Source organism: Novosphingobium sp. NBM11, assembly GCF_015390225.1.
GTDB lineage: Bacteria > Pseudomonadota > Alphaproteobacteria > Sphingomonadales > Sphingomonadaceae > Novosphingobium.
Window position 1 is genome coordinate 1,309,755 of the sequence record NZ_VUOG01000001.1, and the last position, 57,671, is coordinate 1,367,425.

The 57,671-nt window shown below is 66.8% G+C and carries 48 protein-coding genes and 1 pseudogene (2 of these 49 cut by a window edge); 32 read left to right on the forward strand and 17 right to left on the reverse strand.

Annotated elements, in window-relative coordinates:
- Positions 1-222, reverse strand: partial view of a DNA-3-methyladenine glycosylase gene (locus F1640_RS06250; RefSeq protein WP_124809007.1) — the 5' portion only. The gene continues 396 nt to the left of window position 1, outside the view; only the first 222 of its 618 coding nucleotides appear in the window; it begins with the start codon at positions 220-222; its stop codon lies beyond the left edge, outside the window.
- 114 nt (positions 223-336) lie between these two features.
- On the opposite strand from F1640_RS06250, the gene F1640_RS06255 reads away from it, so the two are divergent.
- Positions 337-654 (forward strand): 2Fe-2S iron-sulfur cluster-binding protein, encoded by a 318-nt coding sequence (locus tag F1640_RS06255; RefSeq protein WP_124809006.1) that lies wholly within the window; start codon positions 337-339, stop codon positions 652-654.
- Positions 655-805: 151 nt separating this feature from the next.
- Here the strand turns inward: F1640_RS06255 and argC are convergent, their stop codons facing one another.
- From argC to F1640_RS06270, 3 genes are all read right to left on the reverse strand, one after another.
- The gene (argC, locus tag F1640_RS06260; RefSeq protein ID WP_194918305.1) at positions 806-1,735 is read right to left on the reverse strand and encodes an N-acetyl-gamma-glutamyl-phosphate reductase; all 930 of its coding nucleotides are present in this window, start codon (positions 1,733-1,735) and stop codon (positions 806-808) included.
- Positions 1,732-2,109 carry an SH3 domain-containing protein gene (locus tag F1640_RS06265; protein ID WP_255530291.1) on the reverse strand — a complete coding sequence of 126 codons (378 nt, stop codon included), beginning with the start codon at positions 2,107-2,109 and terminating at the stop codon, positions 1,732-1,734. The genes argC and F1640_RS06265 overlap by 4 nt, the downstream gene beginning before the upstream one ends.
- A gap of 94 nt (positions 2,110-2,203) precedes the next feature.
- Positions 2,204-3,610 (reverse strand): M17 family metallopeptidase, encoded by a 1,407-nt coding sequence (locus F1640_RS06270; RefSeq protein ID WP_194921197.1) that lies wholly within the window; start codon positions 3,608-3,610, stop codon positions 2,204-2,206.
- Positions 3,611-3,661: 51 nt separating this feature from the next.
- Between F1640_RS06270 and F1640_RS06275 the strand changes: the two genes are divergently transcribed.
- From F1640_RS06275 to F1640_RS06295, 5 genes are all read left to right on the forward strand, one after another.
- Positions 3,662-4,516 (forward strand): DUF4163 domain-containing protein, encoded by an 855-nt coding sequence (locus F1640_RS06275; protein ID WP_255530292.1) that lies wholly within the window; start codon positions 3,662-3,664, stop codon positions 4,514-4,516.
- A 37-nt stretch (positions 4,517-4,553) separates the two neighbouring features.
- Positions 4,554-5,384 carry a type I methionyl aminopeptidase gene (map, locus tag F1640_RS06280; RefSeq protein WP_124809004.1) on the forward strand — a complete coding sequence of 277 codons (831 nt, stop codon included), beginning with the start codon at positions 4,554-4,556 and terminating at the stop codon, positions 5,382-5,384.
- Positions 5,385-5,685: 301 nt separating this feature from the next.
- Positions 5,686-6,024, forward strand: coding sequence for a P-II family nitrogen regulator (locus F1640_RS06285; RefSeq protein ID WP_124809003.1), 339 nt, complete (start codon positions 5,686-5,688; stop codon positions 6,022-6,024).
- A 153-nt stretch (positions 6,025-6,177) separates the two neighbouring features.
- Positions 6,178-7,587, forward strand: a complete 1,410-nt coding sequence (gene glnA, locus F1640_RS06290; RefSeq protein ID WP_124809002.1) for a type I glutamate--ammonia ligase — start codon at positions 6,178-6,180, stop codon at positions 7,585-7,587.
- A gap of 211 nt (positions 7,588-7,798) precedes the next feature.
- A complete protein-coding gene (locus tag F1640_RS06295; RefSeq protein WP_309229207.1) occupies positions 7,799-8,290 on the forward strand; it encodes a hypothetical protein in 492 nt (163 codons plus the stop codon).
- A 10-nt stretch (positions 8,291-8,300) separates the two neighbouring features.
- Here the strand turns inward: F1640_RS06295 and F1640_RS06300 are convergent, their stop codons facing one another.
- On the reverse strand, positions 8,301-10,520 hold the full coding sequence (locus tag F1640_RS06300; RefSeq protein WP_309229208.1) for a bifunctional diguanylate cyclase/phosphodiesterase: 2,220 nt from the start codon (positions 10,518-10,520) through the stop codon (positions 8,301-8,303).
- A gap of 240 nt (positions 10,521-10,760) precedes the next feature.
- Between F1640_RS06300 and F1640_RS06305 the strand changes: the two genes are divergently transcribed.
- Positions 10,761-12,188: an aldehyde dehydrogenase family protein gene (locus F1640_RS06305; RefSeq protein WP_194918309.1), complete on the forward strand. Its 1,428-nt coding sequence runs from the start codon at positions 10,761-10,763 to the stop codon at positions 12,186-12,188.
- Between the two features lie 178 nt (positions 12,189-12,366).
- Here F1640_RS06305 and F1640_RS06310 read toward each other — a convergent pair whose 3' ends face one another.
- The 6 genes from F1640_RS06310 to F1640_RS06335 form a co-directional block, all read right to left on the reverse strand.
- Complete coding sequence (locus F1640_RS06310; protein ID WP_309229209.1) at positions 12,367-13,701, reverse strand: glycosyltransferase; 1,335 nt, start codon at positions 13,699-13,701, stop codon at positions 12,367-12,369.
- Between the two features lie 63 nt (positions 13,702-13,764).
- Positions 13,765-18,015, reverse strand: coding sequence for a translocation/assembly module TamB domain-containing protein (locus F1640_RS06315; RefSeq protein WP_194918310.1), 4,251 nt, complete (start codon positions 18,013-18,015; stop codon positions 13,765-13,767).
- Entirely contained in the window at positions 18,015-20,264 is a 2,250-nt protein-coding gene (locus F1640_RS06320; RefSeq protein ID WP_255530293.1) for an autotransporter assembly complex family protein, read from the reverse strand. Before F1640_RS06320 ends, F1640_RS06315 begins: the two co-directional genes overlap by 1 nt.
- Positions 20,265-20,280: 16 nt before the next feature.
- Positions 20,281-21,123 carry an arginyltransferase gene (locus tag F1640_RS06325; RefSeq protein WP_124808997.1) on the reverse strand — a complete coding sequence of 281 codons (843 nt, stop codon included), beginning with the start codon at positions 21,121-21,123 and terminating at the stop codon, positions 20,281-20,283.
- A 228-nt stretch (positions 21,124-21,351) separates the two neighbouring features.
- Positions 21,352-22,614, reverse strand: a complete 1,263-nt coding sequence (locus tag F1640_RS06330; protein WP_125957158.1) for a threonine ammonia-lyase — start codon at positions 22,612-22,614, stop codon at positions 21,352-21,354.
- Between the two features lie 38 nt (positions 22,615-22,652).
- The gene (locus F1640_RS06335) at positions 22,653-22,946 is read right to left on the reverse strand and encodes a hypothetical protein (protein WP_194918312.1); all 294 of its coding nucleotides are present in this window, start codon (positions 22,944-22,946) and stop codon (positions 22,653-22,655) included.
- A 231-nt stretch (positions 22,947-23,177) separates the two neighbouring features.
- On the opposite strand from F1640_RS06335, the gene F1640_RS06340 reads away from it, so the two are divergent.
- Positions 23,178-24,935 carry a cation:proton antiporter gene (locus tag F1640_RS06340; protein ID WP_124809068.1) on the forward strand — a complete coding sequence of 586 codons (1,758 nt, stop codon included), beginning with the start codon at positions 23,178-23,180 and terminating at the stop codon, positions 24,933-24,935.
- 131 nt (positions 24,936-25,066) lie between these two features.
- On the opposite strand, the gene F1640_RS06345 is transcribed toward F1640_RS06340, so the two are convergent.
- Positions 25,067-26,251, reverse strand: coding sequence for an acyl-CoA dehydrogenase (locus tag F1640_RS06345; RefSeq protein ID WP_194918314.1), 1,185 nt, complete (start codon positions 26,249-26,251; stop codon positions 25,067-25,069).
- Positions 26,252-26,339: 88 nt separating this feature from the next.
- Here F1640_RS06345 and F1640_RS06350 point away from each other — a divergent pair, with 88 nt between their 5' ends.
- Both F1640_RS06350 and F1640_RS06355 read left to right on the forward strand, forming a co-directional pair.
- The gene (locus F1640_RS06350) at positions 26,340-27,227 is read left to right on the forward strand and encodes a LysR family transcriptional regulator (protein WP_194918315.1); all 888 of its coding nucleotides are present in this window, start codon (positions 26,340-26,342) and stop codon (positions 27,225-27,227) included.
- A gap of 172 nt (positions 27,228-27,399) precedes the next feature.
- Positions 27,400-28,020 carry a hypothetical protein gene (locus tag F1640_RS06355; protein WP_194918316.1) on the forward strand — a complete coding sequence of 207 codons (621 nt, stop codon included), beginning with the start codon at positions 27,400-27,402 and terminating at the stop codon, positions 28,018-28,020.
- A 267-nt stretch (positions 28,021-28,287) separates the two neighbouring features.
- On the opposite strand, the gene F1640_RS06360 is transcribed toward F1640_RS06355, so the two are convergent.
- Both F1640_RS06360 and F1640_RS06365 read right to left on the reverse strand, forming a co-directional pair.
- The gene (locus F1640_RS06360) at positions 28,288-28,899 is read right to left on the reverse strand and encodes a TetR/AcrR family transcriptional regulator (protein WP_194921205.1); all 612 of its coding nucleotides are present in this window, start codon (positions 28,897-28,899) and stop codon (positions 28,288-28,290) included.
- A 79-nt stretch (positions 28,900-28,978) separates the two neighbouring features.
- Entirely contained in the window at positions 28,979-30,535 is a 1,557-nt protein-coding gene (locus F1640_RS06365) for an ISL3 family transposase (RefSeq protein ID WP_194917215.1), read from the reverse strand.
- 265 nt (positions 30,536-30,800) lie between these two features.
- On the opposite strand from F1640_RS06365, the gene F1640_RS06370 reads away from it, so the two are divergent.
- The 12 genes and pseudogenes from F1640_RS06370 to F1640_RS06420 all read left to right on the forward strand — a co-directional run bounded on the left by F1640_RS06370 (position 30,801) and on the right by F1640_RS06420 (position 42,706).
- Positions 30,801-31,970, forward strand: coding sequence for an amine dehydrogenase large subunit (locus tag F1640_RS06370; protein ID WP_194918317.1), 1,170 nt, complete (start codon positions 30,801-30,803; stop codon positions 31,968-31,970).
- Position 31,971: 1 nt separating this feature from the next.
- On the forward strand, positions 31,972-32,472 hold the full coding sequence (locus tag F1640_RS06375) for a MauE/DoxX family redox-associated membrane protein (protein WP_125957172.1): 501 nt from the start codon (positions 31,972-31,974) through the stop codon (positions 32,470-32,472).
- On the forward strand, positions 32,472-33,062 hold the full coding sequence (locus F1640_RS06380) for a thioredoxin fold domain-containing protein (RefSeq protein ID WP_194918318.1): 591 nt from the start codon (positions 32,472-32,474) through the stop codon (positions 33,060-33,062). Before F1640_RS06375 ends, F1640_RS06380 begins: the two co-directional genes overlap by 1 nt.
- 3 nt (positions 33,063-33,065) lie before the next feature.
- Positions 33,066-33,614, forward strand: coding sequence for a methylamine dehydrogenase light chain (locus tag F1640_RS06385; RefSeq protein WP_124808988.1), 549 nt, complete (start codon positions 33,066-33,068; stop codon positions 33,612-33,614).
- Entirely contained in the window at positions 33,611-34,096 is a 486-nt protein-coding gene (locus F1640_RS06390) for a cytochrome c (protein WP_124808987.1), read from the forward strand. Before F1640_RS06385 ends, F1640_RS06390 begins: the two co-directional genes overlap by 4 nt.
- Positions 34,093-34,563 (forward strand): cytochrome C, encoded by a 471-nt coding sequence (locus F1640_RS06395; protein ID WP_125957181.1) that lies wholly within the window; start codon positions 34,093-34,095, stop codon positions 34,561-34,563. Before F1640_RS06390 ends, F1640_RS06395 begins: the two co-directional genes overlap by 4 nt.
- Before the next feature lie 34 nt (positions 34,564-34,597).
- On the forward strand, positions 34,598-36,808 hold the full coding sequence (locus tag F1640_RS06400; RefSeq protein WP_194918319.1) for a TonB-dependent receptor: 2,211 nt from the start codon (positions 34,598-34,600) through the stop codon (positions 36,806-36,808).
- A 38-nt stretch (positions 36,809-36,846) separates the two neighbouring features.
- The gene (locus tag F1640_RS06405) at positions 36,847-38,250 is read left to right on the forward strand and encodes an aldehyde dehydrogenase family protein (protein ID WP_194918320.1); all 1,404 of its coding nucleotides are present in this window, start codon (positions 36,847-36,849) and stop codon (positions 38,248-38,250) included.
- Positions 38,251-38,266: 16 nt separating this feature from the next.
- A complete protein-coding gene (locus F1640_RS06410) occupies positions 38,267-39,898 on the forward strand; it encodes an AMP-binding protein (protein WP_194921207.1) in 1,632 nt (543 codons plus the stop codon).
- 156 nt (positions 39,899-40,054) lie between these two features.
- A pseudogene (locus F1640_RS25990) lies at positions 40,055-41,119 on the forward strand (DUF6351 family protein); the annotation flags it as partial.
- A 36-nt stretch (positions 41,120-41,155) separates the two neighbouring features.
- Positions 41,156-41,656: a tannase/feruloyl esterase family alpha/beta hydrolase gene (locus tag F1640_RS25995; protein ID WP_375336201.1), complete on the forward strand. Its 501-nt coding sequence runs from the start codon at positions 41,156-41,158 to the stop codon at positions 41,654-41,656.
- A 153-nt stretch (positions 41,657-41,809) separates the two neighbouring features.
- Positions 41,810-42,706, forward strand: a complete 897-nt coding sequence (locus F1640_RS06420) for a YdiY family protein (protein ID WP_194918322.1) — start codon at positions 41,810-41,812, stop codon at positions 42,704-42,706.
- A gap of 10 nt (positions 42,707-42,716) precedes the next feature.
- On the opposite strand, the gene F1640_RS06425 is transcribed toward F1640_RS06420, so the two are convergent.
- Positions 42,717-43,628, reverse strand: coding sequence for a LysR substrate-binding domain-containing protein (locus tag F1640_RS06425; RefSeq protein WP_194918324.1), 912 nt, complete (start codon positions 43,626-43,628; stop codon positions 42,717-42,719).
- A 72-nt stretch (positions 43,629-43,700) separates the two neighbouring features.
- Here F1640_RS06425 and F1640_RS06430 point away from each other — a divergent pair, with 72 nt between their 5' ends.
- From F1640_RS06430 to F1640_RS06460, 7 genes are all read left to right on the forward strand, one after another.
- Positions 43,701-44,726 (forward strand): 2-oxoadipate dioxygenase/decarboxylase family protein, encoded by a 1,026-nt coding sequence (locus F1640_RS06430; protein WP_194918325.1) that lies wholly within the window; start codon positions 43,701-43,703, stop codon positions 44,724-44,726.
- A gap of 32 nt (positions 44,727-44,758) precedes the next feature.
- The gene (locus tag F1640_RS06435) at positions 44,759-45,955 is read left to right on the forward strand and encodes an aspartate aminotransferase family protein (RefSeq protein WP_206694642.1); all 1,197 of its coding nucleotides are present in this window, start codon (positions 44,759-44,761) and stop codon (positions 45,953-45,955) included.
- Between the two features lie 5 nt (positions 45,956-45,960).
- The gene (locus F1640_RS06440) at positions 45,961-46,971 is read left to right on the forward strand and encodes an arginine N-succinyltransferase (RefSeq protein WP_194918327.1); all 1,011 of its coding nucleotides are present in this window, start codon (positions 45,961-45,963) and stop codon (positions 46,969-46,971) included.
- A 20-nt stretch (positions 46,972-46,991) separates the two neighbouring features.
- Positions 46,992-48,392: a succinylglutamate-semialdehyde dehydrogenase gene (astD, locus tag F1640_RS06445; RefSeq protein ID WP_194921210.1), complete on the forward strand. Its 1,401-nt coding sequence runs from the start codon at positions 46,992-46,994 to the stop codon at positions 48,390-48,392.
- A 120-nt stretch (positions 48,393-48,512) separates the two neighbouring features.
- The gene (locus F1640_RS06450) at positions 48,513-50,126 is read left to right on the forward strand and encodes a toll/interleukin-1 receptor domain-containing protein (protein ID WP_194918329.1); all 1,614 of its coding nucleotides are present in this window, start codon (positions 48,513-48,515) and stop codon (positions 50,124-50,126) included.
- A 1-nt stretch (position 50,127) separates the two neighbouring features.
- Positions 50,128-50,607 (forward strand): nucleotide synthetase, encoded by a 480-nt coding sequence (locus F1640_RS06455; RefSeq protein WP_124808977.1) that lies wholly within the window; start codon positions 50,128-50,130, stop codon positions 50,605-50,607.
- Positions 50,608-50,634: 27 nt separating this feature from the next.
- Positions 50,635-52,101, forward strand: coding sequence for a TRAFs-binding domain-containing protein (locus tag F1640_RS06460; protein WP_194918331.1), 1,467 nt, complete (start codon positions 50,635-50,637; stop codon positions 52,099-52,101).
- A gap of 21 nt (positions 52,102-52,122) precedes the next feature.
- Here the strand turns inward: F1640_RS06460 and F1640_RS06465 are convergent, their stop codons facing one another.
- Positions 52,123-52,797, reverse strand: a complete 675-nt coding sequence (locus F1640_RS06465) for a Crp/Fnr family transcriptional regulator (protein ID WP_233497907.1) — start codon at positions 52,795-52,797, stop codon at positions 52,123-52,125.
- A gap of 401 nt (positions 52,798-53,198) precedes the next feature.
- Between F1640_RS06465 and F1640_RS06470 the strand changes: the two genes are divergently transcribed.
- The 3 genes from F1640_RS06470 to F1640_RS06480 all read left to right on the forward strand — a co-directional run bounded on the left by F1640_RS06470 (position 53,199) and on the right by F1640_RS06480 (position 57,285).
- Complete coding sequence (locus tag F1640_RS06470) at positions 53,199-54,398, forward strand: acyl-CoA dehydrogenase family protein (RefSeq protein ID WP_125957202.1); 1,200 nt, start codon at positions 53,199-53,201, stop codon at positions 54,396-54,398.
- Between the two features lie 51 nt (positions 54,399-54,449).
- Positions 54,450-55,580: an acyl-CoA dehydrogenase family protein gene (locus F1640_RS06475; RefSeq protein WP_194918333.1), complete on the forward strand. Its 1,131-nt coding sequence runs from the start codon at positions 54,450-54,452 to the stop codon at positions 55,578-55,580.
- Positions 55,581-55,719: 139 nt separating this feature from the next.
- Positions 55,720-57,285 carry a DUF389 domain-containing protein gene (locus tag F1640_RS06480; RefSeq protein ID WP_194918335.1) on the forward strand — a complete coding sequence of 522 codons (1,566 nt, stop codon included), beginning with the start codon at positions 55,720-55,722 and terminating at the stop codon, positions 57,283-57,285.
- Between the two features lie 15 nt (positions 57,286-57,300).
- Here F1640_RS06480 and F1640_RS06485 read toward each other — a convergent pair whose 3' ends face one another.
- Positions 57,301-57,671, reverse strand: partial view of an ABC transporter ATP-binding protein gene (locus F1640_RS06485; protein WP_194918336.1) — the 3' portion only. It continues 370 nt past the right edge of the window; the window shows 371 of its 741 coding nt (coding positions 371-741); its start codon lies beyond the right edge, outside the window — the gene reads right to left on this strand; it ends in the stop codon at positions 57,301-57,303.

Sequence of the window (57,671 nt, forward strand, 5' to 3'; positions counted from 1 at the left end):
CGGCATGTCGTCGCCCAGCAGCGCCTCCAGCTTGGCCCAGACCGACGCCGCCGCCGAAACGCTGACCTGCTGGCCGACGATGGTGCGCAGCAAGGTGCGGTAGCCGGTGGCGCGGATGCGCGGTTCCGGATAGCCGACCCGGCCAAGCGCGGTCGCAATCCGGGGCGAACGCGCGGCGATGTGATCGAGCCCGGTGGCAATGGCATCGGCAGTCAAACCCACGGGCGTTCCATCCTTTCGCGCAGACCGGCTTGCCAAAGCCGGGGGCACTCATTAGCAGCCGCTTCCAAACGGGAACAGGGGGGCGGATTCCGTCCCTGAACGGAGACGCAAGCGATGCCCAAGATTGTCGTTGTCAATCGTGCTGGTGAAGAAAAGACCGTGGACGCCGACGCCGGCCTTTCGGTGATGGAAGCGATCCGCGACAACGGTTTCGACGAACTGCTGGCGCTGTGCGGCGGCTGCTGCTCGTGCGCGACCTGCCACGTCTATGTCGACCCCGCCTTCGCCGGCAAGATCGCGCCGATGAGCGAAGACGAGAACGACCTGCTCGACAGCTCGGACCACCGCAACGACCAGTCGCGCCTGTCCTGCCAGATCCAGATCACCGGCGAACTGGAAGGCCTGAAGATCACCATCGCGCCGGAAGACTGAGTACCAACCGTCATCCCGAGGTCCGTCATCCCGGCGCAGGCCGGGATCTCGGGCCGTTGATGGAAACCCCTGATAGGTTCGGCCCGGCCGCCTGAGATTCCAGCTTTCGCTGGGATGACGGGGGAGTGGGATGACGGGCAGGCGGATGCCCCTACAGGCGCAGACCCGCCGTCTCTTCGAGGCCGGCGATCAGGTTGAGGCTTTGCACCGCCGCGCCGCTGGCGCCCTTGCCAAGATTGTCGAGTCGCGCCACCAGCCGCGCCTGCGCGCCGTCGGCGCTGGCGATGACGTGCAGTTCCAGCCCGTCCCACGGCTCCATCGATCCGCGCAACAGCAGTTCGCCGTCCGCCGGCGGCTCCTGCGCCACCGTGACGATGGGCGAGCCGGCGTAGAACTGCGTGAGCGCCGCGCGCAGCAGATCGGGCGCGGGGTTGCCGGGAATGATCGACAGCGGCAGCGGCACTTCCACGATCATGCCGCGATGCGCCGGCACCACCGCCGGGCTGAACAGCGGCGCGATGGCGAGGTGCGCGTATTGCTGCATTTCCGGCACATGCTTGTGCCCGAAGGCCAGGCCATAGCCACGCCAGGCGATGTCGCGGTCCTGTTCGAACCGGGCGATCAGCGCCTTGCCGCCGCCCGAATAGCCAGACACGGCGTTGCAGCTATAGGGCCACGCCGCAGGCAGCAGGCCCGCGCGCACCAGCGGCGCGACCAGCGCGATGAAGCCGGTGGGGTAGCAGCCCGGATTGGAAATGCGCTTGGCATTGGCGACCGCTTCGCGCCCGACGATCTCGGGCAGGCCATAAGTCCACCCTTCCGCCACGCGGTGCGCGGTGGAGGCATCGATTACGCGGGTGCGGTCGTTGGCGATCATCGCCACGGCCGCCTTCGCCGCGTCATCGGGCAGGCACAGGATCACGACATCGGCGGCGTTGATCGCCTCGGCCCGCGCGGCATCGTCCTTGCGACGCGCCTCGTCCAGCGCGATCAGCGTGAATTCGGGCCGGTCGGCCAGCCGGTCGGCGATCTCGAGGCCGGTCGTGCCCGCGGCGCCATCGATGAAGACGGAGGTGGTCACGCGCCCGGCTCCGCCAGCGCGGCCAGCGGAACGTAGCCGACCAGCCCGTCCACGCCGACCTGCCCCCAGGCCCAGTTGCCCGCCATGTCGAGCACGTTGAATGCGGTGCCCGCATCCAGCGGCGCCATCACATCGGCATCGTCACGCCCGGCGCGACGCAGCTCGGTTCCGCCGGCGGCGATCACGCGCGGCAGCGGCACCGAATAGTGCGGCACGAAGACTTTACCCGCCAGACGGATGTGCGCCAGATCGCCTCGCACCGGCATATGGTCCGCTTCCAGGCGCGGCACCGGGCCTGACAGCGCGAGCTGTTCGGCGGGCACGGCATCGCCCGAAAAGGCAGACTGGGCGATCAAGGCGGACTCGATGGTCAATTCGGCATGTCCCCGGAAGCGGAAAAGCGCGCGCTTATACGGCCCGGCCCCCTCATTCAAGGGCTGGCCCTTCCGCCCCGGCCCGCCGGGCGCGCTACGCCGGCTGGCCATAGCGGTCGAGCAGCAGCCCCCAGGCCGCGCGCAGGCCCAGCGCCTCGCCCCCCTTGGGCCGCCCCGGCTTGGCCGCCGGACGCCACGCGAAAGTATCGAAATGCACCCAGTCGATCCCCTCGCCCACGAAGCGATCGAGGAACAGCGCGGCAACGCTCGATCCGGCGAAACCATTGGCGTGGCTGTTCATGATGTCGGCCACATCGGACTTCAGGTATTCGCGATAGCCATCGTGCAGCGGCAGGCGCCAGCACGGATCGTCGCGCTCCAGCCCCGCGCGCAACAGGGCCTCGGCCGTGCCGTCCTGCCGCGCGAACATCGCGGGCAAGTCCGGCCCCAGCGCGACGCGGGCCGCGCCGGTCAGCGTGGCGAAATCGATCACGAGTTCAGGCTTGTCCTCGCTGGCGCGCGCGAGCGCGTCGCCCAGCACCAGCCGCCCTTCCGCATCGGTGTTGGTGATCTCCACGCTCATCCCCTGCCGCGTGCGCAGAATGTCGCCGGGCCGGAAGGCGTTGCCGGAAATCGCGTTTTCCACCGCTGGAACAAGCAGATGCAGGTTTATCCTGAGACCGGCTTGCATGATCAGGCCGGCCAGCGCCAGCGCGTGCGCGGCACCGCCCATGTCCTTCTTCATCAGCGCCATGCCCGAGGACGGCTTGATGTCCAGCCCGCCCGAATCGAAGCACACGCCCTTGCCCACCACGGCAACGCGCGGGTGCTTCGGATCGCCCCAGACCAGCTCGATCAGGCGCGGGGCATGGCTGCGCGCGGCGGCGCGGCCGACGGCATGGACCATCGGGTAGTCGCGCTCCAGCACATCCCCGGCGAAGACGTGGATCTGCGCGTGATGCGCCTTGGCGAGCGCCCGCGCCTCGGCTTCGAGCTGCGCCGGCCCCATGTCTTCGGCGGGCGTGTTGACGAGATCGCGCACCATGGTGACCGCCGCCGCCTCGGCCAGCGCCGGATCGATCGCCTTGGCATCCTTGGTCAGCAGCACGCGCGGTTCGCCGCCACTGGCATCCTTGCGGTAGCGGTCGAAACGGTACTGGCCGGTGACCCAGCCGTGCAGCGCCTTGCCAGCCTCTCCGTTCGCCAGCCGGTAGGTGCCGCCGGGCAGGGTTTCGGCGAGCTTCGCCAGGCACCAGCTGGTGAGCGCCGCGCCATCGGCAACGCCGCCGGCCGCGAACCAGCCATCGCCATCGGGCAGGATCGCGACTTCGCCGGCCGTGCCTTCGAACTTCTGCGCGGCCAGGATCGCGCGCTGGCCGGGGGAGCGCGCCTTCTGCCATGCGGCGAAGGACGCCTTGTCGACCAGGTGGAGCGCGGTGGCGGCCTGTCCCCGGTCAGGTTGGATCAATGTGGGCTGGTTCAAGGGCGTGCGGTCGTTCATGTTGCGGCGGACCTTGCCGCAGCCGTGCGGCAAGCGCGAGAGGAAATTGCGATGAAGCACCCGGTTGCCGTTTCGATCACGACCCTGTCCATCGCCCCCGTCCTGTTCGGCGCGATGCTGGCGACGGGCGCGTGCAGCAAACCGGCACCAGCCACGCAGCCGGGCGCGGAGGCGTCCTCGTCGCACGCGCTGACCGCTCCCCCGGCGCCGCCCGCCCCGCCCCAGCCCATGCCGGCCGTGGCGCGCAAGGTTTCCGAAAACAACGATCTCTACGAGTTCGACTATGCCTATCCGGCGGCGGCCGGCGCGATCCCGGCGCTGCGCGACCAGCTCGACAAGGACCTGATCGAGAAGAAGCAGGGCCTGGTCAAAGAAGCCAGCGACGACCGCAAGGAAGCCAAGGCGAACGACTATCCCTTCCACGCCCATTCGCTTTCGCTCGACTGGAAGGTCGTGACCGACCTGCCCGGCTGGCTGAGCCTGTCGACGATCGTGGGCAGCTATTCGGGCGGCGCACACCCGAACTACGTCTATGACACGGTTTTGTGGGACAAGGCCGCCGGGCAGCGCCGTGGCGTGGCAGACCTGTTCACCTCGAAAGCCGCGCTGTCGCAGGCGATCCGCCAGCCGTTCTGCGCCGAACTCAACCGCCAGCGCGCGAAGAAGCGCGGCGAACCGGTGCCCGCGAACAGCGATTCCGAATTCGACGCCTGCATCGATCCGGTGGGCGAGACGGTGATCCTGGGGTCGGCCGGCAAGCAGGGCTTCGACCGCATCGGCGTGCTGGTGGCGCCATACGATGCCGGCCCCTATGCCGAAGGCTCGTATGAAGTGACCGTCCCGGTGACGAGCGCGGTGCTTGCCGCGGTGAAGCCGGAATACCGGGCCGCATTCAAGACGCGATGATCTCGCATTTTCGCGGGACACGCGCTATATAGCCCGCATGACCCAGTATGTGATCGCAGACGATACCGAAGTCCTCCCGCGCGACGGGACCATCAAGCTTCATGGCCCGGCCGGGTTCGAGGGCATGCGCAAGGCCGGCCGCCTTGCCGCCGAAATCCTCGACGCGCTGGCCCCGCTGGTGCAGCCGGGCGTGACCACGGCTGCGCTGGACGACGTGGTGCGGCAGATGACGCTGGACGCCGGCGCCGTGCCCGCCACGATGGGCTATCGCGGCTATGCGCATTCGTGCTGCATCTCGATCAACCATGTCGTGTGCCACGGCATCCCTTCGGACAAGACGCTGAAGGACGGCGATATCGTCAATATCGACGTGACCCCGCTGCTGGACGGCTGGCATGGCGATTCCAGCCGCATGTACCTGGTCGGCGACGTGCCGCTGAAGGCGCGGCGGCTGGTGGACGTGACTTACGAATGCCTGATGATCGGCATCGAACACGCCAGGCCCGGCGCGCGGCTGGGCGATATCGGCGCGGCGATCCAGGCCCATGCCGAACGGCAGCGCTATGGCGTGGTGCGCGACTTCTGCGGGCACGGGCTGGGCCGCCTGTTCCACGACGCGCCGGAAGTGGTCCATGTCGGCCGCCCCGGCACCGGCCCCGAACTGCGCCCGGGCATGTTCTTCACGATCGAGCCGATGATCAACCTGGGCAAGCCCGCCGTGAAGATTCTCGACGACGGCTGGACGGCGGTGACGCGCGACCGTTCGCTTTCGGCGCAGTTCGAACATTCCATCGGCATCACCGAGGATGGCTGCGAGATTTTCACGGCCAGCCCGAAGGGACTTCACCGACCGCCCTATTCGGCCTGAAGGTCGCTTCGAGCGGTCTGCCTGCCTGCTTTTTGAGCAGGGCTGCGCAAATTTTATGCATCTTTCGATCAACCGCGCGCAACTTGCAAAATGTTGCCCGCGGGCTGCCGATTCAATTCTTTCGCCACCCCCCGATTTTCCCGCTTTCCCGCCCTGCGGCGATGGCCTAGTGCAATCAAACAGCGCGTGGCACGATTCTTGTTAGTACCGTGTCACAGGGACAACCGCCGGACTCTGGCGCGAACAAGGTCGCAGATCGTGTCGCTTGGAGTTTGGCCCGTGTTGCAGGGGTCTGAACGACGTGAAAAAGGTCGAGGCGATCATCAAGCCCTTCAAGCTCGATGAAGTGAAGGAAGCGCTCCACGAAATCGGCGTTTCGGGTATTACAGTCACGGAAGCCAAGGGTTTCGGGCGCCAGAAGGGCCATACCGAACTTTATCGCGGCGCCGAATACGTCGTGGACTTTCTGCCGAAAGTGAAGCTTGAAGTCGTGGTGGCAGACGCCCTGGTCGACCGGGTGGTGGAGGCGATCGCCGCCGCCGCACAGACCGGCCGCATCGGCGATGGCAAGATTTTCGTGATCCCCGTGGAAGGCGTGCTGCGCATCCGCACCGGCGAACGCGATGACGCCGCCCTCTGACAGGGCGGTTTTCTGACAGGCTTGTCCGCCTGCCCGGCGCCACGGAGCCGGGCGGGCGGGCTCCCTCTTGGGAGGCTGGCTCAGGGACCGTCAGCCTTCAAGAGACTATCACCCCGCATGCCCCGATGAGGGGGGCAAGAAGAAGGACCAGCGATGGCAAGTGCAAAGGACATCCTCGCCCGTATCAAGGACGAGGAAATCGAGTGGGTCGATCTCCGCTTCACCGATCCCAAGGGCAAGTGGCAGCACCTGACCATGGTTGCTTCCATCCTGGGTGAAGACGAACTCGAAGACGGCCTGATGTTCGACGGTTCGTCGATCGAAGGCTGGAAGGCCATCAACGAGTCCGACATGATCCTCAAGCCGGATCTCGACGCGGTCTACATCGATCCGTTCAGCGCGACGCCGATGATGATCCTGGTCTGCGACATCGTCGAACCCTCGACCGGCGAACTCTATGCCCGCGACCCGCGTTCGACCGCGAAGCGCGCCGAAGCCTTCGTCAAGTCCTCGGGCATCGGCGATACCGTCTATGTCGGTCCGGAAGCCGAGTTCTTCGTGTTCGACGACGTGAAGTTCTACGACGGCTACAACGGCAACGGCTTCTCGATCGACGACATCGAACTGCCGACCAATTCGAACAAGGATTACGAAGGCGGCAACCTGGCGCACCGTCCGCGCGCCAAGGGCGGCTACTTCCCGGTCGCCCCGGTCGACAGCCTGGTCGATGTGCGTGGCGAAATGGTCTCGACCATGATCGAGATGGGTCTGCCCTGCGACAAGCATCACCACGAAGTGGCCTCGGCGCAGCACGAACTGGGCCTGACCTTCGGCACGCTCGTCACCACCGCCGACCGCATGCAGGTCTACAAGTACGTGGTGCAGCAGGTCGCGCACGCTTATGGCAAGACCGCCACGTTCATGCCGAAGCCGATCAAGACCGACAACGGTTCGGGCATGCACACCCACATCTCGATCTGGGACGCGGGCAAGCCCCTGTTCGCCGGCAACGGCTATGCCGGCCTGTCGGACATGTGCCTGTACTTCATCGGCGGCGTGATCAAGCACGCCAAGGCGCTGAACGCCTTCACCAACCCGACCACCAACAGCTACAAGCGCCTGGTGCCGGGCTATGAAGCCCCCGTGCTGCTCGCCTATTCGGCGCGCAACCGTTCGGCTTCGTGCCGCATCCCCTATGGCGCCGGCGACAAGGCCAAGCGCGTGGAATTCCGCTTCCCCGACGCGATGGCCAACCCCTACCTGTGCTACGCCGCGCTGCTCATGGCGGGTCTCGACGGGATCAAGAACAAGATCCACCCGGGCGAAGCGATGGACAAGAACCTTTACGATCTGCCGCCGGAAGAACTCGCCGCCGTGCCGACCGTCTGCGGTTCGCTGCGCGAAGCGCTGGACGCGCTGAGCGCCGACCACGACTTCCTGATCCAGGGTGGCGTGTTCACCAAGGACCAGATCGAAGCCTACATCGAACTGAAGTGGCCGGAAGTGATGCGCTGGGAAACCACGCCGTCGGCCGTCGAGTTCGACATGTACTACAGCGCCTGATCCGCGCCGCCCGCAAGGGACACGATCACCAGGGGGCGTCCGGACTTCGGTCCGGGCGCCCTTTGCTTTGGCGATTGTATCGCTTGCAAAGACGGAGCGCGGAAAGCCCACTCCGCTGCGCCTAACGCCGCCTGCGGCGGCGCAAGCCTCGTTCCCCTCCCGCTGGCGGGAGGGGTTTGGGGTGGGAAACTCCACGAGGCAGGCTGGAAGGGTGCACGCCGCCCACCCCGTGTCACTGGCCTGCGCCGGCCATAACGCCTATCGGTGGGCGATGGCCCGCCAGTACGATTTCCGCCCTGCCCGCGCCCTGCGCATCCACTGCCCCGTGGCGGAGCCGGTCCTGGCACGCCTGCTCGCGGGCGATCGCCAAGCGCTGGAGGACGACCCGGCGCTGGCGGCCATGCTCGCGATCGTGCGGGGCGATAATCCACTGGGCGATTTCGGTCTCTATCGCGGCGTCATGGAGCTCGCGCCCGGCTGGGAGCTGTTCACGCCGACGGCCACTGCCCGCCCCACGGCCGGCACTGCCAATGAAAACGCGGTGTCATCCACCGTGATCCTGACCGTCCACCTGCCGCACGATGCGCCGCAGGACCGGATCGATGCCGCGATCGGCGCGATCCTGCGCGCCCATCCCTGGGAAGTGCCGGTGATCGAGCTGACCGAAACCCGGCTGGTAACGCGCGCGCCCGAAGGGCGCTGAAAGCGGGTGCTTACCCGACGAGCCGCCGCGTAGCGCTCTCCTGGGCGTCGCGGGTCAATAGCGCGAACGCCTCCTGCGGCGCGAGCGCGGCCCAGAACAGGTGCCCCTGCACCAGCTCGCAGCCGGCCGCCTGGACGAGCTGGCGCTGGACATCGGTTTCGACGCCTTCGGCCACGACCTTCATCCGCAAGGTGTGGCCGAGCGAGACGATCGCGCAGAGGATCGAGTGGGCGTCGACATCGCCTTCGACATTCTGCACGAACGACCGGTCGATCTTGATCCGGTCGAACTGGAACGAACGCAGGTAGCTGAGGCTCGAATAGCCGATGCCGAAATCGTCGAGCGCGATGCGGAAGCCCATGCCGTTGAGTTCGCGCAGCACCGAGAAAACGTGCTCGCTGCGATCCAGCATCACGCCTTCGGTGACTTCCAGCACCACCCGGCGCGGGTCCATGCCGGTTTCGGCCAGGATCGTGCGCAGCGTGACGAGGAAATCGCTGGCCATGATCTGCAAGGGCGAGAGGTTGACCGAGATGTCGCACGGCCAGGCGTGGCATTCGTTGAACACCCGCCGCAGCACCCAGTTGCCCAGCGGGATCATCAGGCCCGCCTGTTCCGCCACGGGCACGAACAGGCCCGGCCGGATTTCCCCGCGATCGGGATGGTACCAGCGCAGCAGCGCCTCGAAGCCGTGGATGCCGCCATCGGGCAGCCCGATGATAGGCTGGAACGCCACCGACAGTTCGTCGCGCGCGATGGCGCGGCGCAGTTCCATTTCCATTTCGCGCCGCAGCTTCAGGCTGGCGTCCATATCGCGAGTGAAGCGGCGGTAGCGCGCGCGGCCGCGCTGCTTGGCGCGATAGAGCGCGATATCGGCGCGGCGCAGCAGTTCGCCCGGATCCTCGCTCTGCTCCGGCCCCCAGCTGATCCCGCACGAGCAGGTGACTTCCAGCGTGTTGCCGGAAATCAGGAAGGGTTCGCGCATCAGATCCATGATCTGCGTGCCCAGCTCGTCGGCCGTAGCGCGTCCGCCGGGCGATCGGCGCATCAGCACGAATTCGTCGCCGCCGAAGCGCGACAGGAAGTCGGTGGACGGCAAGGCCCGGCGCAGGCGCATGGCCACCTGCCGCACCAGTTCGTCACCGACGTGATGCCCCAGCGTATCGTTGACGACCTTGAAGCTGTCGATGTCGAGATAGGCGACGAACACGTCGCCCAGGCGCTGATCGTTGATGCAGGCCGAAAGCTCCTGCCGCAGTCGCTGCATGTAATGCACGCGGTTGGGCAGGCCCGACATCGCGTCGTGCATCGCGTTGTGCTGGGCTTGCGCTTCGCTCGCCACCAGTTCGCGCGTGGTGCGCATGTGACGGCGCACGATCATCACGCCACCGAGCAGCACCCCCACGAAGAACAGGATAAAGGCCGAAAGCAGGGGCGCGGTCCGCCGGATGATCGCTTCGCCGGGGCGGCGCGCCGCCCAATCGAGCCAGCCGATGGTCTGGCCGCTGGGATCGGCGATCGGCGTGCCGTTGCGCGCCTGGTCCGCGGACGGCGGACCATCGCTCACCCGCATATCGTCGAGCAGCACCGCGCGGCTGAGTTCCTGCAGCAGGGTTTCGTCCATGGTCCGGACGAGCAGCACGTAGTTGGGAGCGCGCTGCAACAGGTCAACGTGCGAATCGGGTATGATCGCGGCGACGGTCATGATCGCCAGCCGCCCCTGGTACCGGGAAAATTCGTAAAGCCCGCGCTCCATCGGGTAGCCGCGCCGGTCGACCGGCCACTTGCCGTCTTCGAGCGTGATCCACCGCGCGATATCTCCATCGTCCCGGCTTTCGCCGCGCGTGCGCGCGATCAGGCGGGCAACACGCGTTTGCAGGCCGGCGTAGCGGTCGGCTGGCGCATCCTCGCCCCGCTCCCACCCGCGCACCAGCGAACCATCGGCACGCACCAGAAAAACGTGATCGGCGCGCTGGCTGCCCCAGAAAAAGTAGCCGAGGTAGGTCCGCGTCCAGACCGGATCGTCGCCGAGCACCGCATGGCGCATGGCGTCATCCCAGGTCTGCTGCAGCTTCTGCGCCGCGAGTATCCGTTTGGCCGAGCTGTCGAGATAGTGCGCGACTCGGACGCGTTCGTCGCTCTGCGCCAGTTCGTCGGCGATGCGAGTCGAGTTGCTGAACGAGGCCACCAGGGCGACCGACAGCGCCACCAGCGCGAGGAAAGTGGCCACGACAATCCAACTGGAGCGCAACACGCCCGCCGTGCGCCGCAGCGCCGTTGCCCGTGACAGATACCCAATCGCCATGCATCGGGACGGTAGAGGCCCTATCCGAACAAATGGTTAGCGCGGCACTATCCATCGCCAACGATTTTGCACGTCCGGACGGTTGCAATCGGCTACTCAAACTTGCAAATCTGCGATGGCCTTCTTAATTGTTCGTAAGACTAACTTTTTCAGCGGGAGTAAGATATGCGCGAAAGGCTTCAGCACTATATCGACGGCAAATGGGTCGACAGCGAGGGCGGCCGTCGCCACGAGGTCATCAATCCCGCCACCGAGGAACCCTGCGCGGTCGTGACGCTGGGCAGCCAGGCCGATGTCGACAAGGCCGTTGCCGCCGCCAAGCGCGCCTTCACCACGTTCAGCAAGACGCCGGTGGCCGAGCGCAAGGCTCTGCTGGAACGCATCATCGCCGAATACAAGAAGCGGATCCCCGATTTCGCCGCCGCGATCAGCGAGGAAATGGGCGCACCCGTCAGCTTCGCCGGCACGGCGCAGGTTGGCGCGGGCATCGGCTACATGCTGGGCACGCTGGAAGCGCTGGACGGCTTCGAATGGGAAGAAGCGATTCCCGGCACGCCCAACGCGCGCATGGTCCACGAACCCGTCGGCGTGGTCGCGGCGATCACGCCGTGGAACTGGCCGCTCAACCAGATCTGCGCCAAGATCGCGCCGTGCATCGCGGCGGGCAACACCGTGGTGCTCAAGCCTTCGGAAGAATGCCCGACCAACGCTGCGATCTTCGCCGAAGTGCTGGACGCGGCCGGCGTTCCGGCAGGCGTGTTCAACCTCGTGCAGGGTGATGGCCCCGGCGTGGGCGTGGCGCTGACCGTGCATCCCGACGTGGACATGGTGAGCTTCACCGGTTCGACCCGCGCGGGCATCCAGATTGCCAAGAATGCGGCCGAAACCGTCAAGCGCGTGCATCAGGAACTGGGCGGCAAGGCGCCGAACCTCGTGCTCGAAGACGCCGATTTCGCCACCCACCTGCCGCCGACGCTGCAGGGCGTGGTTGCCAACACCGGCCAGAGCTGCATCGCGCCGACCCGCCTGCTGGTCCCCGCGGCGCGCAAGGCCGAAGCCGAGGCGTTCGTGAAGAACTACTTCGCGGCCGTGAAGGTCGGCAGCCCGGCCGACGAAGGCGCGCATATCGGCCCCGTGGTCAACAAGGCGCAGTGGAGCAAGGTGCAGAGCCTGATCGACGCCTCGATCTCCGAAGGCGCGAACCTGCTGGAAGGCGGCCCCGGCCTGCCGGACAACGTCAACCGGGGCTATTTCATCCGCCCGACGGTGTTTTCCGACGTGACGCCGGACATGACCATCTTCAAGGAGGAAACCTTCGGCCCGGTGGCGACGATCACCACCTATACCGACCTCGATGAGGCGATCGATCTGGCCAACAAGACCAGCTACGGCCTGTCTGCCACCGTCAGCGGCACGCCGGAATCGGCCGCCGACGTGGTCGGCCAGCTGCGCGCGGGCCTGGTCACGGTGAACGGCTGGGCCGGCGTGAAGGGCGGCGCGTTCGGTGGCTACAAGCAGTCGGGCAACGGCCGCGAGGGCGGCAAGTACGGCCTCAAGGACTTCATGGAAGTGAAGACCATCGCCCAGTTCTGATTTCCAGATTCTGATTTCCGGTACGCCGGAACGAAAGGGCCGGTGCATCCGCAGGGAAGCGCCGGCCTTTGCCGTTCGGGTTTGGGAAAGCCCACCCCCAACCCCTCCCGCAAGCGGGAGGGGAGAATTCGGGATATCCCCTCCCGCTTGCGGGAGGGGCAGCACCCCATCGCCCGGATCAGCCGGCCTGCCGCCAGCGGCGGGCACCCTCCGCCGCCTCCAGCGCGCGGGCGCGGCCGTTCATCGCGCCGGTAATGCCGGCAATCGCGCTGTTGAGCGCGCGGGCGGCATAGCGGCGCGCATGTTGCGCCAGTGCCTGTTCGCGCGTGGCGGCGGCGTCCATCGCGCGGGGATAGATCTCGCCCAGCAGGCGATCGAACGTGGCTTTCCAGCTGAACCGATCGACCACATGCGCCCGCGCGGCGGCGCGCATCGCGGCGTAATCGCCCTGCCAGACCTCCATCACCAGCCGCGCCATCGCGTCCACGTCATCCACCGGCGCCAGCCGCCCCAGCGCGGGCGTGACCCGTTCCAGCATCGCGCCCGAGGCGACGCCGACCACCGGCAACCCGCTCGCCTGCGCTTCCAGCACCGAGATGCCGAAGGTCTCGTCCGCCATGGCGGAGACATAGATGTCCGCCGATGCCAGCAGCCGCGCCAGTTCGGCACGATCGCCGACGAAACCCTGGAACGCCACGGGCAGCCCGCGCGCTTCCTCCACCATCCGGTCGCGCAGCTTGCCATCGCCGATCAGCAGCAGCGCGGCCCCGCAATCGGCCGGCAGCGCGCGGAACATCGCGAGCAGCCGGTCGGCGCGCTTTTCGTTGTCCAGCCGCCCGGCATAGACCAGCAGCGGCCCCTGCCCTTCCAGACCCAGCCGCGCGCGCAATCCGGGATCGCGGCGATCGGGGTGGAACACCGCCGGATCGACTCCAAGCGCCAGTTCGTCCACATGCTCGACGCCATAGGACGTCAGCATCGCGCGCATGTCCTGCCCCAGCGTATAGACCCGGTCGAATTCGCGATAGGTCGCTTCGGCATAGCCGGCGCTGACCTTGCGCAGTCCGCGCGCGACGAAATCGCCGAACAGTTCCGAACTGACGCGATAGACGTGGGCATTGGGAAAATCGGTGTGATAGCCGGCGACCAGTGTGGTGTGCGAGAACGCGCGGCGGTGATCGATCGCGGTCCAGGGCAGCACCCAGGGGCACAGCGATTCGATCACATCGGGCTGGTAGCGCGCCAGCACCGCGCGCACCGCCGCCGTGCGCAGGATGAAGCGGTAATTGGGGCTGCCCCGCACCGGATCGGCGCCGATCTCCACCCAGAGATGGCGGCCGTTCTCCACCACCCGGTCCTCGGCGCCCGGCACGATCTGCAACAGCCGGTGCCCGGTATGCTCCAGCACATGCGCACGCTTTTCGCGCAGATACGTGCCGATGCCGCCGCCGCCCTGGGGGGCATAGCTTTGCGTGAGGTCACAGATCAGGAGTTCGTTGCCGGCGATGGTCACGGATCCCTTCAATCGATCCGCTATGACTCTTTCGCGACCGCGGGCAAAATTCCTTGAACGGCGTCAATAATCCTTGCTGACGCGCAAGTTCAAACTCTCGTCCCCGATCGTCGCCACGGAGGCGAGCAGCGCCAGCCAGCGGGTGATGCGGAATTCGACCGACGTGGCGTTGTAGCCGCGCCCGTCGGTGACCAGTTCGACGAAGAACTTGCGGCCGAGGTACTTGCCGGCGGCGACGCTGGTGCCGCGCGGAATCGAGGCATCGGCGTTGAGGATGCGCAAGCGGTCAAGTCCGATGGCGCTGCGCAGCTTGTTGATCGGGTCCAGCCCGCCGCCGCCGCGCAGCGATGCCAGCGCGGCGGCAAGCTGCACCGCTTCCGGCGCCGAAATCTGCGTGATCGAGCTGCCGAACAGCAGCCGGCTGAGCAGTTCCTCTTCGGGCAGCGAAGGCGTGGAGGAGAAGGCGATCACCGGCTTCATCCCCGATCCGGTGATCGTGATCGTGGCGCTGACGCCGTTGGCATCGCCGCTGGCCGCGATATCCAGCCGGGGATCGATCGGCACTTCGCCGGCGAAGCGAATGCGGCCGCGCGTGAGGTCGAAACGCTTGCCGGCGAATTCGTAGCCGCCGCGCACCAGATCGGCGCTGCCGAATATCTGCGGGTTGGCGGTGGTGCCGCGCAGGCGGATGTCCGCGCCCCATTCGCTGTCCAGCCCCAGCCCACGCACGTCGATGCGGTTGGCGCCGGAGGCGTCGATCAGGAACGTCCATGGCGTGGACGGCGTGCGCGCCGGCGCGACGTCGGCACGCGGGTTGATCTCGCGCGTGGGGATCGAGGGCAGCTCCGCCACCGCGCTGGCGCTGCCGAGCGCCCAACGCGCCTGTTCGATGCGCACCCGGCCGGCGATGGTGCCGCCGATGCCATCGCTGACGATGCGCAGCGGGCCGGTCACCGTGGCCGCCATGTCATCCCGGTTGACGATGCGCGCGTTCTGCGCGGCCATGCGCAGATCGAGCGCGACGCCGCGCGAGACGATGTTGGACAGATCGATGGTGCCGCTGCCGGTAACCTTGCCGCCGTTGGCGGTGGTGCCGGCGAAACGGTTCAGCGACAGGCGCGAATCGTTGAACGTGCCGCTCGCCTGGATGTTCTGGATGTCGGTGCCGATCACGCTGCTTTGCACGCGCAGATCCTTGCTGGCGATGGCGCCGACGAACGTGGGATCGTCGAGCGTGCCGGTGATGTCGGCGCGCGCGCCGATGGTGCCGGTCAGGTCCATGAAGTCCACTGCCGCGAGGCGCCAGAGCGTTTCGGCCGGCCCGCCATAGCGGACCTGCGCCTGCAGGCGGCCGCCGCGCAGGCGCTCCAGCACGGTGCCGCCACGCGGCAGGCCGGAGAGAAGCGCCTGCACCCCGCCGCGCACGGTGCCGCCGTCCCGCCCGCCATCCTTGAACACCGCGCGCGCCTGCAGCGCCGAAGGATCGAGATCGGCAACCAGCGAAAGGTTCATCGGCCGCGAGGTGAGCACGAGGCCCGAGCGCGTCAGCCCGCGCACCTGCACCGCCGCATGGCCGGACGGCGCCCCGGTATGATCGTTGCGATAGTCGATTACGCCGGAAAGCGCCCCGCCGAGGCCAAGGTCCGCCACGACAATGTCCGCCAGCGAGAGCGGCATCCGCGCGATCTGGAGCTTCAGTTCGGTCGGCCCGCCCAGCACGTGCCCTTCGGCGATGACCGCGCCGCGCCCGAAATTGACCTGCGTCGGTTGCAGCCGCCAGCCTTCGCCCTCGCGCTCCAGCACCGCGCGGCGCGGCATCTGGATGGCGCGGCCGGAGTAATCGCCCGAAGCGAGCGCGACGATCTTGTCCGGCGCAATCGAGGCCGTGCCCTGCATGGCGAAGCGCGTGCCGCGCCGCCCGGCGATGGAGGCCGTGACGCTGCCCGCGCCGTTGACGAGCTTCGCGTTTACGGCCAGCCGCCCGATGAACAGCTGCCCCGCGCCGATGCCCTCGATATGCGCGGTGGCGTCGATCGTGCTCTTGCCCTCGGCCAGGAAGCCGTTCACCTCGACCTTGCCGTTGCCGATGGAAATCGGCCGCGCGCCGCCGAAGCGGGCGTTGCGCGCCGTGACCAGTGCGGTGATCGCCTGCCCGCCTTCCTTTGGATCGAGCCGGACGGTGCCATCGATCCCGCCGCCCGTGATCGCCAGATCGCCGCTGACGCCGGCCGTGGCAAGATCGAGCCCGCCGGTGATTTCCGTCTGCCAGACCTTGAAGTGCTCGATCGCGATCCGCGTCGGCCCCTTGGGCGGCGATTGCAGGCCCAGCACGCCATCGAACGGCCCCAGCGTGGAATCGCCCTTCGTTTCGATCCGGAACCCGTCGGCCACGGGGGACAGCGCCACGCGCACGTCCTTGAGGCCGGCGGCGGGCAAGGGATTGGCAAAGACCAGCACGGCGGACGGACCATCCTTGGCCACGGTCGCGTCGATGGTGAAATCGCCATAGTCGAGATGGCGCCCCTTGCCGACCACGGTGGTCCGGCCATCGGGGTGGACCTGCCCGTTCAGGGCAATGGCCAGCTTGCGCGAGGACAGGCGCGCATCGCTGAACCGCAGCGGGATCAGCGCGCCGGTGACGACGCCACCGGTAAAGCGGATGTTGCCGCCGGTCAGGTTCGCCAGCGTGCCGTTGTCGATCCGCGCCATGCGCCCGGCCGCATTGGCGCGCAGCGACCAGGGCACGCCGTTGCCCATGCCGAACACGATCTTGGCATCGGCATCGACCAGCCCCAGGTTGGGCAGCGCGAAGCCGCGCGCCGTGACCGGCCCGGCCAGCGCGTACATGCCCTTGGCCATGTCGCTGCGCAGCACCAGTCGCGCCGCCAGCCCCTTGAGATCGATCGCGAGCTGTTCCGAGGAAAGCTGGCTGCCCTGCACGACCAGATCGCCCTTCACGCTGGCGCCGACGAAGCGCGGGTCGATCATGCCGTTGCCGGTCACCACCTTCTTCGCGGTGACGGCCAGCGGCAGCAGCAGGCGCTTGCCGTTCCAGTTGGCGATACCGGCGGTGTGCAGCCCTTCGGCCTGCGTGGCGCCGCTCTTCAGCCGGTCAATGGTGAAATCATGGCGGATGGCGAGATCGCGGAGCGGCCCATCGAGCGTGGCGGCAAGGCGCACGCCGGCGAGTTCGGGAGAGGCCATCACCAGATCGGGCCGGCGCAGATCGGCCTTGAGCGCCAGCTGATCGACCCGGTTGTCGGTAAGATCAACCGCGCCCTGCCCCGTGGCGCGGAACGCCGCGCCGCCCACGTAATAGCGCCCGTCCAGCGTCGAATCCGCGAAGGTGCCCTGGTAGAACAGCGAAAGCTTGTTCCCCACGATGCGGCGTGCGGCGCCGGCCAGCAGCGCTTCGGGGAAGACCTGCCCGGCCACAGTGTAAGTGCCGGCGCGGTTGTCGATCAGGAAGCCGGCCAGCCGTTCGCCGTCCCGCCGGGCCACGGCCCAGCCGTGCCACGCGCGGAACCGGCCCTTGCCCGCCACTTTCGCCATGATATCGCTTTTCACACCGGTCAGCGCCGACAGCAGGCCGCCGCGCGGCGCGGCATAATCGAGCGCGAGATCGAACTTGTCGCGATCCGGCTCGCTATCAAGGTGCAGCGCCAGCCGGTCCTTGCCGCCCAGCCGGCCGTTGGCGTCGATCAGTGTGCGGCCCGAGCGGACATCGGCGCGCGCGGTCAGATCGACGCGGCGTCTTTCCCCCATCACGCCCGGCGCGATGGTAAGGGCATCGATCTCCAGCCGATCGACGCGGATATTGAACGACGGCAGGATCGGCGCGTTGGGATCACCCGGCTTCAGCTGCGGCCGGCGCAGCAGGGTGCCCCGGTGCAGCGCGAGCGTGCGGATGTCTAGCGTGTTGACCGTCCAGGCATAGGGCCGCCAGTCCAGATCGACATCGGGAACGGTCAGGAACGGGCCGTTGGGATCGCTGAGCACCACATCCTTGAGCCCGGCCTTGCCGAACAGCGAACCGTCGATCCGGCCCACGGTGATGCGCAGGCCCGAGGCGGGGGCCAGCGTGGCGATCCGGTCGGCGACGAAGCGGTGGCCGATCGGCGAATCGAGTAAGAGCAAGGCGCCCAGCAGAGCCATTGCCAGCACGGCCAGAACCGCACCGATCCGCCGCGTCCAGCGCCAGACGAAGCCGGACGCGGATGCCGGCGGGGGCGGCGGCGGCGGCGGGGGTGGCGGCGGGGGGCCGGCATCGGGGCCTTCCGGCGGCAACGCGGCGGGTACGGTTTCGTCCGCCATCAGAACGCCTGCCCCAGCGCGACATAGACGCCGATGCGGCTATCGCCCTTCGACGGGTTGAGCGGCGTGCCGAGATCGATGCGGATCGGGCCGAAGTTGGTCTGGTAGCGGATGCCCACCCCGACGCCGACCTTGATATCGCGGAAGCGCGGTGTCGTGGTTTCGTCCACCGCGCCGGCATCGACGAACGGCACGACGCTGACCGCACCGCCCATCAGCCCGGTCTTGACGCGCGCCTCCAGCGAGAATTCGGTCAGCGAACGGCCGCCGCTGGGCGCGCCGGTCGTGTCACGCGGGCCGATCTGCTGATAGCCATAGCCGCGCACCGACGATCCGCCGCCGGCATAGAACCGGCGCGATGGCGCGATGCTGGCGATGTCCGCACCCTGGATCGCGCCGAACCGCACGCGGCCGGCCATGACCACGCTGTCGCTGACCGGGCGATAGAGGCTCGCGTCGAGCTGGACCTTCACATACGTCGAGTTCGCACCGGCCTGGCGCGAGATTTCGGGCGAGACGCGCAGCGCCACGCGGAAACCGCGCGTGGGATCGAGCAGGCTGTCGCTGCCGTCATAGGCCCCACGCAAGGGCAGCGCGCCGATGAAATAGGTCTTGCGCGGCTGGGTGCTGTCCTCGCGCTCGCTGGTGGCCACCACTTCGAGGCCCGCCGAATAGACCCACGGCTTCTGGAACAGCAGCGTCGTCTGCCGCTCGATACTGCTGACCAGCGACAGGGTGCGCGCCTGATAGGCATCGCTCACCTTGGTCTGGGCATAGAGATCGGCGGTCAGCACCTGATCGCGCGTCAGGAAGTTGTTGCGGCGATAGATCACGCCCAGCAGCTGTTCGCGGGTGCCGGCCACGCCGCGCACGCGCACCATGCCTTCGGGCGGAATCAGGTTGCGGTGCTCCCAGCTCGCCTCGACCCGGAAGCCTTCGCCGCTGGAATAGCCGATCAGCGCCGCCACGGTGCGCTGCGGGGCCTTGGCCATATCGACATCGACATCGACCACGCCGGGCTTGCCGGCGGCAGGCGGCGTCACTTCGCGCGTCTTGACCGTGACCGACGAGACCAGGCTGGTCGCCAGGATCGCCTGCCGCAGATCGTCGAGCATGGCGGTCTGATAGACATCGCCCGGCCGGAATCGCGCGATATGCTGGATGTGGCGCGATCCCATGAAGCGCGGCATCCCGCTGACCACTTGCCCGAACACGTAGCGGCCGCCGCTCGTCACCGGCACCGTCAGATCGCCGGTGCGCGGCTCGTGATCGATCACCAGTGCCGGCTCGCCCACCTTGGCGAAGGCATAGCCGGTGTCGCCCAGCGTGGCGGCAAGATCGGCGCGGCCCTTGAGGATCTTCTCGGTATTGACCGGATCGCCGACGCGGACACCAAAGGCCGCGCGCAGGGTCTCGTAGTCCGCGCCCGTTCCGGCAATATCGCCGAGATCGATCTTCGCCAGGCGATACTGCGGCCCCGGCACCACATCGAACCGCACGACCACCTTGGACAGATCGATGGCATTGCGGCGCGGACCGCGCCGCGCCCCGTTGCCACCCTCCGCGCTGGCAGACGCCGCCGAAGCCGCCGCCTCGCTCTGCGGCGTGACGATCGACTGGTAAACCTCGGCGTCGTAATAGCCATAAGTGCGCAGGATTTCGACGATCAGGTCGCGATCGCTGCGCGCGCGGCGGGTCAGCTGGGCAAGGTTGTCCTCGTCATCGTCTAGCGAATGCAGGCTGGAGAGGCCGGAGAACCGCGAAACCAGTTCATCGCGTTCGGGGAAGGCATCGGTGGGCGAGAACGCCAGATCGACCTGCCCGCCGACGTGCGAGAGCGAGGCATCGGGGATCAGCGCATTGCGCGCGCTTTCGACCTGCTGCTGTTCGCCATCCAGCGCATCGACCGCGCCATCCACCTGCTGCTGCGCCAGCGCGATGTCCGGATCGGGATCGAGCGGCTTGAATGGCGGAAGATCGGCGGTCTGCGGCCAATCGATGGTGATGCCGGGAATGTCGGTCAGCGCCTGCAACGGTTCGGTCGCGCCCAACAGGGCGGCGACATCGGGCGCGGGCTGGCGCGCGGCATCGGTATCGAGCGCCCAGCTTTCGGCATTGTCGATCGCGGAATCGGGAATCAGGTCCTTGAGCGCCTGGTCGGTATCGCGCGATTGCGCCAGCGCCATCGGCGCGGGCACCAGCGCGAAAACGAGCGCCGCCGCGATGATCCGCGTCAGCGATCCAGACATCCGCAACGAAGCATGATCAGGCCGGACGGTAGATTTCCTGTCCGGCGTGCAGACCATCCTTGCCCCCGCGCTCGAAAGCGTCCTGCCGCGGGGTGGCCGCGCGATCGATGGCACTGGCCTGCTCATCAGTCGAGAAACGCTCCCAGCCATCGCGGCCAAGGCGTTCGAGCGGACGGAAGCGCACCTTGTACTGCATGCGCGAAGATCCTTCGACCCAATACCCCAGGTAGACGTAGGGCAGGCCGATTCTCGCCGCGTGCAGAATGTGATCGAGGATGATGTAGGTTCCAAGCCCGGTGCGCGTCTCGTGATGTGGATCGTAGAAACTGTAGATCATCGAAAGACCATCGCCCTGATGGTCGGTAAGGCAGGCTCCCACCAGTTTGCCCGGCGCGCCACCCACGCCCGGTTCCCTGTATTCAATCACATAGCTTCTGACTGGCGTATGTTCCACCATGTCAGCAAAATCCATCTCGTCCATCGCCGCCATGCCCCCATCGGGGTGGCGCGCCGACAGGTAACGCCGCAGGAGGTCAAACTGTTCCTGCGTCGACCACGGCTTGCATGCAGTAACAATCAGGTCCGAATTGGCCTTGATCGCCCGGCGCTGCGCCGAAGATGGCTGAAATTCGTCCGACACGACGCGCACAGACACGCAGGCGGTGCAATCGATGCAGCTGGGGCGGTAGGCGACGGTCTGGCTGCGGCGGAAACCGATACGGCCCAGCGCGTCGTTCAGGTCGTCGGCATGCGGCCCCTTCAGCTCGGTGAACACCTTCCGTTCGCTCTTGCCCTCAAGATAGGGGCACGGCGCGGGGCTCGTCACGAAAAAGCGGGGAAAACGGACGGGCGCGGTCACGGCCTGCTGGGCTTCCTCTGGGCGTCCGGACCATCCGGCGCCGTTCAAAAACGACAATGCCTCAGCATCGAACTTGGTGAAAGACCCTTAACCACGAAATTATGCGCCTCAGTCCGTCTCGAGGCCGGCGCAGGCCCGGTTTGCGCCGCCCTGTCCCGCTTCCGGACGACAGGGCGGCGCATCCTTTACGAGACGGACACTCCCAGAACGGTCAGGCGAAGCGCGATTTCAGCCCAATTCGATCTGAACCACGTCATATCCCTTGGCGCGCAGCGCCGCGACCAGCAGGTCGATCTGCTCGCGATCGCGCGCCTCGCATTCGATCTCGGCCGTCAGTCCCTTGGCCGGGAGCGAGGTGAAGATGCGCTGGTGCCAGACTTCGAGAATGTTCACCTGGTAGCGGTTGAACTCCTCGACCACGTGGAACAACGCGCCCGGGCGATCCTGCAGCACGATGCGCAGGCGGCCAAGACGGCCCGACCGCGCCAGATCGCGCAGCAGTACGTTGGCGAGCAGGCGGGTATCGATGTTGCCGCCGGTCAGCACGATGCCCACGTTGCGCCCTTCGAACAGGGCGCGGTTGCGCATCACCGCGGCGAGCCCGGCCGCGCCCGCGCCTTCGACCACGATCTTCTCGATCTGGAGCAGCAGCGCCACCGCGGTTTCGAGCGCGGCTTCATCGACCAGCACGATATCGTCGACAAGCTGGGCCAGCACGGCCGAGGTGAAGGCGCCCGGCTCCTTGACCGCGATGCCTTCGGCAAGGGTATCGCCGCCGCATGGCAGATCGGCGTGCTTCAGCTTGTCGTACATCGACGGATAAAGCTGCGCCTGCACCCCGATCAGGCCGATATCGGGCTTCAGCGCCCGCGCCGCCGTGCCCATGCCCGAAAGCAGCCCGCCCCCGCCGATCGGCACCGCCAGCATGTCGATCTCGGGCGCGTCCTCCAGCATCTCCAGCGCCACCGTGCCCTGCCCGGCGGCGACCTGCGGATCGTCGAACGGATGAACGAAGGTCAGCCCGAGCTGCTTTTCCATCGACCGGGCATAGGCATAGGCCTCGTCGAACGTCTCGCCCTCGAGCACGACCTTGCCGCCGTTGCTCTCGGTCTGCATGATCTTCACCGTCGGCGTCGTCTTGGGCATGACGATGGTGACGGGGACGCCCAGCCGCGTGCCGTGGTATGACAGACCTTGCGCATGGTTGCCGGCCGAAGCCGCGATCACGCCGCGCGAACGGCGTTCCTCATCGAGTTGTAGAAGGGCATTGAGCGCGCCGCGTTCCTTGTAGGCGGCCGTGAACTGGAGGTTTTCGAACTTGAGCCAGATGTTGGCGCCGGTGATGGCGCTCAGCGTCCTGCTGTAAAGCGTGGGGGTGCGCACCACCTGTCCGCTAATTCGCTCCGCCGCCGCGCGTACCTCGGCGATGTCGAGCAGGGCACCGGGATTGTCGGTGGGCTGCTGAGCGGATGAACGGACCAGATTTTCCATGCAGGCGCCCTAATGCAAAGGGCGCGCCAAGGAAACCGTTAACCGGCGGCCCGCGCGCGGCGGACCGCCGCCACGATCCCCAGCACCACAAGGATCGCCAGCGTATCGGCAATCCAGTCGCGGATGTCGCAATCGCGGTGCAGCTCCGGGATCGACTGCGCCAGTTCGATCAGCGCGCCCAGAAACGACAGCCGCTCGGCAATGCGCCGCTTCGGGAACGCCGGCCAGCCGAGCGCGGCCAGCAGGGTCAGCACCGAAAAGGCCAGCATGTGTTCGAACTTGTCGCCCAGCCGGTCTACCGGCAGCTGCGGCGGATGCGGCAGCACAGCCATGACCACCGCGAAGGCACAGCAGAACCAAAAAGATGCGCGCAGGACGGGCGGCGGAAACAGACCGGATCGGCGACGATGCATCATGCAGCCGCGTTAGCCTGACGTCAGCCGGCGAGGCAAGCAAGCGCGCGGCCATGATTGAGCGAAAGGCGGCAGGACGAAAGCGAACGCGGTGGGTTGCGGCCCGCGCGCGGCTGGCTACAGAAGGGGCATGCTGAAGGTCCGAACCCGATGAACGGCGGCGCGCCGCATTCCATGATGCACGACGGCTTCCTGTTGCTCGGCTTCGCGCTGGGCTTCGTGCTGCTGTTCCGGCGCCTGCGGCTGGGCGCCACGCTGGGCTACCTCGTCGCCGGCGCGGTGGTGGGGCCGCAAGTGCTGGGGCTGGTCGGCGATGCCGAACAGAAGCTGGGCATCGCCGAACTGGGCATCACGCTGCTGCTGTTCCTGGTCGGGCTGGAACTGAACCCTTCGCGCCTGTGGAAGATGAAGCGTGACATCCTGGGGCTGGGCCTGCTGCAGGTGACCGCCTGCGGCATGGCCATCGCCGCGATGATCGCGCTGGGCACGGAGTTTTCGTCCGCCGCCGCGCTGGCGCTGGGCCTGCCGCTGGCGCTTTCCTCCACCGCGCAGGTGCTGCCGATGCTGCAATCGTCGGGCCGGTTGCGCACGCCGTTTGGCGAACGGGCTTTCGCCATCCTGCTGTTCCAGGACCTGTCGATCATCCCGATGATCACGATCATCGCCGCGATGAGCCGCAACCCGGCCGACGTGGGTGGCCCGCCGGGATGGCTGCTGTCGCTGTACACCATCGGCGCGATCGTCGGCCTTGTCGCCGCTGGGCGCTTCCTGATCCGCCCGCTGTTCCGCCTGATCGGCAAGCTGGGCGAGCGCGAGATGTTCGTGGTGGCGGCGCTGTTCACAGTGATCGCGGCGGCCGCGATCATGGAAGCACTGGGCCTGTCCACCGCACTGGGCGCCTTCATCGCCGGGGTGATGCTGGCGGATTCGCCCTATCGCCACGAACTGGAAGCCGATGTCGAACCATTTCGTTCGATCCTGCTAGGCCTGTTCTTCCTGGCGGTGGGCATGATGCTCGATCTCAATGCCATCGCGCAGCGGCCGCTGTTCGTGCTGGGCATGGCGACGGCGCTGGTGGTGGCGAAGGCAGCGGTGATCTTCCTGATCGGCCTGGCCTTCCGCATGACCTGGCGCGGTGCGATGGCGCTGGGCCTCCTGCTGAGCCAGGGCGGCGAATTCGGTTTCGTGCTGTTCACGCAGGCACAGAACGCGCTGCTCGTGGCGCCGGAAGCCGCCAGCCTGTTCGGCGCGATCGTCACCGTATCGATGGCGAGCACGCCGTTCCTGATGATGGCCACCCGCCGCTTCCGCGATGAACCGGCGGCCGATCAGGGCGAGCGCGAAGGACCGAGCGCCGACGGCGCGAGCGCGATCGTCGTGGGCTATGGCCGCTTCGGTCAGACGGTGGCGCAGATGCTGAACGCCAGCGACATCGAAGTGACGCTGATCGACACCGACATCGAGATGATCGACGTGGCGGCGAGCTTCGGCGCAAAGGTCTATTTCGGCGACGGCTGCCGGCTGGACGTGTTGCGCCAGGCCGGCGCGGCCGAGGCCGAACTGATCCTGTTCTGCACCGATGGCGACCAGCTGGACGCCGAGATGATCGAGGCGGTGCACGAGGCGTTTCCACAGGCCTTGATCTATGTGCGGGCCTATGACCGCCGCGCGGTGATCCGCCTTAAGCGCACGCCCGTCAGCGGGATCGTGCGCGAGGTGATGGAATCGGCCGTCAAGATGGCGCGGCTGGCGCTGGAGGATGCGGGCGTCAACCTGGAGGCGATCAACCGGGCCGAAGACATCTATCGCAACAACGATCGCGAACGGCTGAAAATCCAGATCGAGGCCGGCGACATCCGCGCCGCGCGGGACCGCATCATCACCGCGCCAACGCCACAGGCGACGTGAGGGGCGCGTAAGGTATCAATTACCCACCCCCGGCCCCTCCCGCACGCGGGAGGGGAGAAGTGTCGAAAGCCCCTCCTTTGACTCCCCTCCCGCCTGCGGGAGGGGTTGGGGGTGGGCTTGCGCAGACGCCTTCAGAACGCGGCGATGCCCGTGATCGCGCGGCCCAGGATCAGCGCGTGAACGTCGTGCGTACCTTCGTAGGTGTTCACGGTTTCGAGGTTCACCATGTGGCGGATCACCTGGTATTCGCCGGAGATGCCGTTGCCGCCGTGCATGTCGCGCGCGGTCCGCGCGATGTCGAGCGCCTTGCCCACGTTGTTGCGCTTGACGATCGAGATCATTTCCGGCGCGAAGGCGCCTTCGTCCATCAGGCGGCCGACGCGCAGCGACGCCTGAAAGCCAAGGCTGATCTCGGTCAGCATGTCGGCCAGCTTCTTCTGGTACAGCTGCGTCGCGGCGAGCGGGCGGCCGAACTGCTTGCGATCGAGGCCATACTGGCGCGCGGCGTGGTAGCAGAACTCGGCGGCGCCCAGCGCGCCCCACGAAATGCCGTAGCGCGCGCGGTTGAGGCAGCCGAACGGCCCCTTCAGCCCTTCGACGTTGGGCAGAAGCGCGTCTTCGGGCACGAACACATCGTCCATCATCACCATGCCGGTGATCGAGGCGCGCAGCGAGATCTTGTTGTCGATCTTGGGCGCGGAAAGGCCCTTCATGCCCTTTTCGAGGATAAAGCCGCGGATCGCGCCACCGTGCGCTTCGGACTTGGCCCAGATCACGAAGACATCGGCGATCGGCGCGTTGGAAATCCAGGTCTTTGAACCGGACAGGCGATATCCACCATCAACCTTCACCGCATGGGTACGCATCCCGCCCGGATCGGAGCCGGCATCGGGTTCGGTCAGGCCGAAGCAGCCGATGAATTCGCCAGTGGCGAGCTTGGGCAGGTACTTCATCCGCTGCTCTTCCGATCCGTATTCGTAGATCGGGAACATCACCAGGCTGGACTGCACGCTCATCATCGAGCGGTAGCCTGAATCGACGCGCTCCACCTCGCGCGCGACGAGGCCGTAGGAGACGTAGGACGCGCCGGCGCAGCCATACTTTTCCGGCAGCGTGATGCCGAGCAGGCCCTGTTCGCCCATTTCGCGGAAGATCGCGGGATCGGTATGTTCCTGCGCAAAGGCATCGATCACGCGCGGCTGCAGGCGATCCTGCGCGAAGCTGCGCGCGGACCCGGCGATAAGCCGCTCATCCTCGGTCAGTTGCCCATCGAGCGCGAAGGCGTCTTCCCAATCGAACCGAACCATTCCTGCCATGTGGCGTCCTCCTTGCGCGTGATCCTGCAACCTGCCATCGATCGCATCAAGAACCGAATTTGCCATGTTCAATCGCGATATGGAATGAATGATGCTCGACGGCGACCAGTTGGAGGTGTTCCTGGCCATTGCCGAAACGCGCCACTTCGTGCGCGCGGCCGACCGGCTGGGCATCGCGCAATCGGTGGTCAGCAAGCGCCTGCAGCGGCTGGAAGACCGGCTGGGCGCGCGGCTGGTCACGCGGGGCAGCCGCAAGGACGTCGCGCTGACGCGCGCCGGCCAGCTCTTTCTGGACGAGGCGCGCGCGGCGCTGGCCTCGCTGCGGCAGGCCGAACGGATCGGGCGCAACATCGCACGCGGCGCCGCCGGGCCGCTGCGCATCGGCTATGTGTTCTCCGCGGCGATGAGCGGGACGCTGGCGCGCGTGCTGCGGGCGCTGCGCGATGCCCTGCCCGATCTGGACGTGCGCCTTTCGCTGATGGAAACGCCGGTGCAGTTCGACCGCATCGTTTCGGGCGAGATCGACATCGGGCTGACCCGGCCCAGGCCGTCCTACCCCCCGGCCATCACCGCGCGCACCGTCCACCGCGAACCGCTGGTGCTGGCGTTGGCCGACGACCATCCGCTGACCCGCCACGTCGCCGTCCGGCTGGCGGACCTGGCCGGCGAGCCGTTCATCATGCCGCAGTTCCACGAGGAAGTGGGCCTTGCCGAAGCGGTGCGCGACCTCGCGCGCGCCGGCGGCTTCGCCATGCCCGCGCTGCACCGCACCGACGATTTCATCTCCGCCGCCGTGCTCGCCGCCGCCGGGCGCGGCGTGGTCCTCGCCCCCGCCTCGCTCCAGCACCTCGCGCTCGACGGCCTCACCTTCCGCCCGCTGGCCGATCATGCAGCCACCGTCGAACTGGCGCTGCTCTGCCGCGACGACACCCCTGCGGCCGCGCGCGGCGTGATCGAGAGGGCGCTGGCGTTGTAGGGATAGCGGCTATTCGGAAATTCCGCCGAGACACCCGCCACTCCGGACACGACGCGGTTGCGGACCTGCGATTGGCTGCAAAGAAGTTGAGGCGCCCTTATCAACCACGCCCACCTTGCTTGACCCCTCATCAATGCGGATAATTCAACTTTGACACGGGGGCCGATTCTTAATGAACGAGCAAAAACCAGGAGGAGCCGAACAGCCACCGCCTCCAACTGAGGAACAGATACGGCTCATTATCGCGCAGACTCTTGAACAAGTCTTTCTTCGAGCGCAGGCCGATACTCAGTTGCTTATGGACCTGAGCGCGAAAGTTGCCGGCGTTGAAGCGCATACCCACGCTACCGTTGCTACGGTCGACGCGAATAAGAACGAAGCCAGAGAACAGCGCGCTATCGACGCCCAAAAAGAGATCATCTCGCATCTTTTCGATAAAAGTCACAGCTATGTCACGGTAGTCGTGGCCGGCGCCTTTGCTGCGTACTTCACCACGTTAGGCACGGTTTCCGCGAGGTTGAGCGACGTGCAACTACTATGGTCGGCACTATTGATGACTATCAGTTTGACCATCTTCGTGTTTTGGGAAGTCTTCAATATGACCTTCATCGGCTATCATCATCTCAGAGGAGACTACGGCTTAATGACTAAAACGCCCAGATGGACGCAAGTCACCTGGGCAGTCGTGCTATTTCTTACGATTTGCACGGCGGTACCCGCAATTGGGCTGTCGATCTACGCCTACCTGAATGGCCTAGGTGCATTTGACATCGTGGTAAATTTTTGGCCGTGAGTTACCACTCATCTTTCAAATGCGCGCGCAAATTGGATGACGGCTTTCGCCCACGATTCCTACCGGAGCGACTATTTCGCACGCAACGCAATAGCGGACTTTGGCATACGAAATCCCGCTCGACCTGAGCCTGTCGAAGGACGCGCGCGGTGCTGGCGTTGCGCTCTGCTGCTTCTCGATCAACTGTATCGCGCGTCCTTCGACAAGCTCAGGACGAACGGGTGTGGGGGATTTTGGGAGGTCGGCTAACCGCGTCCTTGCTCCCACTCAACCGGCTGTCGGAGGCACGCCCCCCTCGCCCAGCGCCAGCGCCTCTTCCGCCGTTACTGCTTTCAGCAGCGCGATGAACGATTTGAGCGCGATGCTTTCCAGCTTGGCCATGTGCGGCTCGAACGGCTTGTCGTAGCCGGCGAACACGGTCATCCCCTCCATCGAGGCGGAGATGAACAGCGCGAGCATCTCGCAGGCCTCGCACGGCAGGTCGGGGCGCATTTCGCGGATGATCTCGATCGCCGGCGCGCGGGCGCGGACATAGAGTTCGTGGACGCGGTCGAACACGAATTCGTCGTGGTTGGACAGCGCCCATAGTTCCGGGAACAGGCGCGTCGTCTTCTTGCTGCGGATGTCTTCCAGCACCAGCAGGCACAGGCGGCGCAACCGCTCCTCCGGCGGCGCGCCGGGCATCCGCACGATGGCGTCGAATTCCTGCTCGTAGCTGCGGATCACGGCGTCGAGCAGTTCGCGCACCAGATCCTCGCGGCTGCGGAAATGGTAGGTCAGGTTGCCGAACTTCATGTCGCAGGCGGCGGCGACTCGCCGCATCGACATCGCGCGATAACCTTCCTCGATCAGGATGTGCAGCGCGGTGCGCAGGATCAGTTCGCGGGTCTCGTGCCCCTTGGCATAGCCGCCCTCACGCTCTGGAAAGGCTCTGACTCACTTTTGCTGCTGGAGGTGCTCAGTTTGCGCCGACGAGGCGAGCTTCAAGCAGATCGAGCTTTGCGCGGCCATACATTTGACGTTTGATCAGCTTTAGGCGGGTAATCTGCCCTTCTGTCTGTCCGTTCGACCATTGTGATACCATTGCATTTCGGACCGCTGCCAAGTCTCGTTCAACGCCGTTGACAAAAGAGCTCACGAGGCCGCCTCTTGCGCTGTCGAGCCAGTCACTGAGCTTAGCCGCTGATTTTGAACGGATCATCGATTGGAACTCGCTGATCGCTTGACGCGCTGCGACCAGATCAGGGACATGATCTTCGATCACGGCCACAAGGATCGCTTCGGATCTGGCAAGTCCGTCGCGCGCAGATGTCATCAGCCGCGCAAGCACCCGTGCCGATGGTGTGCGAGCGAGGCCGCTTTGATTGGCCTTCTCGGCAAGGCGCCGACGTTGCGCCCATTGCGATACGATACCACGTTGCCCGACAAAGCCTTCGTTGCGCATTTCACGCCAGAGCGCCGAGGCATTGCGAGCACCAGCCTCCCACCTATCATTCATCCATGGCAGCCAGGCATCAAGGGAGCTAGGCCGAGTGCGGAATACATCCAGACGCTGACCGCGCAGCACGTCGCGTACGAGCTTGCGGCTGTACCCCGTTTGTCGAACGATTTGCCGGATGGAGGTCCCATTCTGTGAGAGTTGTTGGATTGCTTCATTCGTCTCCTGCCGGCGCAGGTAGCCTTCATACTGCAGCTTCTCGGCACAGGTGAGAAGCTTGGGATCCACGACATTGTTGCCGACCGCATGCCTAATCTGACGCATGGATTTGTTCACGGCATCAAGGAATGCCCGGCTCGAGTTCTCCATAAGATGCCATCTGTCCGCGACCTGTTCAGCATCAGGTAGACCTTTGGCGATGGCTTCACCGTAGCCGCCACCGCGATCACGGGCGACAACCGATATCGAGGGATGCCTTGCAAGCCAGGCGCGGGACGTTTCCAAGGCGCGATCTGGCAGCAAGGTAACAGGTTTGCGCCGTTCCAAATCGCAAACAATCGTGCCGTAAGTTTGACCACGCCGAAAGGCGAAGTCGTCAATGCCAATGACATTGAGCTCATCGCACCGTGCACCGACACGTCGCCGTACGACCCGCAACAGAGTGTCTTTGCTCACAGGCATCATCAGCCGTTGGGCAAAAGCTGCTCCAGGCCTGCCACCAAGCGCCAGTCCAAGCTGATGAACGATCGTTTCGAGCCGCTGAGTTCGCCGAGCGTACCGGGTAAGAACGCTTTTATTGAATTGCTCGCAAAAGATGCGTCGGCCACAAACTACCACGTCACACCAGAAACGACGTGCCTCGATCAAGAGAATAACCCGCCGACCGCTAAGCGGAAGGTCCGATGGTCTGCGCACATATCGACTTTGTACGCGCCGACTTCGTCGGCCACAGTCGGGACATGTCCCTACAGAGCAACGCGACCGTAACAGAATATGGAAATTCTCACCGACGCTATCAACCGAAACGACCACGAAACCTTCGGGGACCAAGTTCGCGCGCTGAAATCGACCGGGCATGGCAGATCCTCTCAATGGAACAGCCAAAGCCTATCATACCAGCAGCAAAAGTGAGTCAGAGCCCTGGAAAGACCAGGTCCGTGACGAACGATGGCGCACCATCATACTGATTCATAATAAATTTCAGCTCCGCTTTCGCCCTTGATAACTTCTCTCAAAAAATATGTCACGCGACAAAATTAGGTCACTTGACAGAATTATGCCTATTTCGTCATTCTCCCGGCAACAAAGGCGCGACAATTCGCCGAGACTCTGGGAGTACCGCATGAGGTTTCTTGCTCTGGCGCTTGCCCTCTCCGTTTCGGCGAGCGCGGTTTCCGCCGCACCCGCCGCCTATCCCACGCCGCTGCCCGAAGAGCCGATCCCCACGGTCAAGGCGCTGCCGAAGGCGTGGCCGAAAAGCTGGGTCGTCATCCACGATTTCTACTTCGCCTCGATCCTCGATGGGCGCCTGGCGGTGGTGGACACGACATCGGCCAACCAGCCGCTGAAGGGGCTGGTGCGCGCGGCGCAGTTCGCCAATTCGCTGGTTTCGCGCCAGCGCGGCGAGATCTACACGGCGGAAACCTTCTTCTCGCGCCTGACGCGGGGCGAGCGCACCGACGCGATCACCATCTGGGACATGGAAACGCTCCAGCCCAAGGGCGAGATCGTGCTGCCCGGCGGCAAGCGCCAGCAATCGGTGACCTATCCGCACCTGTTCCAGTTCACCAACGGCGAACACTGGGCGCTGGTGGCGAACTTCACGCCCGCGCAATCGGTGACAGTGGTTGATCTCGACGCGCGTAAGATCCTGGGCGAAATCGACCTGCCCGGCTGCGCGCAGATCTATCCCACCGGCGAACGCGGTTTCAGCAGCTTCTGCGCCGATGGTTCGATGTTCAGCGTGACGCTGGACGACAAGGGCCAGGTCGCTTCGTCCAAGACCATCGCCAAGGTGCAGGACATCGACAAGCAGCCGCTGTTCAGCACGCCCGCGATGATGGGCAAGACGGGCTGGTTCGTCAGCTACTACGGGCAGGTCCAGGGCTTCGATTTCTCCGGCCCGGTTCCCCGCCCCCTGCCCGGTGCGTTCAACGTGGGCACGGCCGAAGGCGGCGCGCCCGAATGGCGGCCGGGCGGCTGGCAAGTGATCGCGGCGGACGCGAAGGGTCTTCTTTACGTGCTGATGAGCCCCAACGGTCGCGAGGGCAGCCACAAGGATGGCGGCACCGAAGTATGGGTGATCGACCCGGCGAAGAAGGCGCGAGTTGCCCGCTTCCCGCTGCGGTCGGTGGGCGTGGCCGTGGGCGTGACGCCCGAGGATACCCCGCACCTGATCGTGGCGCGCGCCGATGGCGTGATCGACGTGCACGACGCCGCGACCGGGGCCTTCGTCCGTTCGCTGGGCGCGACGGTTGCCGCCAACCCGATCCTCATCACGCCGGTGCCCTGAGATGGCGCCCGCAACCGGCTCGATCACCCTGTTCCTTGCGCTGCTGCTGGCCGGATCGGCGCTGCACAAGGGGCTGGCCCATGAACGGCTCGCCATCGCCGCCGCGCGGCTGGCAGGCACGCGCCCGAGTTCCGGCCCGCTGCTCCTGCTGACGGCGGGCAGCGTGGAAGCGGTGGCGGCGGCCTGCCTGCTGATCGCTCCCCTGCAAAGGACCGGCGCGCTGATCGCCGCCGCGCTGTGGCTGGGCTATGCTATCGCCCTGTTCCGCCGCCGGGGCGAAGTGCTCGATTGCGGCTGCGACCTGGTCGCCCGCGAAAAGCCGGTGACCCTGGCGCAAACCGCCCGCCCGGCGCTGCTCGCACTGGCAGCCGGCCTCGTTTCCACCCTCCCGGCGGCGGCGTTCGGCATCGAAACGCCCTTCGCCGCCGCCGGACTTTGTGCGCTCTACCTCGGAGTTTCCGAGCTGCTCGCCATTCCCCAACCCGCGTGGAGGAAGCCGTGATGCTGACATCCCAGATCCTGCTGTGGACCGCCGTGATCGTTCAGGCGCTGCTGATCGCAGCGCTTGCCCGCCAGGTCGGCATTCTCCACGAACGCATCGCGCCGGCCGGCGCGCTGACCCTGCACCAGAAGGTGGAGGTCGGTGAAACCGCGTCGCCCATGACGGTGACCACCATCGACGGCGCGCCGATCGAGATCGGCGGCAAGCGCGAAGGCCGCAGCCAGTTGCTGTTCTTCGCCTCGCCCGATTGCCCGGTGTGCAAATCGCTGCTGCCGGTGGTGCGCTCCGCCGCGCGCGCCGAGGCCGACTGGATCGACATCGTGATCGCGGGCGACGGCACCAAGGGGCAATACCGCCAGCTTGCCAAGGACCACGGCCTCGACGGCATTCCGCTGGTCCTGTCCGAAGCGCTCGGCCGTGCCTTCGGCGTATCGAAGCTGCCCTATGCGGTGCTGCTCGACGAAGCCGGCAAGGTCGCCTCGCTCGGCCTCGTCAACAGCCGTGAACACCTCGAAAGTCTGTTCGAAGCCAAGGAACGCGGCGTGGCGTCGATCCAGGACTATCTCGCCCGCCGCAACAGGGAGGCCTGAGCCATGGCCGGCTTTGACAAGCTTACCGAGAAATTCGCCCGGCGCATCGCCCGCGGCACGTCGCGCCGGTCGATGCTGGCGTGGCTAGGCGCCGGCATGACCGGCGCGGCCACCTTCCCCGTCCTGCCGGTGGCGCGCGCCGCCACGCACGGCGGCGGGCCGACCCATAGCCCGGTAACCGCCGGCATCGATCAGGACCCCGGCGACCGCACGAACTGCGATTACTGGCGCTACTGCGCGATCGACGGTTTCCTCTGCACCTGCTGCGGCGGGTCGGTCAGCAGCTGCCCGCCGGGCACGGAAATGTCGCCGATCACCTGGATCGGCACCTGCACCAACCCGGCCGACAACCGCGCCTATATCATCAGCTACAACGATTGCTGCGGCACGTCCTCGTGCGGGCAGTGCCTGTGCAACCGCAACGAGGGCGATCGCCCGCAGGTGCGCCCGCAATCGAACAACGATTACAACTGGTGCCTGGGTTCGCAGAGCAGCGTGTACAACTGTTCCACGGCGGTGATCGTGGGCGTGGCGCTGGACCAGCCGAAATGAAGGGCGCGTTGAAAGTCGCTGCGCTGGGTGCGGTGGCGCTGACCGCGGCGCTGGTCGCGCGCAGCCCGGCGCAGGCCGGCGGCGCGGAACCGAATGGCGCGGCGCTCTATGGCCGCTGCGCCGCGTGCCACACCGCGACCGGTGCGGGCGTGCCCGGCGCCTATCCCCCGCTGGGCGTGGATTTCCGCACGTTGGCAGCGCGCAACGAGGGCCGGCGCTACATCGCGCTGGCCGTGATCAAGGGGCTGTCCGGCCCGATCACGGTCGAAGGCAAAGCCTTTCGCGGCGTGATGCCGGCGCAAGCGGGTCTGGATGACGCGGCCATCGCCGCCGTGCTCAACCATGTCGGCACCACGATCACCAAGGCCGGGCCGGCGTTCCGCCGCTTCACCCCGGCCGAGATCGGCACGATCCGGGCCGGCGGCGCATCGCTTTCCTCGGCCGACGTCGCCCGCCTCCATGCCGGGGCCGGCGGTAAATGAAACCGGCCCTGCTCGCCTTTCCGCTCCTTGCCGCCCTGCTGGCCGGCGCTGGCGTGAAGGCGGGCGAGGCCGCGCCGCCGGGCGTGACGGACGTGCGGCAGGCCAAGGTCGACTACATGCTGAAATGCCAGGGCTGCCACCGGCCCGACGGCAGCGGGGATGATCATTCCAATCCGCCGATGAAGCACATCGTCGCCCGGTTCCTGTCAGTGCCGGGCGGGCGCGAATTCATCGGCCGCGTGCCCGGCGTTTCAACCGTCAATCTCGACGACGCAAGGCTCGCCAATCTGGTCAACTGGACCCTCTACACGTTCGACGCGGCGCACATGCCGGCCGACTTCCGCCCCTACACGGCGGAGGAAATCGGGCGTCTGCGCCAACACCCCCTTCGGCTCGAGCGCGCCGCGATGAGAGCGCGCCTGGTCGAGGGGTTTTCACAACCAGGGCAGGAACAAGCGCGCCCCTAAACGGGGCACCATCACAATGGGAGGTAGCAATACCATGAGGGAACGTCTTCTCCGCAACACCGCGCTGAGCGCCATCGCGATCTTCACCGCCACGGCAACCCCGGCCTTCGCGCAGGCGCAAAGCAACAGCACCAGCAGCGAAAGCGCACCGGGCGAAATCGTGGTCACCGCCGCGAAGCGATCGGAAAACCTCCAGTCGGTGCCGATCTCGGTTTCGGCGATCGGCGGCGATGCGCTGGAAAAATCGCGCATCACCAACGTGGACAGCCTGGTGACCAAGGTCGCCAACCTGCAGCTGACCTCGATCGTGGGCGACAACACGCCGATCTTCGCGCTGCGCGGCGTGTCGATGTCGGACTACAGCCTCAACCAGTCCAGCCCGGTCGCGACCTATTACGACGAAGTGTACAAGGGCAACTTCGCCTTCCTGGGCGTCGCCATGTATGACCTGGAGCGCGTGGAAGTGCTGCGCGGGCCGCAGGGCACGCTTTATGGCAAGAACACCACCGGCGGCGCGGTCAACATCATCAGCCGCGACGCCAAGCTGGGCGAGACCAGCGGCTATCTCAACGCGGGATACGGCAACTACAACCGCGTGGACGTGAACGGCGCGGTCAACGTGCCGCTGGGCGACAAGGCCGCGCTGCGCGTGGCCGGCACGTTCTCGCGCGCGGACGGCTGGTTCAAGAACGTGGTGCCCGGCCTGCCGGACCTGGCCAGCACGCGCGAATACGCGCTGCGCGGCACGCTGAAGTTCGAACCGACCGACAGCGTGCGCTTCACCCTGCGTGCCTCCACCAGCTTTCAGAACCCGCAGAACTACGGCATCTATGCCCAGCCTGAAGCCGTGCAGCGGCCCGGCCTGTCGAAGTGGGAAATCGCCTCCGACGTCAGCCAGCGCCGCCGCGCGCGCACCACGTCGGTCGCGCTGACCACCAACATCGACGTCTCCGACACGCTGGCGATCACCAGCATCACCTCCTACGACAAGGGCACGCTGTTCTTCCGCGAGGATACCGACGGCACCGCCACCAAGCTGCTGGAAATCCCCTATTACGACCGTGCCAGCCAGTTCGCGCAGGACCTGCGCCTGACCAGCGATACCGGCGGTCCGTTCGACTTCATCCTGGGCGCCTATTTCAACCGCGAGAAGGTCTATAACGAGACCACGTTCGAGATTGCGACCGACGTCGACGTCAACGGCGATGGCTTCATCAACGCGCAGGATTGCGCCGATGGGCTGCCGCTGGCCTGCAAGGTCAAGAACCAGTTCACCCAGATCAAGAAGAGCTTCGCGCTCTACAGCGACCTGAAATACAAGCTGACCGACGCACTGACCGTGCGCGGCGGGTTGCGCTATACTCACGATACGGGCGTACAGAGCGGCTTCCGGTCCGACGCGCTGGGCGTGGACAACAGCCTTGTCGCCACGCTGATCCCGCCGTCGGCCCTGCGCTACAAGAACAACAACGTCTCGGGCAAGATCGGCTTCGATTACAAGCTGGCGAGCGGCGATCTGCTCTACGCCAGCTTCAGCAAGGGCTATCGCGCGCCGAGCTTCAACGCGCAGGCGTTCTTCGATCCGTCGGAACTCAGCGTCGCCAAGGCCGAAAAGGTCACCTCGTACGAAGTCGGCGCCAAGACGCAGTTCTGGGACCGCCGCGTCACGCTGAACATGGCGGCGTTCTATTACGACTACCGCAACCAGCAGTTCATCAACGTCGATCCCACCACCGCCGCGCAGACGCTGCTCAACATTCCCAAGTCGCGCATTTATGGCGCGGAAGCGGAACTGACGGTGCGCCCGACCGACACCTTCACCTTCCACGGTGGCCTTGGCCTGCTGTCCACCAAGATCATCCGGGGCGACGTGAGCGGCACCGACGTTTCGGGCCGCCGCCTGTCGAACGCGCCTTCGCTGACCTTCAACGCCGGGATCGACTTCACCGTGTTCAAGAACGACGCCCTGACGTTCTCGATCCATCCGGACCTCTCGTACCAGTCGAACCAGTTCTTCGAGGTGATCAACGTCCCCCGCCTGCGCCAGTCGTCCTATGCGCTGGTGGGCGGGCATGTGGATCTGGAGACGGCGGACGGGCGCTATTCGCTGTCGGTCTGGGCCAAGAATCTGGGCAACAAGTTCTACTTCACGTCGCGGGTGGACCTGCTGGCGGGCTTCGGCTTCGACTACAATCACATCGGCAACCCGCGCACGTTCGGCGTGACGCTGGGCGCCAAGTTCTAAGGACAACAATCCGCGCCACGAGCGCGGGGGAGAGGAAAATGACCGATACCAAGCTGCTGATCGGCGGCGAACTCGTCCCTGGCGACATGACCATGGCCGTCGTCAACCCGGCGACCGGGGAACCCTTCACCACGGTTCCCCGCGCCTCGGCGGCGCAGGCGGACCAGGCCATCGCCGCCGCCAAGGCCGCCGTGCCGGGCTGGGCAGCGGTGCCGTTCGCAGAACGCAGCAAGAAGCTGATCGAACTGGCGGACGCCATCGCCGCGCGAAAGGACGAGTTCGCCCGCACGCTGACGCTGGAACAGGGCAAGCCGCTGGCCGAGGCGCAGGGCGAACTCGCCTGGACCGAGGGATACCTGCGGCACTACGCCACGCTGGAACTGCCCGACCGCGTGATCCAGGACGATGCCGAGGGCTACATCGCGGTGAAGCACAAGCCGCTGGGCGTGGTGGTAGGGATCATCGCGTGGAACTTCCCGCTGCTGGTCGCCTGCTGGAAGATCGGCCCCGCCGTGCTGGCCGGCAACGCGATCGTGCTGAAGCCCGCGCCGACGACCCCGGTCGCGGCGCTGATGCTGGGCGAGCTGTGCCGCGACATCTTCCCGGCGGGCGTGGTCAACGTGATCACCGACGCCAACGACCTGGGGCCGCACCTGACCTCGCACCCCGATGTCGCCAAGATCGGCTTCACCGGATCGACCGCCACCGGCAAGCGCATCGCGGCGACGGGCGCGGACACGCTCAAGCGCGTGACGCTGGAACTGGGCGGCAACGACCCGGCGATCGTGCTGGAGGACGTGGACGTGCGCGAAACCGCGCAGGCGATCTTCGGCAACGCCTTCCTCAACTGCGGGCAGGTGTGCCTGGCGGTGAAGCGCGCTTATGTCCACGCCGATATCTATGATGCGATGTGCGAGGAACTGGCCAACCTGGCGCAGGCCGCCGTGGTGGACGACGGCTTGCAGCAGGGCACGCAGATCGGCCCGATCCAGAACGCGATGCAGTTCGACAAGGTCAAAGGCTTCCTCGACGCGGCCAAGGCGGACGGCAAGGTGATCGCCGGCGGCGAGGTGATGGAACGCGCCGGCTATTTCATCCGCCCGACGATCGTGCGCGACGTGACCGACGGCGACCGCATCGTGGACGAGGAACAGTTCGGCCCGATCCTGCCGGTGATCCGCTTCGATGACGTGGAGGACGTGATCGCCCGCGCCAACGCTTCGGAATACGGGCTGGGCGGATCGGTGTGGTCGAAGGACGTGGCCCGCGCGGCGAACATTGCCTCGCGCATCGAAAGCGGGCAGGTCTGGGTGAACCAGCATGTCGGCATCGGGCCGCACATTCCGATGGCGGGCTTCAAGAATTCGGGGCTGGGCGTGGAACAGTCGGTGGAAGGGCTGGCCGAATACACCCAGCTTCAGGTCATCAATATCAAGAAGTAAACAAGAGCGGAGGATGATGCAGGGCTTGTCGATCACGCGGGGGGCGACCGATGCCCCCCTTCTGGAAACGACGATCGGCGGCGCGCTGCGCGAAGCGGGCCGGCGCTGGGGCAACGGGCTGGCGCTGGCTTCGCGCCACCAGGGCATCCGCTGGACCTGGGCGGAGCTGGATGCCGAAGCGGACCGCATCGCCACGGGCCTGCTCGATCTGGGCGTGCGCAAGGGCGATCGTGTGGGCATCTGGGCGCCCAACTGCGCGGAATGGGCGGTGATCCAGTTCGCCTCCGCCCGCATCGGCGCGGTGCTGGTTACCATCAACCCCGCCTATCGCGTTTCCGAAGTGGAATACGCGCTGAACAAGGTGGGCTGCACGGTGCTGGTCACCGCGGCGCGCTTCAAGACCAGCGACTACGTGGGGATGCTGCGCGAACTGGGCGCGGAAAAGCTGCCGCTGCTGCAACAGATCGTGGTGCTGGGCGAGGAACGGCACGAGGGCTTCATGCCCTGGGCCGACCTGCGCGCCGAACCCGATCCCGCGCGGCTGGCGGGCGTGGATGCCACGCTCGACCCGTACGACGCGATCAACATCCAGTTCACCAGCGGCACCACCGGCTTTCCCAAGGGCGCCACGCTCACCCACCGCAACATCCTGAACAACGGGTACTTCACCGGGCGCACGATCCGGCTGACGCCGGACGATCGCATTTGCATCCCGGTGCCGCTGTACCACTGCTTCGGCATGGTGCTGGGCAACCTGGCCGCGCTGACCAGCGGCGCGGCGATGGTCTATCCGGGCGAGGCCTATGACCCGCGCCTGGCGCTGGAAGCGGTGCAGGCCGAAGGCTGCACCGCGCTCTACGGCGTGCCGACCATGTTCATCACGATCCTGAACCAGCCCGATCTCGACGCCTACGACGTATCGACGCTGCGCACCGGGATCATGGCAGGCTCCCCCTGCCCCGTCACCACCATGCGGCAGGTGATGGAACGGCTGAACATGCGCGAAGTGACCATCGGCTATGGCATGACCGAAACCAGCCCGCTGACCACGCAGACCGCCACCGACGATCCGATCGAGGAACGCGTGGCCACGGTGGGCCGCGTCCATCCCCATGCCGAGGCGAAGATCGTGGGCCTCGCTGGCGAAACGCTGCCGATCGGCCAGCAGGGCGAATATTGCGCGCGCGGCTATGCGGTGATGCTGGGCTACTGGGACGATCCGGAAAAGACCGCCGAAGCGATCGACGGCGACGGCTGGATGCATTCGGGCGATCTCGCCACGATGGACGCGCAGGGCTATGTCCGCATCACCGGCCGGATCAAGGACATGATCATCCGGGGCGGCGAGAACATCTACCCGCGCGAGATCGAGGAATTCCTGCTGTCGCACCCGGCGATCGCCGATGCGCAAGTATTCGGCGTGGCCGATGCCAAGTTCGGCGAGGAAGTCTGCGCGTGGATCATCGCCAAGCCGGGCGAAACGCTGGGCGAGCACGATGTGATCGCGCACTGCAAAGGCCGCATCGCGCATTACAAGGTGCCGCGTTACGTCCGCATCGTCAGCGCCTTCGCGATGACCGTTACCGGCAAGGCGCAGAAGTTCGAGATGCGCAAGGTGATGGAAGCGGAATTGTCGCTTCCCGCCTGAACGCGCATCGTCGCAACGCCAACCGCCTGAACGCTTGCCCTTCGCCCGCCAATCGTAATACCGGATAACTTCGGGGACCGGGTGTTACGACTGGACCGGTGGAGGGGGGAACGGATGACAAGACGCATTTCGGGCGCAGTGCTGGGCCTGACGGGCATGACCGCGGTGTTGTGTGCCGGCGTACACGCGCTGGCGGCACGTCCTGCCGCCGCTCCGCCCGCTGCCCCTGTCGCGGTGGCGCCGCCGCCCGTCACCGATCGCTGCACCGCGCTGGCCGGCCAGACCCTGCCCGGCGACGTCAAGATTCTGACCGCGCGGACGGTGGGCGTCACGCCGGCCGGCACCCGCCTGGAACCCGATGCCGCGCCGCTCGCCAATTCCATTCCGCCGCATTGCCGCATCGAAGGCGTGATCGGCGAACGCACCGGCGCGGGAGGCAAGCCGTTCGGCATCGGCTTTGCGCTGGCGCTACCCGACGACTGGAACGGCCGCTTCCTGCTGCAAGGCGGCGGCGGGTTGAACGGCACGGTCCACCCGCCGATCGGCGCGGCGGCGGCCGGCGACATCCCGGCGCTGGCGCGCGGCTTCGCCGTGGCCAGCCACGACAGCGGCCACAAGGGCGCGGTGTTCGACGACAGCTTCATGGCCGACCAGCGCGCCGCGCTGGATTTCTCCGAAAACGCCGTCCCCACCGTGGCGCGCACCGCCAAGGCGATCATCGCCAGCTATTATGGCCGCGCGATCGGGCACAGCTACATGGCGGGCTGTTCCACCGGCGGCCGGGAATCGATGCTGGCGGCGCAGCGCTATCCCGAACTGTTCGACGGCATCGTGGTGGGCGCGCCGGCGATGCGCACCGGCAATTCCAACCTGGCACTGAGCTGGGCCGCCGTGCAATTCAACCAGGCCGCCCCGCGCGATGGCGCGGGCAAGCCGCTGGTCGAACGCATCTTCTCCGACGCGGACCGCGCGGTGCTAAAGAAGGGGCTGCTCGCCCAGTGCGACGGGCTGGATGGCCTGGACGACGGCATGATCATGAACGTGGCGCAATGCCGGTTCGACGCAAGCCGGCTGGCCTGCCACAAGGGACAGAAGGCGGATTGCCTCAAGCCCGCGCAAGTCACCGCGATCCAGCGCGCGTTCACCGCCCCGCGCGACAAGGCGGGCGCCTCGCTCTACGCGCCCTATCCCTATGACACCGGCATCACCAATACCGAGGGCCGCCTTCCCGGCTTCCTGCCCACCGGCAAGCCGGGCGTGTTCGGCCCGGCCAATCGCGATCTGGCCATCGACGTAGACGCGCGCATCCAGGCGATCCGGGCCAACGCCACCCAGCGCCTGACCGATACCGATACCTGGACCAACCTGAACACCTTCCTCGGGCGCGGCGGCAAGATCCTGTTCTACCACGGCGTCAGCGACCCGTGGTTTTCCGCGTTCGATACGCTGAACTACTGGCAGCGCGCCTCCGCCGCGAACGGCACGGCCTGGCGCGATGCCAGCCGGTTCTACATGGTGCCGGGCATGGGGCATTGCCGGGGTGGCGATTCCTTCGACGATTTCGACCTGCTCGGCGCGGTGGTCGCCTGGGTGGAACAGGGCCAGACGCCCGAAGCGGTGCTAAGCTGGCGCTCCAGCCAGCCTTCGCGCCAGCGTCCGATGTGCCCGTGGCCGTCCTATGCCCACTATACCGGCGGCGATGCGGAACTGGCCGGCAGCTACGAATGCCGGATGCCCTATGGTGCGCCCAAGGGCTGATTGGACGGGCTGAGCCGGCGCGCCCGACGCGGACCCTGCCGTAATGGAGCAGGTTCGCGCTGATGCTCGGCACTTCGGTCCAGTCCCCAAATTGACGCCGGCAGGGATCGGGACTTTGTGCGCAGTCCCGATCCGTCACGCACCCGAGGCTTCATGCGCACAGCGTCGTTTCTTCTCGCCGGTACGGCCCTGCTGGCCGCCGGCACCGCCCATGCCGAACTCGCGCCCCAGCTGCGCTCCATGCTGGACGCCGCGATCGCCAGCGGCAACGACGCCGATATCGACACGATCGCGAAATACCTGAAGCAGGCGAGTCCGGCCGACGCGGCGGAGATCGACCGGACGATCGGCGACCACCGCGCGCAGATCGCCGCCGCCAAGGAAGAGAAGCTGCGCCATCTGGGCCTGCTGGAGGGCTGGAAGGGCGAAGGCCAGATCGGCGCGACGCAATCATCGGGCAATGCCACCACCGTCGGCCTCACCGCCGGGCTGGGGCTGACCCGGGAAAGCCTGCGCTGGCGCTTCAGCCTGCGCGCGCTGGCCGATTACCAGCGCAACAATGGGCAGACCAGCCGCAACCAGATGCTGTTCGCGTTCGAACCGAACTACCGCTTCAACGAACGCCTGTTCGCCTATGGCCTGGCGCAGTACGAGCGCGACCGCTTCGCCGGCTTCACGTCGCGCACCACCCTGTCAGGCGGCCTCGGCTCTCGCGTGATCGCGCAACCGAATTTCACCGTGGACGTAAAGGCGGGCCCGGCCTGGCGCAAGACCAGCTACATCGGCGAACCCGCCGCCAGCGACCTGACCGGCCTCGCCGCGCTCAACGCGCGCTGGGCGATTTCGCGCACCCTGACGCTGACCGAAGACGCCAACGCGCTCTACAGCCGCGACAACACCAATCTCAATTCGCTGACCTCGCTGTCCGCCAAACTCAGCAACGCCCTGTCGGCGCGGGTATCCTACCAGATCACCAGCAACAGCAATCCGCCGGCCGGCTTCAAGAAAACCGATACCGTGACCCGCTTCACCATGGTGTACGGGTTCTGAGCGAGGGACGTCAGGAACCCTCCGCCGCGTGCAGCAGCCATGCGCGGAACTGGTCGAGCATCCGGCTGACCGGCCGGTCGATTGGCCAGACGAGGTAGTAGGCTTCCTCGGCCGTCAGCACGAGGTCGAACGGCGCCACCAGCGCGCCGCTTTCCAGCTCGGGCACGATCAGAAAGCGCGGCACCAGCGCCACGCCCAGCCCGGCGGCGGCGGCGTGCGACAGCATCAGGAAGTGTTCGTAAAATGGCCCCGCCGGCGGCCTCTTGGCCGGGACGCCGGCCGCCGCGAACCAGCGCGACCAGGAATCGCGCCGGGAATCGAGGCTGAGCAACGTCTTGCCGACCAGATCGGCGGGCTGCTCCAGCGGATGCGCCGCCAGCCATGCGGGGGAGCAGACGGCCACCACGTCTTCCCGGAACAGCAGCGCGTGTTCCGCGCCAGGCCAGTCCGGCAGGCCGAAGTGGATGGCGGCATCAAAGCCTTCGTCGGCGAAATCGAACGGGCTGGACCGCGCGGCAAGGTTGACCAGCATGTCCGGATAGTGTGCGCTGAGATCGGGCAGGCGCGGCGCCAGCCAGCGCATCCCGAAGCTGGGTAGCGTCGCGATCGACAGTGCCGCATCCTGCGGCGGCTGCAGCGCGCGGCGCGTGGCGGCGCGGATACGGTCGACCGCCGGGCCGATCGCTTCGGCATAGGCCAGCGCGGCGGCGGTCGGCACCACGCGCCGGCCTTTCCGTTCGAACAGCTTCACCTGCAGCCAGTCTTCCAGCAAGGCGATCTGGCGGCTGACCGCGCTTTGGGTGAGCGCAAGGCGCTGCCCCGTCTGCGAAAAATTGCTGGTTTCGATCGCGGCCAGGAAACTGGCCAGCGCGGGCAGTGGCGGTAGTTCCTTGCGCCGGGCTTCCTGATGATGATCCGTCATGAGAAGATGATGAAATGTCTTTTCCGATCCTTTTGTGAAGCTGGCATTTAAGGGCATTCGGCGCAAGGAAAGATGATCGATATGCATGATACGGCGATTGCCCGGCTGGTCGAAGGCCTGGTCGAGCCAGCGGCGGCGCAGGAAACGCTGGCGCGCATCGCCCATCTTCCCGAATCCACCGGCGCGCCCGCCGGAATGGCATCGCGGCTGGACTTCACCTGGGCCATGAACGCCGCGCTGTTCGCCGATCTGCTGAAGCGCGTGCCTTCCGGCCGGGCCTACGTCGCCGACCGCATCGCAGCGGGCGAGCGCATCCGCTTCGATCACGGCGCGCTGCGCACCATCCGCTTCCCGTCGAGCGCGACCGGCGCGCTGCCGGGCGGGATCGACGCCTTCCGCCGCATTCTGGAACCGCTGGGCTATCGCGTGGCGGCGGTCTATCCCCTGCCCCGCCTGCGCATGACCGGCTTCGCCTTCCGCCATCTGGGCGATCCCGAGAATGTGCCGCAGTTCTTCGTCAGCGAGCTGGACGTGGGCCAGTTCGACGGCGCGTTCGGCGCCGCCGCGCACCGCGTGTTCGACAGCAGCCGCGATCCGCTGGACGATCAGGCGAAGGCGGTACTCGCCCGTTTCGCCAGCGAAGGCGTGGTGCCGCTGGCCGATGCCCTGCCCGCCCTGCGCACGATCCTGGCGGCGTTCGATCGTCAGCACGCCATGCCGGCGCTGGCCGACTACGAAGCCCTGCTGAGCCAATCCGCCGAGGCGGCATGGATCGCGACCGAGGGTAACGCCTTCAACCACGTGACCGACCGGGTCGACGATGTCGAACAGGTGGCCGCGCGGCAGCGCACGCTGGGCCGCCCGATCAAGGACCGCGTGGAGGTTTCCGCCAACGGCCGCGTGCGCCAGACCGCGTTCCGCGCCGATCCGGTGCTGCGCTTCTTCCGCGATGCCCAAGGGCGCGGCGTGGAACGCGAAGTGCCCGGGTCGTTCTACGAATTCATCACGCGCGATCGCGAACCGCTGTCGCGCAAGCTCGATCTCAGCTTCGACAGCGCCAACGCGACCGGCATCTTCACGATGACGCGCGCGGCCTGAGCATACGTGACCCAGCAACCGGAGGAACAGGCATGAGCGACCACCTGATGACGGTTTACAACCGCGCCCCGATCGAAGTCGAACGCGGCGAAGGCGTGCGCCTGCACGCGCGCGACGGCCGCGTGTTCCTCGATTGCGTGGCCGGCATCGCCACCAATGGCCTGGGCCACTGCCATCCGGCGCTGGTCGCCGCGCTGAAGGCGCAGGCCGACAAGCTGTGGCACGTCTCCAACATCTTTCGCATTCCGGGGCAGGAAGAACTGGCCGACCGCCTGACCGGCGCGACCTTTGCCTATGTGGTGTTCTTCGGCAATTCCGGCTCCGAAGCGATCGAGTGCGCGATCAAGACGGCGCGGCGCTATCACCACGTCAACGGCCAAAGCGAACGCATCGACGTGATCGGGTTCGCCGGTTCGTTCCACGGCCGCACCTATGCCGCCGTCAACGCTTCGGGCAACGCCGCCTATCTCGACGGCTTCGGCCCGCGCCTGCCCGGCTTCATCCAGTTGCATGTCGACGACATGGCCGCGATCGAGAAGGCCATCGCCTCTCCCACCACGGCCGCGCTGATCGTGGAGCCGGTGCAGGGTGAAGGCGGTGCGCGCGCGCTCAGCGGCGAATGGCTGGCCAACGTGCGCAAGCGCTGCACCGAAGCCGGCGTGCTGCTGATCTACGACGAAGTGCAGAGCGGCATGGGCCGTACCGGCAAGCTGTTCGCGCACCAGTGGTTCGACGGCTGCGAGCCGGACATCATGGCCGTGGCAAAGGCGCTGGGCGGCGGCTTCCCGGTGGGCGCGTGCCTGGCCAGCGCGGAAGCCGCCAAGGGCATGGTCTTCGGCACGCACGGTTCCACCTTCGGCGGCAATCCGCTGGCCATGGCGGTGGCGGCCAAGGCGTTCGACCTGATCGCCGATGAAGCGCTGCTCGCCCATGTGCGCGCGGTGGGCGATCGGCTGTCCAGCGGCCTGCGCGCGATGATCGAACGCTATCCGGACATCGTCGAGGAAGTGCGCGGCAAGGGCTTGCTGGTGGGCGTGAAGCTGAAGCCCAACAACCGCGAGATGATGGCCGCCGCGCGCGAACAGGGCCTGCTGGTGGCCGGCGGCGGCGAAAACTGCATCCGCCTGCTGCCGCCGCTGATCATCAGCGAGGACGAAGCCGACGAGGCGCTCGCCAAGCTCGACGCCACCTTCGCGGCCTGGAACGCGCGCGTTCCGGAAGTGGCCTGACCGCCATGGGCCGCATCGTTCGCCCCGGCACCGAAGCCGATCTCGACGCCCTGCTCGAACTGGCCCGTCTGAGCGGTCCGGGGCTGACCAGTCTGCCCGAATGCGCTGACACGCTCGGCAACCGGCTGGCGCTGTCGGCCGCCAGCTTCGCCGGCGCCGTGCCGGCGGCGGAAGCGTGGTACACGCTGATGCTGGAGGAAAGCGAGACCGGGCAGGTGATCGGCGTCGCCTCGGTGCGCGGGGCGATCGGCGTGGCGCGCCCGCACTTCTCGTTCCGCGTGGTCAAGCTGGCGCAGCATTCGAACGCCGCCGGCGTGAACTTCGAGCACGAGGCGCTGGTGCTGGTCAACGAATGCGCCGGAGCCAGCGAGGTCGGCTCGCTGTTCGTCCACCCCGAGCATCGCGGTGGCGGCAACGGCACGCTGCTGGCGGCATCGCGCTACATGCTGATCGCGGCGGCGCGTGACCGCTTCGCCGACAAGATCGTTTCCGAGCTGCGCGGCTGGTTCGACTGGGAAGGCGAAAGCCCGTTCTGGGAAGGCGTTTCCGCCAAGTTCTTCCGCCTGCCCTTCGAGGAAGCGGACCGCATGATCACCGCCAGCAACGGGCAGTTTCTGGTCGATCTGGCCCCGCGTCACCCGATCTACCTGGAACTGATCGAACCGTTCGCGCGCGACGTGATCGGAGAAGTCCATCCCGACGGCCGCGCCGCGCGCAAGATGCTGGAAAGCGAAGGCTTCAGCTGGACCGGCCTGGTCGACGTGTTCGACGGCGGACCAACGGTGACCTGCGCGCGCGACAAGATCGACACGATCCGCCGAACCACGCCCTGCACCGTAGCCGTCAACGACAACGTCGCCGCCGCACCGTCACGGCTTGTCGCCAACGACGCCATCGAGCGCTTCCGCGTGACTCACGCCCCCGTCGACATTTGCGACGGGAATGCCCACATTCCGGCTTCCACCGCCCGGATGCTTGGCCTCGATGCCGGCAGCCAGATCCTGGTCCGGGCCTGAAGGACGCGAACATGGCCGAAATGCTCCAGTCGATCGATCCCGCAACCGGCGAAACCGTGTGGGAAGGCGCCGTCACCGCGCCGGCGGAAGCCGCCGCGATGGTCGAGCGCGCCCGCGCCGCCCTGCCCGGCTGGTCGCGCACGCCGCTGGACGAACGCATCGCCGTGGCCCGGCGCTATGCCGACTACCTGAAGGCGAACGCTGGCACGATCGCCGAGACGATCTCGCGCGAGACCGGCAAGCTGCTGTGGGAAAGCAAGACCGAAGCCGCATCGATGGCCGGCAAGGTCGAGGTATCGATCGCGGCGCAGGCCGAACGCGCCGGCACGCGCGAAAGCGCCACCGCGTTCGGCCGTGCGGTGCTGCGCCACCGCCCGCACGGCGTGATGGCGGTGCTTGGCCCCTACAACTTCCCCGGCCATCTGCCCAACGGGCACATCGTGCCGGCGCTGCTGGCGGGCAACACGGTGGTGTTCAAGCCGTCCGAGATCGCGCCGTGGACCGGCGAGGTCATGGCCCGCGCCTGGGCCGAGGCGGGCCTGCCCGATGGCGTGCTGCAACTGGCGCAAGGCGCGCGCGAAACCGGCGCGGCGCTGATCGGGGGCGATATCGACGGGCTGCTGTTCACCGGCTCCTCCGCCGCCGGCCGCGCCTTCCGCCGCGCCTTCATCGACCGGCCGCACGTGATGCTGGCGCTGGAACTGGGCGGCAACAACCCGCTGATCGCGTGGGATGGCGATCCCGAGGCCGTGGCGCGCGTGATCGCGATGTCCGCCTTCATCACCACCGGCCAGCGCTGTTCCTGCGCGCGCCGGCTGATCGTGCCCGAAGGGGCGACGGGCGATGCCTTCATCGAGGCGCTGGCCGCGCTGATCGACCGCTTGCCGGTGGCCGCGTGGTCCGATGCGGGCGATGCTTTCATGGGACCGCTGGTGTCGGTGCAGGCCGCCGAACGCGCGCTCGACATGGTCGGCGCGATCGAGCGGATGGGCGCGCGGCCGCTGCGGCGCTTCACCGGGATCGCCGGCCGGCCGGGCAGCTTCGTCAAGCCCGCGCTCTATGACGTGACCGGCGTGGACGTGCCCGACGAGGAAATCTTCGGGCCCGTGCTGTTCGTGCGCCGCGTGGGCGATTTCGAGCAGGCGATCACCGCCGCCAACGCCACCGCCTATGGCCTCTCCGCCGGGCTGATCACCGGCGATGACGCGAAGTGGGAACACTATCTCGACTTCGCGCGCGCCGGCGTGATCAACCGCAACCGCCCGACCACCGGCGCGGCGGCGAACATGCCGTTCGGCGGGCTGGGCGAATCGGGCAACCACCGCCCCGGCGCGTGGTACGCGGCGGACTACTGCGCCTATCCGGTCGCCAGCTTCGAAAGCGATGCCGCCGTGCCGGAGGCTGTGCCCGGCATAGGCTGACCCGCCGGCTGCGGCATCGATCACACCAGCGGCCGCGACAATTGTCTAAGGGCGTTGCCTGAGTATACATCTCGGCAGCCTTTGGCCCTGTGTCTGCAAGCCTGTCCGCTGGAGTTATCGATGACTGCCCCGCCGGAGGCCAGTTCCGCAAACGAGCAGCCGCGCTATCGCGCCTTCCTGAGCTATAGCCATGCCGATACGCCGGCGGCCGCGCGGCTGCACCGCTGGCTGGAAACGTACCGCATTCCTCCCCGGCTGGTGGGGCTGGAAACGCCGCGCGGCAAGGTGCCACGCCGGCTGACGCCGATCTTCCGCGATCGCAACGAACTGCCCGCGTCGAGCGATCTGAACGAGGAAGTCCGCAACGCGCTGGCGGCTTCGGCCTGCCTGATCGTGCTCTGTTCGCCGGAAGCGCGGCGTTCACGCTGGGTCGATCAGGAAATCCGCTATTTCCGCGAAAAGCATCCGGATCGCCCGATTCTGGCAGGGCTGCTTCACGGTGATCCGGAAGACGCGTTTCCGCCCAGTCTGACCGACCCGGCTGCCGACCGGGAAAGCGGAGAAGCGGTCCGCGAACCGGCGGCCGCCGACTTCCGTCGGATCGGCGATGGCAAGCTGGCCCGGCTGCGCCTTGTTGCCGGATTGACCGGCATCGGCCTGGACGAACTGGTGCAGCGCGACGCGCAGCGGCAGCTGCGCCGCGTGACGGCCATCACGCTTGTTTCCGCCCTGACCGTTGTAGTGCTGTCCACGCTCCTGTTCGTGGCGATCAACGCGCGCAACGAGGCAGACCGGCAAAGGCAACAGGCCGAAGGGCTGATCGAGTTCATGCTGACAGACCTGCGGACAAGGCTGGAAGGAGTGGGGCGGCTCGACGTGCTGGAATCCGTCAACACGCGCGCGCTGGATTACTATGCCGCACAGGGCGATCTTGATGGATTGCCCGCCGGATCGCTCGACCGGCGCGCCCGCGTCCTCCAGGCGATGGGCGAGGATGACCAGAAACGCGGACGGATGGACGCCGCGCTGATGGAGTTCAGCGAGGCGCACCGCGCCACTGGCGCACTGCTGGCGGAAATGCCGAACGATCCCCAGCGCGTGTTCGCGCACGCGCAAAGCGAGTTCTGGATCGGCTATACCGACTACCAGCGCAACCGCTATGCCGCCGCGCGCCCGCATTTCACCGCCTATCGCGCACTGGCCGAAAAGCTGGTGAAGCTGCAGCCTGGGGATGCCGGTGCGCTGCGCGAGCTGGGTTACGCGCAGGGCAATATCTGTTCGCTGGAACTGGCGGAGCAGGCGCGCCCGCAGGCCGGGCTCGACGCCTGCCGCAGCGCGCTTGCCGCGATGGAACAGGCCGCCCGATCCCACCCGCGCGATGCCGGCATCAAGGCCGATCTCGCCAACCGCCATGCCTGGCTGGCCGATGCGCTCAACGCCGCCGGAAACAAGCGCGACGCGCTGGCGGAACGCCAGCAGCAGGCCGTGATCATGGACGATCTGCTGCGCATCGATCCGGCCAATGCCGCCTATCGGCAGGACTGGATGCTTTCGCGCTATTCGATGGCGACGCTGCTTCGGGATCTTGGCGACAAGGCCGGCGCGCGTAGCCCCGCAGAACAGGCCATGCAGGCCGCGAACCGGCTGATCGCGACCGATCCCGACAACCGCGACTGGCTGACCTGGCGGCTGCGCATCCTGCAAAGTTTTCCCGATCTGAAAACGGAGAAGTAACATGTCGCAATGTTCCCCCGCGCAATACGCGCTTCCCCACGATCCCGCGCTGCGCACGGCGGCGGGCAAGGCGCTGACCTTCACGATCAGCCTCTATGCCCGCAACGGCGCAATCGTGCTCAAGATGGACCAGGATGGCCAGGAAGCGCAGGACTACATCGCGATCACCGAGGACACGATGGTCGAGATCGTGCTGAAGGGCGACCAGCTGTTCTTCTCCAAGGCATTCGACGCCATCACCATGAAGGATGCCAATCTCGGCGCGTTCTATGGCAATCTCGAATACGACGGCTACGACGAGAAGCTGGATCGCTACAAGATCGTCCGCTTCGTGGCGCGCTTCAACAAGGGCGGCAAGTTCGGCACCACGCACGCCTTCAACGTGAACATCGATCTGCTGCAGAAAAGCCGCAGGGGACCGCGCTGGATCGGAATGAGCATCGATCCCGACATCAAGAACCCGCCGCCGAAGCTGAACTGAAACCCCGCAAGGAAAGCTGGGCAAGCCGTGCACAATTCAAAAATCCCGATCATCAGACGGCTTGCCCGCAGCGGCGATACGATGCGGGCGTGGCAGATGTTCACCGATGCCGCGCTGGAAGGCGATCGGCATCCCGATACGCTGACGCTGAAAGGCCGCCTGCTGAAGGACCGGGGCCTTTCCGCGCCGTCGACGGCGGAACGCGCGCGGCTGCTGGGTGCGGCGCGGCAGGCCTATCTCTCGGCCGCGGCGATGATGCCGGCGACGTATCCGCTGATCAATGCCGCGACGATCGCGTTGCTCGAAGGCAACCGCAAGGACGCGGCGATCCTGGCAACCCGTGTCCTGACCATGCTCGATGCGGGCGATCACGAACCCGAAACCGCCTATTGGCTGCACGCCACGCGCGCGGAAGCCTGCTTGCTGCTGGGCGAGATCGACAAGGGCCAGGCGGTGCTGGCGCAGGCCGTCCGGCAGGCCCCGCGCGCGTGGGAGGATCACGCCTCCACCCTGCGGCATTTCCGGCTGATCATGACCGTGCTGGAACAGCCGGCGGACTGGCTCGACGCCTATCGTCCACCCGCCAGCCTGCATTTCAGCGGGATCATCCACGTCGCGCCCGACCAGACGCAATCGCCCGAACGGATCGCCGAGGCCGTGGACCGCATCCGACCCGGCTTCGCCTTCGGCGCGCTGGCCGCGGGAGCGGACATCATGGTGGCCGAAGCGCTGCTCGAACGCGACGTGGAACTCCACGTGATGCTGCCCGCCACGATCGAGGGCTTCCGGCACGATTCGGTCTCCAGCTTCGGCACGCATTGGGAAGCGCGTTTCGACGCCATTCTCGATGCTGCCGCCTCGGTGGAAACCATCGAGGCGCTGGATACGGTTTCGCAAGCGGGCATCTACGTGGGGGACGAGATGGCGATGGGCTGCGCGATCCGCCATGCTCGACAGCTCGAAAGCCATGCCGTGGCCCTGCGGCTGGGCGATGGCACCCGCGCGCAAGGTTCGCTGCTGGACGCCGCCTGGCGCGATCGGGGTCTGCCCATCGAACGAGTCTCGCTCGAGCGCAGCGGCACCACGGCCAGCCCCCCGCCCACTTTCGCCCGTGAAGCGCTTGTCGCCGTGCCCGATGGCGAACAGGCGGACCATTTTGCCCACGCCGGCGCGGCGCTGGTCCGGCACGGCGCTTTCACAATCGCGCGGTTCGACGATCCGGTCGCGGCGGCGCGCATCGCGCTGGCGGACGTGACGCTGCATGGCCGCACGCTGGGCGTGACCTATGGCGCCTACGATCCGGCCGGGAACGCCACGCAACGGCTGGAAACGGCGGTGCGCGTGGCTGGCGCGGGGTTGCCGGGACAAGTGCCGGTGTCCCGCTCGCTGGCGCTGGCGCTCACCCTGCACGCACCGGACCTGCACTGCGAAAACTTCGGCCAGATCGCTTCGGCGCAGGGGGATCTGGCGTTGGGGCTGCTGGCGGTCCGCTAAGGCCGCGCGACCGGCCCCCGGTCAGTAGATCATATCGCGCAACATGCGCGGGGCCAGAATGGTCAGGCCTCGCTCGGACCTTTCCACGATTCCCCGCCGTTCCAGCGCGCTGACCGCGCGCGATGCGGTTTCGCGCGCGGTGTTGGCGTTGAGCGCCAGCGCGGTGATCTGCGGCGCCGGCACGATGCGATAGTCCGCATCCGCCAGCCGCAGCAATTCCGCATGGATGCGACCTGGCGCCGAAAGCGTGGTCTGCGCGGCCATCCGGTCCAGCGACAGATCGAGCTGGCGCGCCAACCGTCTGGCCAGGCCCACCGCCAGCGCTGGCTGGCTGTGAGCCAGCGCCGCCAGTTCGGTGCAGCGAATGCGCAGCAAATCGACCGCGCCATGCGCCACCATGTCCGCGCGGTGGGTGGCCGGTTCGGGATAGGCCCCGAAGAATTCGCCTGGCCCGTGGTAGGCCAGTTGCACGCGCTGTCCGTCGATGCCGTTGACCTGGATATGCACGGTGCCGCCGATCACCAGCCAGCAATGTTCGGAGCTGTCGCCCTGATGGGCAAGCACCGCCTTGTGCGCGAACGATACCGCCTGCATCGATGGCTCTACTTGCGCAGCCAGCGCGGGCGCGCAATCGAACATCGCGGCGATCGCCGTTATGCGTTCGTCCCTGTGCATTCCCTTCGACCTGCCAGACATGCCCGGTACTTCGCGTTTCCAGCTTCAGGGAAGCGTTGCAAGGGCCAAATGGTAGAACCATGGCATCGCCAGCGTCCGTGAGTTTCATCACACTTCGTCCTGCCCGCGCCAAGCCGGTCTAAGATCCGGACCCGATTCGCGCGAAGTGCTTTTGCGGCCCTTCCCCGCACATCCGCGCTGCCGCCGCAGACCGCCCTAATCGGCTGCTGCGGCGCCTTGCCGCGTTTCTTTCCGTTACGTCATCCGGCCTCGTCCGGCACTGCCGCGTTCTTGCGCCAAAGCCTGCATCACCCGCTTAAAACCGGGGAATTTTCCTGCTATTCAATCGCGCGATTGAACTGTTCCGGCAGCCTTCGCATTCGCCGGTCAGCGCTTGACGGTCTATAAAAGGGAGAGACGTCGTGAACCTTGATTTCAGCCCGGAAGAGCTTGCCTTCCGCGACGAAGTGCGCGCGTTCATCGCCGAAAACTACCCCGCCCAGCTGCGCGGCAAGCAGGACGAGGGCGGCGACCTGAGCAAGGAGGATTTCCTCTCCTGGCACAAGGTGCTGGCGAAGAAGGGCTGGATCGCGCCCGCGTGGCCGGTCGAATACGGCGGCCCCGGCTGGACCGCCACGCAGCGCTACATCTGGTCCGAGGAAACCGCGCGGGCCGATTGCATCCGCATCATGCCGTTCGGCATCACCATGGTCGGCCCGGTGATCTACACCTTCGGCACGCCCGAACAGAAGGCCCGCTTCCTGCCGCGCATCCTTTCGGGCGAGGACTGGTGGTGCCAGGGCTATTCCGAGCCCGGTTCCGGCTCCGACCTTGCCTCGCTGCGTACCCGCGCGGTGCTGAGCGAGGACGGCTCGCACTATATCGTCAACGGCCAGAAGACCTGGACGACAATGGCGCAGCATGCCGACTGGGGCTTCTTCCTGGTGCGCACCAATCCCGATGCCAAGCAGCAGGAAGGCATCAGCTTCCTGCTGATCGACATGAAGACGCCGGGAATCACCGTGCGCCCGATCATCACGCTGGGCGGCGAACACGAAGTCAACGAAGTGTTCCTCGAAGACGTGAAGGTGCCGGTCGAAAACCGCGTGTACGAAGAGAACAAAGGCTGGACTTGCGCCAAGTTCCTGCTGGCGCACGAACGCACCGGCATTGCCGGCGTCGCGGCCTCGAAGCGCGGGATCGAGCGGGTGCGCTCGATCGCCTCGTCGGAAATGGACGGCGACCGTCCGCTGCTGGCCAATCCGTTCTTCCGCCGCAAGGTGGCCGAACTGGAAATGGACCTGACCGCGCTGGAATTCACCGAACTGCGCACGCTGGCCGGCGAAGCCGCCGGGCGCGGTCCGGGGCCGGAATCGAGCGTGCTCAAGATCAAGGGTTCGGAAATCCAGCAGCGCATCACCGAACTCGCGCTGGAAGCGGCGGGGCATTATGGCGCGCCCTATTTCCGCGGCTTCGGCGAAGGCGACAACGAGCACCCGATCGGGCCGGACTGGGCGCACCACACCGCGCCAAGCTATTTCAACATGCGCAAGACCACCATCTATGGCGGGTCCAACGAAATCCAGCGCAACATCATCGCCAAGATGGTTCTCGGCCTCTGAGCCAGCCAACAGGCTGGCCATCCGGCGGGCCGACCGAGAGGATAGATACGAATGGACCTGAGCTTCACCGAAACGCAGGACATGCTGCGCGACACGCTTTCGCGCTTCCTGGCGGACACCTACGACTTTGAAACGCGCAAGAAGATGCTGGAGCGCCCGGAAGGCCGCGATCCGGGCATCTGGCGCGCGCTGGCGACCGAACTGGGCATCCTGTCCGCCCCCTTCACCGAGGAACAGGGCGGACTTGGCGGCGGGCCGCTGGAAAACCTGATCGTGATGGAGGAACTGGGCAAGGTCATCGCGATCGAGCCCTATCTCCAGACCGCCGTGATCGGCGGCGGCGCGCTGAAGGCGGCGGGCGGCGCGATGGCCGATGCGCTGATCCCCGGCATCATCGGCGGCGACGTGATCTTCGCCTTCGCCTATGCCGAGCCGAAGGGCCGCTATGACCTGGCGCGGATCGAAACCACCGCGCGCAAGGATGGCGCCGGCTATGTGCTGAACGGCCACAAGGCGGTGGTCTATGCCGCACCGTGGGCCACGCACCTGCTGGTCACCGCGCGCACCGGCGGATCGGGCAACGAACGCGGCGGCGTGGAGCTGTTCGTGGTGGACGCGAAGAGCGCGGGCGTCACCCGCCGCGATTACCCGACGGTCGACGGGTTCCAGGCATCGGAAGTCTATTTCGAGAACGTCGCCGTGCCCGGCGAAGCGCTGCTGCCGGGCGGCATGGACCTGATCGAGCAGGTGGTGGACGAGGCCACGATGGCGGTCTGCGCCGAAGGCCAGGGCGCCGGGCGCCAGTTGCACGAACTGACGCTGGCCTACACCAAGGAGCGCAAGCAGTTCGGCCAGCCGATCGGCCGGTTCCAGGCGCTGCAGTTCCGCCTGGCCGATATGATGATCGAGGCCGAGCAGGTCGCCTCGATGACGCTGATGGGCACGCTCAAGCTCGATCTTCCGGCCGAACAGCGCAAGGCGGCGGTCAGCCTCGCCAAGGCGAAAGTCTCGAAGTCGCTGCGCTTCATCGGCCAGAACGCGGTGCAGACGCACGGCGGCATCGGCATCACCGTGGAACTGGCCGCCGGCCATTACTTCAAGCGCCTGACGATGATCGAAAGCCAGTTCGGCCCCGCCGACTGGCATCTCGAACGCTACGAGGCGCTGACGCTGCCGGCCTGATCGCCCGCCGATACGCAAACGAACAAAAGGGCATGGACCGGTTCCATGCCCTTTTTCGCATCCGGTCCGGACGAAATCGTCGGCGGCACGAACCCCTGCGGATTTGGCGGCCGGTGGCAAGGCCGCTATCCTCCCCCCCATGGTATTCCGCTTTCCCGATCCCGCATCGCTGTCCTCCCGCCTCGCTCCGTTCCGGCATCGCCTGCTGCGCTGGCGGATCCGGTTCGCCCGGCTCATTCTGCTGCCGGAACTGTCGCCTGACGACGCGCGCGACTTGCGCCATCAGGTGCAGGACGATGGCGCGCTGACGCGCGGTTACATGCTGATGTGCGGCCTTGCCGCCGGAATCGCGGCACTGGGCCTGCTGCAATCCTCAACCGCCGTGGTGATCGGCGCGATGCTGGTCTCTCCGCTGATGAGCCCGATCGCCGCGCTGGGCTTCGGCTTCGCCTCCATTGACGGTCAGCGCATCCGCGATGCCGCGCGCGTGGTGCTGGTGGGCGCGGCGATCGGCATTGCCGCCGGGATGCTGATCACCTGGATCAGCCCGATCCGCAACGCCACGCCCGAACTTCTCGCCCGCACGCAACCCACCCTGCTCGACCTTGCCGTCGCGCTGCTTTCGGGCATCGCCGGCGGGTACGCCACGGTGATGGGCAAGGGCGGAACCGCGATCGGCGTGGCCATCGCCACCGCGCTGATGCCACCGTTGACCACTGTCGGCTATGGCATCGCCACGCTGCAACCCACCTTCGCACTGGGCGCGCTGCTGCTGTTCCTGACCAACCTTTCGGCCATCGCCTTTGCCTTCGCGCTGGTCGCCCGGCTCTCCGGCGCGGCGCGGCCATTGCAGAACGTGCAGTGGACCACCGCGCATACTGTCGCCGGGATTGCCGCGTTCCTCGCGCTGGCCACCCCGCTGGCCATGACGCTGGTGCAGGTGAAGCGCGAGGGCACGCTGCGTTCGTCGGCGAGGAATGCGATCGAGCAGGTTTCAGGCCAGCGGGGCACCAGCATCGCGCAAATGGACGCGCACTGGCCCCTGTTCGGCGATCCCTCGATAAATGCGGTCGTCATCGCCCCGCAATATGCGGCGAACGGCGAACAGCGCGTCCACGATCTCCTTGCCGCCAAAGTCGGGCCTGCGGTCTCGGTCAATCTCCAGCAGGTACTGGCCGCCGACCTGCCCTCGCAAACCCGCGCCATGATCGACGCGGCGATGGAACGCACCGCCGCCGGGATCGCCGCCGACGTGCCGCCCTATGCCCGCATCCGCGCGAGCATCGGCCTGCCCACCACCGCGCTGTGGATCAACCGGACCGAACGCGCGGTGAACATACAACCGGTTGCCGCGCCCGGCTGGAAGCTGGCCGACTATCTCCGGGCCGAACGCATCGCCACCGATGCCGCCGAAGGCTGGAGCGTGCGCGTGATCCCGCCCGCCACACCGGAATTGCGTATCGCACTGACCACCGAGGGAGCCCCCGCCGACACGATTCCCGCCGGTGTCGCGATCTGGGCGTTGCAGCGCTGGGGCGTTGCCCACGTGCGCATCGCCATGCCCGAGGACGCGCACGACGAGGCCCTGCCGAACGCGCTGGCCGGTGCCGGAATCACGGCGCAGACCATGTCCGGCAAGACTGCGCCCGCCGGCACCGCGATTGTGGAAATCTTCGCACCGCCCCCGTTCAGCGGCGACCAGTAGAAGGGCCTGGCGCGGTCAGGACGGCGAGAAGGCCAGCGCCCTGCGGCCCGGCTCGCCCAGCCAATGGCCATCAAGGCCCCACACTTCTCCGATCATCGCGGGGGTAAGCATCGTTTCGGGCGGCCCATCGGCCACGAGGCGCCCGTGATCGAGGATCAGGACGCGATCGGCATGGTTCATCGCCTGCGCAAGATCGTGGAGTACGAGGACCACCCCCGTTCCGCCCCCCGCGAGGATGCGGAAGCGGGCCAGCAAGGCAAGCTGATGCGCGAGATCGAGGCTGGCGAGCGGTTCGTCGGCGAGTATCCAGCCCGGTTCGCCCGCCAGCACGCGCGCCAGCAGGGCGCGGGCGCGCTCGCCGCCGGACAGGGCGGACACCGGGCGCG

Bases quoted from the DNA above. Each gene is read 5' to 3' on its own strand.
- F1640_RS06480 (WP_194918335.1), top strand. From the start codon at position 55,720: ATGGTATTCCGCTTTCCCGATCCCGCATCGCTGTCCTCCCGCCTCGCT.
- F1640_RS06350 (WP_194918315.1), top strand. From the start codon at position 26,340: ATGATGCTCGACGGCGACCAGTTGGAGGTGTTCCTGGCCATTGCCGAA.
- F1640_RS06475 (WP_194918333.1), top strand. From the start codon at position 54,450: ATGGACCTGAGCTTCACCGAAACGCAGGACATGCTGCGCGACACGCTT.
- F1640_RS06365 (WP_194917215.1), bottom strand. From the start codon at position 30,535: ATGCCCGGTCGATTTCAGCGCGCGAACTTGGTCCCCGAAGGTTTCGTG.
- F1640_RS06255 (WP_124809006.1), top strand. From the start codon at position 337: ATGCCCAAGATTGTCGTTGTCAATCGTGCTGGTGAAGAAAAGACCGTG.
- F1640_RS06425 (WP_194918324.1), bottom strand. From the start codon at position 43,628: ATGACGGATCATCATCAGGAAGCCCGGCGCAAGGAACTACCGCCACTG.
- F1640_RS06465 (WP_233497907.1), bottom strand. From the start codon at position 52,797: ATGTCTGGCAGGTCGAAGGGAATGCACAGGGACGAACGCATAACGGCG.
- map (WP_124809004.1), top strand. From the start codon at position 4,554: ATGACCCAGTATGTGATCGCAGACGATACCGAAGTCCTCCCGCGCGAC.
- F1640_RS06340 (WP_124809068.1), top strand. From the start codon at position 23,178: ATGAACGGCGGCGCGCCGCATTCCATGATGCACGACGGCTTCCTGTTG.
- F1640_RS06345 (WP_194918314.1), bottom strand. From the start codon at position 26,251: ATGGCAGGAATGGTTCGGTTCGATTGGGAAGACGCCTTCGCGCTCGAT.
- F1640_RS06370 (WP_194918317.1), top strand. From the start codon at position 30,801: ATGAGGTTTCTTGCTCTGGCGCTTGCCCTCTCCGTTTCGGCGAGCGCG.
- F1640_RS06315 (WP_194918310.1), bottom strand. From the start codon at position 18,015: ATGGCGGACGAAACCGTACCCGCCGCGTTGCCGCCGGAAGGCCCCGAT.
- F1640_RS06450 (WP_194918329.1), top strand. From the start codon at position 48,513: ATGACTGCCCCGCCGGAGGCCAGTTCCGCAAACGAGCAGCCGCGCTAT.
- F1640_RS06355 (WP_194918316.1), top strand. From the start codon at position 27,400: ATGAACGAGCAAAAACCAGGAGGAGCCGAACAGCCACCGCCTCCAACT.
- F1640_RS06410 (WP_194921207.1), top strand. From the start codon at position 38,267: ATGCAGGGCTTGTCGATCACGCGGGGGGCGACCGATGCCCCCCTTCTG.
- F1640_RS06430 (WP_194918325.1), top strand. From the start codon at position 43,701: ATGATCGATATGCATGATACGGCGATTGCCCGGCTGGTCGAAGGCCTG.
- F1640_RS06320 (WP_255530293.1), bottom strand. From the start codon at position 20,264: ATGTCTGGATCGCTGACGCGGATCATCGCGGCGGCGCTCGTTTTCGCG.
- F1640_RS06400 (WP_194918319.1), top strand. From the start codon at position 34,598: ATGAGGGAACGTCTTCTCCGCAACACCGCGCTGAGCGCCATCGCGATC.
- F1640_RS06330 (WP_125957158.1), bottom strand. From the start codon at position 22,614: ATGGAAAATCTGGTCCGTTCATCCGCTCAGCAGCCCACCGACAATCCC.
- F1640_RS06455 (WP_124808977.1), top strand. From the start codon at position 50,128: ATGTCGCAATGTTCCCCCGCGCAATACGCGCTTCCCCACGATCCCGCG.
- F1640_RS06385 (WP_124808988.1), top strand. From the start codon at position 33,066: ATGGCCGGCTTTGACAAGCTTACCGAGAAATTCGCCCGGCGCATCGCC.
- F1640_RS06395 (WP_125957181.1), top strand. From the start codon at position 34,093: ATGAAACCGGCCCTGCTCGCCTTTCCGCTCCTTGCCGCCCTGCTGGCC.
- F1640_RS06335 (WP_194918312.1), bottom strand. From the start codon at position 22,946: ATGGCTGTGCTGCCGCATCCGCCGCAGCTGCCGGTAGACCGGCTGGGC.
- F1640_RS06420 (WP_194918322.1), top strand. From the start codon at position 41,810: ATGCGCACAGCGTCGTTTCTTCTCGCCGGTACGGCCCTGCTGGCCGCC.
- glnA (WP_124809002.1), top strand. From the start codon at position 6,178: ATGGCAAGTGCAAAGGACATCCTCGCCCGTATCAAGGACGAGGAAATC.
- F1640_RS06375 (WP_125957172.1), top strand. From the start codon at position 31,972: ATGGCGCCCGCAACCGGCTCGATCACCCTGTTCCTTGCGCTGCTGCTG.
- F1640_RS06440 (WP_194918327.1), top strand. From the start codon at position 45,961: ATGGGCCGCATCGTTCGCCCCGGCACCGAAGCCGATCTCGACGCCCTG.
- F1640_RS06435 (WP_206694642.1), top strand. From the start codon at position 44,759: ATGAGCGACCACCTGATGACGGTTTACAACCGCGCCCCGATCGAAGTC.
- F1640_RS06305 (WP_194918309.1), top strand. From the start codon at position 10,761: ATGCGCGAAAGGCTTCAGCACTATATCGACGGCAAATGGGTCGACAGC.
- F1640_RS06405 (WP_194918320.1), top strand. From the start codon at position 36,847: ATGACCGATACCAAGCTGCTGATCGGCGGCGAACTCGTCCCTGGCGAC.
- F1640_RS06390 (WP_124808987.1), top strand. From the start codon at position 33,611: ATGAAGGGCGCGTTGAAAGTCGCTGCGCTGGGTGCGGTGGCGCTGACC.
- F1640_RS06275 (WP_255530292.1), top strand. From the start codon at position 3,662: ATGAAGCACCCGGTTGCCGTTTCGATCACGACCCTGTCCATCGCCCCC.
- F1640_RS06380 (WP_194918318.1), top strand. From the start codon at position 32,472: ATGCTGACATCCCAGATCCTGCTGTGGACCGCCGTGATCGTTCAGGCG.
- F1640_RS06270 (WP_194921197.1), bottom strand. From the start codon at position 3,610: ATGAACGACCGCACGCCCTTGAACCAGCCCACATTGATCCAACCTGAC.
- astD (WP_194921210.1), top strand. From the start codon at position 46,992: ATGCTCCAGTCGATCGATCCCGCAACCGGCGAAACCGTGTGGGAAGGC.